The 57671-nt window shown below is 67.3% G+C and carries 46 protein-coding genes (2 of these 46 running past the window's edge); 21 read left to right on the top strand and 25 right to left on the bottom strand.

From position 1 onward, the window contains the following. Positions 1–1792, bottom strand: the 5' portion of a protein-coding gene (locus PSQ39_RS16395) for a sensor domain-containing diguanylate cyclase (protein WP_273927909.1). It extends 506 nt beyond the left edge of the window; the window shows 1792 of its 2298 coding nt (coding positions 1–1792); the start codon lies at positions 1790–1792; the stop codon falls past the left edge of the window. A gap of 305 nt (positions 1793–2097) precedes the next feature. Between PSQ39_RS16395 and corA the strand changes: the two genes are divergently transcribed. Further along, positions 2098–3084, top strand: a complete 987-nt coding sequence (gene corA, locus PSQ39_RS16390; protein ID WP_273927908.1) for a magnesium/cobalt transporter CorA — start codon at positions 2098–2100, stop codon at positions 3082–3084. A 33-nt stretch (positions 3085–3117) separates the two neighbouring features. On the opposite strand, the gene PSQ39_RS16385 is transcribed toward corA, so the two are convergent. The 6 genes from PSQ39_RS16385 to PSQ39_RS16360 form a co-directional block, all read right to left on the bottom strand. Continuing rightward, positions 3118–3879 carry a 5'-methylthioadenosine/adenosylhomocysteine nucleosidase gene (locus PSQ39_RS16385; RefSeq protein WP_273927907.1) on the bottom strand — a complete coding sequence of 254 codons (762 nt, stop codon included), beginning with the start codon at positions 3877–3879 and terminating at the stop codon, positions 3118–3120. Between the two features lie 82 nt (positions 3880–3961). After that, complete coding sequence (locus tag PSQ39_RS16380) at positions 3962–5638, bottom strand: long-chain-fatty-acid--CoA ligase (RefSeq protein ID WP_273927906.1); 1677 nt, start codon at positions 5636–5638, stop codon at positions 3962–3964. Positions 5639–5822: 184 nt separating this feature from the next. Further along, complete coding sequence (locus PSQ39_RS16375; protein ID WP_273927905.1) at positions 5823–7262, bottom strand: NAD(P)(+) transhydrogenase (Re/Si-specific) subunit beta; 1440 nt, start codon at positions 7260–7262, stop codon at positions 5823–5825. Then, positions 7259–7582, bottom strand: a complete 324-nt coding sequence (locus tag PSQ39_RS16370; RefSeq protein WP_273927904.1) for an NAD(P) transhydrogenase subunit alpha — start codon at positions 7580–7582, stop codon at positions 7259–7261. Before PSQ39_RS16370 ends, PSQ39_RS16375 begins: the two co-directional genes overlap by 4 nt. Before the next feature lie 11 nt (positions 7583–7593). Next, entirely contained in the window at positions 7594–8322 is a 729-nt protein-coding gene (locus PSQ39_RS16365) for a hypothetical protein (RefSeq protein WP_273927903.1), read from the bottom strand. Positions 8323–8336: 14 nt separating this feature from the next. Beyond that, positions 8337–9479 (bottom strand): Re/Si-specific NAD(P)(+) transhydrogenase subunit alpha, encoded by a 1143-nt coding sequence (locus PSQ39_RS16360; protein WP_273927902.1) that lies wholly within the window; start codon positions 9477–9479, stop codon positions 8337–8339. A 170-nt stretch (positions 9480–9649) separates the two neighbouring features. Here PSQ39_RS16360 and PSQ39_RS16355 point away from each other — a divergent pair, with 170 nt between their 5' ends. From PSQ39_RS16355 to PSQ39_RS16330, 6 genes are all read left to right on the top strand, one after another. After that, positions 9650–10135, top strand: coding sequence for an NUDIX hydrolase (locus PSQ39_RS16355; protein WP_273927901.1), 486 nt, complete (start codon positions 9650–9652; stop codon positions 10133–10135). Between the two features lie 89 nt (positions 10136–10224). Beyond that, positions 10225–11340: a tRNA 2-thiouridine(34) synthase MnmA gene (mnmA, locus tag PSQ39_RS16350; protein ID WP_273927900.1), complete on the top strand. Its 1116-nt coding sequence runs from the start codon at positions 10225–10227 to the stop codon at positions 11338–11340. A gap of 219 nt (positions 11341–11559) precedes the next feature. Further along, entirely contained in the window at positions 11560–12918 is a 1359-nt protein-coding gene (locus PSQ39_RS16345; RefSeq protein WP_273927899.1) for an NAD(P)-dependent oxidoreductase, read from the top strand. An 18-nt stretch (positions 12919–12936) separates the two neighbouring features. Then, positions 12937–14241 carry an NAD-dependent dihydropyrimidine dehydrogenase subunit PreA gene (preA, locus tag PSQ39_RS16340; protein ID WP_273927898.1) on the top strand — a complete coding sequence of 435 codons (1305 nt, stop codon included), beginning with the start codon at positions 12937–12939 and terminating at the stop codon, positions 14239–14241. A 97-nt stretch (positions 14242–14338) separates the two neighbouring features. Beyond that, the gene (gene hydA, locus PSQ39_RS16335; protein WP_273927897.1) at positions 14339–15787 is read left to right on the top strand and encodes a dihydropyrimidinase; all 1449 of its coding nucleotides are present in this window, start codon (positions 14339–14341) and stop codon (positions 15785–15787) included. Positions 15788–15809: 22 nt separating this feature from the next. Next, positions 15810–17066: a Zn-dependent hydrolase gene (locus PSQ39_RS16330; protein WP_273927896.1), complete on the top strand. Its 1257-nt coding sequence runs from the start codon at positions 15810–15812 to the stop codon at positions 17064–17066. Between the two features lie 58 nt (positions 17067–17124). Here PSQ39_RS16330 and PSQ39_RS16325 read toward each other — a convergent pair whose 3' ends face one another. The 5 genes from PSQ39_RS16325 to PSQ39_RS16305 form a co-directional block, all read right to left on the bottom strand. Further along, positions 17125–17802 carry a TetR/AcrR family transcriptional regulator gene (locus tag PSQ39_RS16325; RefSeq protein WP_273927895.1) on the bottom strand — a complete coding sequence of 226 codons (678 nt, stop codon included), beginning with the start codon at positions 17800–17802 and terminating at the stop codon, positions 17125–17127. 148 nt (positions 17803–17950) lie between these two features. Then, positions 17951–18955: an ABC transporter substrate-binding protein gene (locus tag PSQ39_RS16320; protein WP_273927894.1), complete on the bottom strand. Its 1005-nt coding sequence runs from the start codon at positions 18953–18955 to the stop codon at positions 17951–17953. A gap of 65 nt (positions 18956–19020) precedes the next feature. Then, the gene (locus PSQ39_RS16315) at positions 19021–20169 is read right to left on the bottom strand and encodes an ABC transporter permease (protein WP_273927893.1); all 1149 of its coding nucleotides are present in this window, start codon (positions 20167–20169) and stop codon (positions 19021–19023) included. Then, positions 20166–21053, bottom strand: coding sequence for an ABC transporter permease (locus PSQ39_RS16310; protein ID WP_273927892.1), 888 nt, complete (start codon positions 21051–21053; stop codon positions 20166–20168). Before PSQ39_RS16310 ends, PSQ39_RS16315 begins: the two co-directional genes overlap by 4 nt. Then, positions 21040–21870 (bottom strand): ABC transporter ATP-binding protein, encoded by an 831-nt coding sequence (locus PSQ39_RS16305; RefSeq protein ID WP_273927891.1) that lies wholly within the window; start codon positions 21868–21870, stop codon positions 21040–21042. Before PSQ39_RS16305 ends, PSQ39_RS16310 begins: the two co-directional genes overlap by 14 nt. 324 nt (positions 21871–22194) lie before the next feature. Here PSQ39_RS16305 and bcsD point away from each other — a divergent pair, with 324 nt between their 5' ends. The 7 genes from bcsD to PSQ39_RS16270 are packed head-to-tail and all read left to right on the top strand — an operon-like array spanning position 22195 to position 34718. Beyond that, the gene (gene bcsD, locus PSQ39_RS16300; protein WP_273927890.1) at positions 22195–22668 is read left to right on the top strand and encodes a cellulose biosynthesis protein BcsD; all 474 of its coding nucleotides are present in this window, start codon (positions 22195–22197) and stop codon (positions 22666–22668) included. A 33-nt stretch (positions 22669–22701) separates the two neighbouring features. Then, a complete protein-coding gene (gene bcsP, locus PSQ39_RS16295; protein ID WP_273927889.1) occupies positions 22702–23550 on the top strand; it encodes a cellulose biosynthesis protein BcsP in 849 nt (282 codons plus the stop codon). Continuing rightward, on the top strand, positions 23547–24317 hold the full coding sequence (bcsQ, locus tag PSQ39_RS16290; protein WP_273927888.1) for a cellulose biosynthesis protein BcsQ: 771 nt from the start codon (positions 23547–23549) through the stop codon (positions 24315–24317). The genes bcsP and bcsQ overlap by 4 nt, the downstream gene beginning before the upstream one ends. Further along, positions 24314–26527 (top strand): UDP-forming cellulose synthase catalytic subunit, encoded by a 2214-nt coding sequence (gene bcsA, locus PSQ39_RS16285; protein WP_273927887.1) that lies wholly within the window; start codon positions 24314–24316, stop codon positions 26525–26527. The genes bcsQ and bcsA overlap by 4 nt, the downstream gene beginning before the upstream one ends. A 16-nt stretch (positions 26528–26543) precedes the next feature. Further along, the gene (bcsB, locus tag PSQ39_RS16280) at positions 26544–28895 is read left to right on the top strand and encodes a cellulose biosynthesis cyclic di-GMP-binding regulatory protein BcsB (RefSeq protein ID WP_273927886.1); all 2352 of its coding nucleotides are present in this window, start codon (positions 26544–26546) and stop codon (positions 28893–28895) included. A 13-nt stretch (positions 28896–28908) separates the two neighbouring features. Further along, positions 28909–30177 carry a cellulose synthase complex periplasmic endoglucanase BcsZ gene (bcsZ, locus tag PSQ39_RS16275; protein ID WP_273927885.1) on the top strand — a complete coding sequence of 423 codons (1269 nt, stop codon included), beginning with the start codon at positions 28909–28911 and terminating at the stop codon, positions 30175–30177. After that, positions 30153–34718, top strand: coding sequence for a cellulose synthase subunit BcsC-related outer membrane protein (locus tag PSQ39_RS16270; protein ID WP_273927884.1), 4566 nt, complete (start codon positions 30153–30155; stop codon positions 34716–34718). The genes bcsZ and PSQ39_RS16270 overlap by 25 nt, the downstream gene beginning before the upstream one ends. A 292-nt stretch (positions 34719–35010) precedes the next feature. On the opposite strand, the gene PSQ39_RS16265 is transcribed toward PSQ39_RS16270, so the two are convergent. After that, on the bottom strand, positions 35011–36630 hold the full coding sequence (locus PSQ39_RS16265; protein WP_273927883.1) for a hypothetical protein: 1620 nt from the start codon (positions 36628–36630) through the stop codon (positions 35011–35013). A gap of 215 nt (positions 36631–36845) precedes the next feature. After that, entirely contained in the window at positions 36846–37262 is a 417-nt protein-coding gene (locus tag PSQ39_RS16260) for a hypothetical protein (protein ID WP_273927882.1), read from the bottom strand. Positions 37263–37412: 150 nt separating this feature from the next. On the opposite strand from PSQ39_RS16260, the gene PSQ39_RS16255 reads away from it, so the two are divergent. Then, the gene (locus tag PSQ39_RS16255) at positions 37413–38093 is read left to right on the top strand and encodes an SDR family oxidoreductase (protein WP_273927881.1); all 681 of its coding nucleotides are present in this window, start codon (positions 37413–37415) and stop codon (positions 38091–38093) included. A gap of 613 nt (positions 38094–38706) precedes the next feature. Here PSQ39_RS16255 and ssb read toward each other — a convergent pair. Beyond that, positions 38707–39237, bottom strand: a complete 531-nt coding sequence (ssb, locus tag PSQ39_RS16250) for a single-stranded DNA-binding protein (RefSeq protein ID WP_273927880.1) — start codon at positions 39235–39237, stop codon at positions 38707–38709. Between the two features lie 27 nt (positions 39238–39264). Continuing rightward, positions 39265–40461 carry an MFS transporter gene (locus tag PSQ39_RS16245; RefSeq protein WP_273927935.1) on the bottom strand — a complete coding sequence of 399 codons (1197 nt, stop codon included), beginning with the start codon at positions 40459–40461 and terminating at the stop codon, positions 39265–39267. A gap of 155 nt (positions 40462–40616) precedes the next feature. Here PSQ39_RS16245 and uvrA point away from each other — a divergent pair, with 155 nt between their 5' ends. Then, positions 40617–43556 carry an excinuclease ABC subunit UvrA gene (gene uvrA, locus PSQ39_RS16240; protein ID WP_273927879.1) on the top strand — a complete coding sequence of 980 codons (2940 nt, stop codon included), beginning with the start codon at positions 40617–40619 and terminating at the stop codon, positions 43554–43556. Positions 43557–43579: 23 nt separating this feature from the next. Here the strand turns inward: uvrA and PSQ39_RS16235 are convergent, their stop codons facing one another. Then, positions 43580–45559, bottom strand: coding sequence for an EAL domain-containing protein (locus PSQ39_RS16235; protein WP_273927878.1), 1980 nt, complete (start codon positions 45557–45559; stop codon positions 43580–43582). Between the two features lie 238 nt (positions 45560–45797). Here PSQ39_RS16235 and PSQ39_RS16230 point away from each other — a divergent pair, with 238 nt between their 5' ends. Next, positions 45798–46250 (top strand): acyl-CoA thioesterase, encoded by a 453-nt coding sequence (locus PSQ39_RS16230; RefSeq protein ID WP_273927877.1) that lies wholly within the window; start codon positions 45798–45800, stop codon positions 46248–46250. Beyond that, on the top strand, positions 46247–47182 hold the full coding sequence (locus PSQ39_RS16225) for an EamA family transporter (RefSeq protein ID WP_273927876.1): 936 nt from the start codon (positions 46247–46249) through the stop codon (positions 47180–47182). Before PSQ39_RS16230 ends, PSQ39_RS16225 begins: the two co-directional genes overlap by 4 nt. Before the next feature lie 7 nt (positions 47183–47189). Here the strand turns inward: PSQ39_RS16225 and PSQ39_RS16220 are convergent, their stop codons facing one another. The 8 genes from PSQ39_RS16220 to PSQ39_RS16185 all read right to left on the bottom strand — a co-directional run bounded on the left by PSQ39_RS16220 (position 47190) and on the right by PSQ39_RS16185 (position 54192). Beyond that, positions 47190–48185 (bottom strand): M14 family metallopeptidase, encoded by a 996-nt coding sequence (locus tag PSQ39_RS16220; protein ID WP_273927875.1) that lies wholly within the window; start codon positions 48183–48185, stop codon positions 47190–47192. 8 nt (positions 48186–48193) lie between these two features. After that, positions 48194–49183 carry a tripartite tricarboxylate transporter substrate-binding protein gene (locus PSQ39_RS16215; RefSeq protein ID WP_273927874.1) on the bottom strand — a complete coding sequence of 330 codons (990 nt, stop codon included), beginning with the start codon at positions 49181–49183 and terminating at the stop codon, positions 48194–48196. A gap of 159 nt (positions 49184–49342) precedes the next feature. Beyond that, positions 49343–50239: a LysR substrate-binding domain-containing protein gene (locus PSQ39_RS16210; protein WP_273927934.1), complete on the bottom strand. Its 897-nt coding sequence runs from the start codon at positions 50237–50239 to the stop codon at positions 49343–49345. Between the two features lie 37 nt (positions 50240–50276). Continuing rightward, positions 50277–51101 (bottom strand): orotidine-5'-phosphate decarboxylase, encoded by an 825-nt coding sequence (gene pyrF, locus PSQ39_RS16205; protein WP_273927873.1) that lies wholly within the window; start codon positions 51099–51101, stop codon positions 50277–50279. Positions 51102–51255: 154 nt separating this feature from the next. Beyond that, positions 51256–52044: a uracil-DNA glycosylase family protein gene (locus PSQ39_RS16200; protein WP_273927872.1), complete on the bottom strand. Its 789-nt coding sequence runs from the start codon at positions 52042–52044 to the stop codon at positions 51256–51258. Further along, entirely contained in the window at positions 52041–52505 is a 465-nt protein-coding gene (rimI, locus tag PSQ39_RS16195; protein WP_273927871.1) for a ribosomal protein S18-alanine N-acetyltransferase, read from the bottom strand. The genes PSQ39_RS16200 and rimI overlap by 4 nt, the downstream gene beginning before the upstream one ends. Next, on the bottom strand, positions 52502–53203 hold the full coding sequence (gene tsaB / locus PSQ39_RS16190) for a tRNA (adenosine(37)-N6)-threonylcarbamoyltransferase complex dimerization subunit type 1 TsaB (RefSeq protein ID WP_273927870.1): 702 nt from the start codon (positions 53201–53203) through the stop codon (positions 52502–52504). The genes rimI and tsaB overlap by 4 nt, the downstream gene beginning before the upstream one ends. Positions 53204–53208: 5 nt before the next feature. Next, positions 53209–54192 (bottom strand): DMT family transporter, encoded by a 984-nt coding sequence (locus PSQ39_RS16185; RefSeq protein ID WP_273927869.1) that lies wholly within the window; start codon positions 54190–54192, stop codon positions 53209–53211. Between the two features lie 107 nt (positions 54193–54299). Here PSQ39_RS16185 and dacB point away from each other — a divergent pair, with 107 nt between their 5' ends. The 3 genes from dacB to PSQ39_RS16170 form a co-directional block, all read left to right on the top strand. After that, positions 54300–55775 carry a D-alanyl-D-alanine carboxypeptidase/D-alanyl-D-alanine endopeptidase gene (dacB, locus tag PSQ39_RS16180; protein ID WP_273927868.1) on the top strand — a complete coding sequence of 492 codons (1476 nt, stop codon included), beginning with the start codon at positions 54300–54302 and terminating at the stop codon, positions 55773–55775. 43 nt (positions 55776–55818) lie between these two features. Further along, on the top strand, positions 55819–56082 hold the full coding sequence (locus PSQ39_RS16175) for a SemiSWEET transporter (protein WP_273927867.1): 264 nt from the start codon (positions 55819–55821) through the stop codon (positions 56080–56082). Between the two features lie 142 nt (positions 56083–56224). Beyond that, positions 56225–57671, top strand: partial view of an alpha/beta hydrolase family protein gene (locus PSQ39_RS16170; protein WP_273927866.1) — the 5' portion only. 167 nt of this gene lie beyond the right edge of the window; the window shows 1447 of its 1614 coding nt (coding positions 1–1447); it begins with the start codon at positions 56225–56227; the stop codon falls past the right edge of the window.

Raw genomic sequence — 57671 nt, 5'->3', positions numbered from 1 at the left:
CATGACTGGCCTCGTGGGCCAGGCGCTGTTGCAATTGATACTGCTCGGTGACGTCGTGGGCCAGGATATAAAAGCCAAAAGGCGGGCCCTCCATGGCGGTGTCCGGCACGAAGGCGGTATGAACACGGATTTCCCCTCGGGCCGTGCTGATTCGGCTGTCAAAGGTCACCGACTCACCCGCCTGGGCCCGCCGCAGGTAGTCGCGGTCGGGCTTGAAGAAGGCGCTGTGCAGCACCCGCTCCACCGACTGGCCCACGATCTGATCCACCGGCAGACCAAACCAATGCTCATAGGCCAGGTTGTTGAACTGGTAGACCAGATGCTCATCCACGTACGCAATCAGCGCGGGCAGGTTGTCGGCCAGCAAGCGCAGCCGCGCCCGGCTGGTCAACAGCTCACGCTCCACCGCCTTGCGGGCAGAGATGTCATGCAAGAAAGCATTCACCCGCACGCGAGCGCCCAACTGGTTTTCGCTCAGTGACAGCTCCACCGGAAACAGGCGCCCATCCCGGTGCTGGGCCAACACCTCAAAGCGGTGCTTGCCCGGGGGGCGGAGTGCCGAACTGCGGAACTGCGCAAAGCCCAGCCGGTGCCCCTGGCGGTGGCCAGCTGGCACCACCAGGTCTTGCAGAGCGCGCCCCACCGCTTCAGTGGCCGTCCAGCCAAAGGTCTGCGTGGCGGCCTGGTTCCAATCGGTGACCCAACCCTGCTCATCGACCTCGATGAAGGCGTCGGAAGCATTGGCCAGGGTCGCGCGGAAATGCTCCTTCTCCTGCAGCAAGGCCTGCTGGGCCGCTTCGCGCTGAGCGACCTCCAAACTCAGCCGGGCATTGGTCTGACTCAGCTCCTGGGTGCGTTCATGGACCCGGTGTTCGAGCTCCTGCTGCAACACAGCCAAGGCTTGCTCGGATACCTTGCGGGCCGTGATGTCGGTCGCCACCAGAATGTGCAAGCCTGGGTCACTCGCCTCTTCCCAGGACGGCGGCAGGCAGGAAACACCCACCAGGAACCACACCAAGGAGCCATCGGGGCGACGGCAGAGCAACTCCCGGGTCTGGGTAGGCTGCGCACTTTGCAGGAGCCCCTGCAGATCCCCCAGCACCTGACTGGGGTTCGTCTCGTAAAGGACCTGGCTCAGGGAGGCGCCCAACAAGTCAGCGGCAGGGCGGGCCAGCAGGCGTTCCATCTGGGGGTTGACCCGGGACCAACGCCAATCCGGCGTGACCAAGGCCATGCCGACAGCCGCCTGGTTGAAGATGAGCTCAAACTGCGCCTGCGAGCGCTGAGCGCGCAAGGAGGCCTCCACGCCCCAGAAATACTGCTCCACCAGGTCTGCAAACTCGCGCAGGTCTTCCAGGTCCTGGGGCGTGAGTTGCCGGGGCTGTCGATCGATCAGGCACAAGGCCCCCAGGGCATAGCCTTGGCTGCTGCGCACCGGGCAGCCCGCGTAGAACACGATGCCATCGGGCGCGGTCACCAGGGGGTTGCCGGCAAAGCGGGGGTCGAGCCGGGCATCCGGCACGACCAGGGTCTGGGCGCCCAAGATGGCATGGCCGCAAAACGAGACTTCCCGGGGCACCTCCAGGACGGCGACACCCGCACCATGCAAGGCGCAGACCCGCTGCACCTCCTTGCCAATCAAGGTCACACCCGCCAGAGGCACCTTGAAATGACGGGCCGCCAAGCGGCTCAGGCGGTCCAGCTCCGGCGGCACCTGCGACAAGAGCGGGGCCATGACCTCCACGGCCTGCAAACGCAAAACCTCGTTGGCGGGCAGGCCAGGAAACTGCATGAAAACTCCGCTTGTCTAGGGCATTGAGAACAATGTAACAAAGCCTTGGCGGGCTGCGCCGGGTGGGCTTTGTGATTTTCAGCCCTCAGCGCCAACGCCATCTCACAGCCGGCTTATGGTGCCTGCAATTTACGCCAAGTGCCAGTAACCCAACATGTTGCAGTGCCATAATTCCTCCTTTGAATTTTTGGAGCAATCGCCTTGGAAACCTACCCCAGTTGGTAGCTTTCAACTCCCATGGCCGCATCGGGGTTGAAAGCCACCCCGCCCCCGCCCGAATGCAACCATGACCCACGGAGCGCGCGATGCTCAACATCTTTACGCTGGCCAATGGCCGCCTGTTCCAGGAAGAAATCGAGTCCCTGGAAGAGCTTTCTAAGTTCCAGCCCATCTGGGTCGACCTGGAGTCCCCCTCCGTCGAAGAGAAGCGCTGGATCAAGCAGTACTACGGCCTGTCCATCCCGGAAGACGCGATGGACGAGGACATCGAAGAGTCCGCCCGCTTCTATGAAGAAGACAACGGCGAGCTGCACATCCGCAGTGACTTCTTGATCGCCGACGACGATGCCCCGCGCACCGTGCGCGTGGCCTTCATCCTGAACCAGCACAACACCGACCTCAAAAGCCGGGGCGTTCTGTTCTCCATCCACGACGAGGACGTGCCGGTGTTCCGCCTGCTGCGCATGCGCGCGCGCCGGGCGCCGGGCCTGATCGAAGACGCCAAGGAAGTGCTGCTCAAGCTCTTTGACGCCGATGCCGAGTACTCGGCCGACACCCTGGAAGGCATTTACGACGAGCTCGAGAAAGCCGGCAAGCAGGTGCTGTCGGGCGATGTGACCGATTCGCTGGCCGGCGAGGTGCTGGGCGCCATCGCCCGCCATGAAGACTTGAACGGCCGCATCCGGCGCAATGTGATGGACACCCGCCGCGCGGTGAGCTTCATGATGCGCAGCCGCATGCTGAACGCCGAGCAATTTGAAGAAGCACGCCAAATCCTGCGCGACATCGAGTCGCTGGACAACCACACGGCGTTTCTGTTCGACAAGATCAACTTCTTGATGGACGCCACGGTCGGTTTCATCAACATCAACCAGAACAAGATCATCAAAATCTTCTCGGTGGCCAGCGTGGCCCTGCTGCCCCCGACACTGATCGCGAGCATCTATGGCATGAACTTCAAGTTCATGCCTGAGCTGGACTGGGCGATGGGCTACCCCTATGCGCTGGGCCTGATGGCCTTGTCGGCAGTGGTGCCGATGCTGTACTTCCGCAAGCGCGGCTGGCTCAAGTAAATCCAGCCTGGGCTGGCGGGTGCAGGCCAGGCCTCAGGCCGGCGCCTGCGCGTCCAGCCAGCGCTGCACGATGAGGGTGGTACAGCGCCCGGCCACCGCCTCCAAGAACGCCGGAAAGTCCACATGCGCCTGGTCGTCTGCACGGTCTGAGATGGTGCGCAGGGCCGCAAACGGCACCCCGTAGTCATGGCAAACCTGGGCCACGGCGGCCGCCTCCATCTCCACGGCCAGTGCCTGGGGCAGGCGCTGGACCAAGGCCTGCGCCTCGTCCGCGGCCGAGACAAAGCGGTCACCACTGATCAACAAGCCGCTGTGCACCTGCATCGCGTCCAGGCCGTACTGTTGGCGTACCGGGGCTTCGAAATGCTGGGCCACGCCCTCGCGCAAGCCCTGAGCCGCAGCCAACAATCCCGCGGCCATGTCGGCGTCGCAGGCAAAGCGGTCGCGCGCATACAAAGGCACCTCGTGGCGGGGGAACAGGGGCGAGGCGTCCATGTCGTGCTGCAGGCAGTCCCGGGCCACCACCACATCACCCACCGTCACCCCGGGCCCCAAACCGCCAGCCACCCCGCTGAACACCATGCGCGTCACGCCAAAATGCTCGATCAGGGTGGTCGCCGTCGTGGCCGCCGCGACCTTGCCGATGCGCGACAGCGCCAACACCAGGTCTTGCTGATCGCGCCAGCGCCCCACACAAAACTCGCGCCCCGCACGGGACACCACGCTGACATCGGTCAGCAGGGCGCGCAAGCCGGCCTGCTCTTGAGGCAAGGCACTGAGGATGGCCAAGGACATGGGCAATTGACTCCACTGCCAAGCCATGTCAAAGACAGGCTGCAGAACAAAGCGCCACAAGGCGCCAGAGGTGAGGAAATACTTACTTCTTATCGCGCAGTTCGCGCCGCAGGATTTTGCCCACCGGGGTCTTGGGCAGGTCGGTGCGGAACTCGATCAAGCGCGGCTGCTTGTAGCCGGTCAGGTTGGCGCGGCAGAAATCACGCACCTGGGCTTCCGTCAGATCGGGGCTTTTCTTCACGATGACCAGCTTCACCGCCTCGCCGGTCTTATCGTCGGGCACGCCCACCGCCGCGCACTCGAGCACGCCCTCCAGGTCGGCCACCACCTCTTCGACCTCGTTGGGGTAGACATTGAAACCACTGACCAGGATCATGTCCTTCTTGCGGTCCACGATCTTGAAGAAGCCTTTCTCATCGACCACACCGACGTCACCCGTCTTAAAGAAACCGTCCGGGGTCATGACCTTGGCGGTTTCATCAGGGCGTTGCCAGTATCCGGCCATCACCTGCGGGCCCTTGATGGCGATCTCGCCGGGCTGGCCCAGGGGCACTTCAAAACCGTCGTCGTCGAGCAGCTTCAAGAAGGTGTTGGGCAAGGGCACGCCGATGGTGCCGGTGTAGGCCTTGGAAGTGACCGGGTTGCAGGCCACGGTCGGCGAGGTTTCGGACAGGCCATAGCCCTCGCAAATGGGGCAGCCGGTTTTCTCCAGCCAGAGCTTGGCCACGGCGCCTTGCACGGCCATGCCGCCGCCCACGGACACCTTGAGGTTGGACCAGTCCACGGTGTTGAAGTCGGGGTGGTTGGCCAGGCCGTTGAACAAGGTGTTGACCGCCGGGAAGCTGTGGAACACATGGCGGCTCAGCTCTTTGAGCACCGCCGGCAGGTCGCGCGGATTGGGGATCAGGATCAGCTTGCCGCCCACGCGCAGGGTCAGCATCATGCTCACCGTGAAGGCGAAGATGTGGTACAGCGGCAGCGCACAAACCGCCGTGACCTGCTGGTGTGCAGGCACCTGGTTCATCACCGGGGAATTCCAGGCCTCGGACTGCAGCACGTTGGCAATCACATTGCGGTGCAGCAGCACCGCCCCCTTGGAAATGCCCGTGGTGCCACCGGTGTACTGCAGCAAGGCCACATCGTCGGCGCGGATCTCCGGGCGCTTGAAGCTCAGGCGGGCGCCCTGGCTGATGGCCTCGCGAAAGCGCACCGCACCGGGCAACTGGTAATCAGGCACCATCTTCTTGACATGGCGCACCACGTAATTGACCAGCGCTCCTTTGAGCAGACCCAACTCGTCACCCATGGCACACAGCACCACATGCTTGACCGGCGTGTGCGCCAGGCATTGCTGCAAGGTGGTGGCAAAGTTCTCGATCAGGACGATCGCCTTGGCGCCCGAATCCTTGAGCTGGTGCTCCAGCTCACGCGGGGTGTAGAGCGGGTTGACATTGACCACCACCAAACCGGCGCGCAACACGGCAGCCACGCACACCGGGTACTGGTGGATGTTGGGCATCATCAGCGCGACGCGGTCACCCTTGACCAGGCCCAGGCCTTGAAAGTAGGCGGCCAGCGCCTGGCTTTGCCGGTTGACCTGGGCGTAGCTCACATCCTTGCCCATGAAGCTGTAGGCCACACGGCTGGCGTTTTTCTCGAAGCCCTCCTCCAGCAGCGCCACGAGGGAGGCGTAGTGAGCAGGGTCGATGTCGGCAGGCACCCCTTCGGGGTAGCTGTCGAGCCAGGGGCGGTCGGTCATTTTTGTCTCTCCAGACTCATTTTTAGGAAGGAGTGCGCGGGCCCTGAGTCCTGTCAGGCACGCGTCAGCACAACTCCCTATTTTCGCCGGAATTTGACTCAAATAAACGCTGTTGCCGGTGACTGCCCGGCAAAGCCCTCTCCAGCCCTGGACGCCGCACGGGCGCCAGGGCCGCGACAGGGCGTCACTCGACGGCTTTGACCATGTCCTCGACCACCTTCTTGGCGTCGCCAAACACCATCATGGTCTTGTCCAGGTAGAACAGCTCGTTGTCCAGCCCGGCGTAACCCGCGGCCATGGAGCGCTTGTTCACAATCACCGTCTTGGCCTTGTAGGCCTCCAGGATGGGCATGCCGTAGATCGGACTGCCCTTCACATGGGCGGCGGGGTTCACCACATCATTGGCGCCCAGGATGATGGCCACATCGGCCTGGCCGAACTCGCCGTTGATGTCTTCCATCTCGAACACCTGGTCGTAGGGCACTTCAGCCTCGGCCAGCAGCACGTTCATGTGGCCCGGCATGCGGCCCGCCACCGGGTGGATGGCGTACTTGACCGTGATGCCCTTCTCGGTGAGCTTGGCGGCCAGCTCCTTGACCGCGTGCTGGGCCCGCGCCACCGCCAGGCCATAACCCGGCACGATGACCACGGTCTCGGCGTTGGACAGCACAAAGGCCGCGTCGTCGGCGCTGCCGCTCTTCACGTTGCGCTGAGCCTGCCCCCCGGCCACGGCCGTGGCCGCTTCGCCGCCAAAACCACCCAGGATCACATTGAAGAAGGAGCGGTTCATGGCCTTGCACATGATGTAGCTCAGGATGGCCCCCGAGCTGCCCACCAGCGAGCCGGCAATGATCAGCATCGCGTTGTTCAAGCTGAAACCAATGCCCGCGGCCGCCCAGCCCGAGTAGCTGTTGAGCATGGACACCACCACCGGCATGTCGGCGCCGCCGATCGGGATGATGATCAGCACGCCCATCACAAAGGCCAGCGCCAGCATGGCGAAAAAGGCAGTCCAGTTCTCGGTGGCCATGAAGGTCAGGCCCAAGCCAATGGTGGCCAGACCCAGCACCAGGTTGAGCATGTGCTGGCCGGCAAACTGCACCGGCGCGCCCTGGAACAGGCGGAACTTGTACTTGCCCGACAGCTTGCCAAACGCGATCACCGAGCCGCTGAAGGTGATGGCCCCAATGGCCGCGCCCAAGAACAGCTCCAGGCGGTTGCCCGCAGGGATCAGCTCGCCCTTGCTGTGCACGATCTGGAAGGCATAGGGCTCGGCCACGGCCGCCACCGCAATGAACACCGCCGCCAAGCCGATCATGCTGTGCATGAAGGCCACCAGTTCAGGCATCTTGGTCATCTCGACGCGCTGCGCCATGAAGGCGCCTGCGCCGCCGCCCACCACCAGCGCGGCCAGCACATAGCCCAGGCCGCCCACGCTGGACAAGCCGGCCGTGTCGGACAGCTTGACGATCAGCGCGGCCGTGGTCAGCACGGCAATCGTCATGCCGATCATGCCGAACAGATTGCCCCGGATCGAGGTCGTGGGGTGGGACAAGCCCTTGAGCGCCTGGATGAAACAGACGCTGGCCACCAGGTACAACAGCGTGACAAGGTTCATGCTCATGCTGCGTCTCCCTGCTTGGCCGGGGCCTTCTTTTCCTTCTTGCGGAACATCTCCAGCATGCGCCGGGTGACCAGAAAACCACCAAACACGTTGACTGCCGCCAGCGCGACCGCCAGCACCCCCATGGTTTTGCCCAGCGGGGTCTCCGTGAGCGCCGCGGCCAACATGGCCCCCACGATCACGATGGCCGACACCGCGTTGGTCACCGCCATCAGCGGCGTGTGCAAGGCGGGAGTGACCGTCCAGACCACGTGGTAGCCCACGTAGATGGCCAACACAAAAATGATCAGGTTGATCAAGGTAGGGGATACGACGTCCACGACTGTTCTCCTCAGTTGGGCAAAGGCATCGGGAAAGCAGGAAGCAACATGGCACCGTCCAGCGACGCTGCGCTGACCCGGGCCGCCTGGGCCATTTGCTGGGCCCAGATCAGGGCCGGTTGGCCGGACACCAGAAAGTCATCGTTGTTGCGTGTGGCCGGCTGCACCAGTTGGCGGTTCACCAGCACCTGCACCGAGACATAGGCCCCTGCTTCCGTGTTGTAGCGGAAGTTCAGGTAGCCATAGGGCTTGAGCGCAGCCACTTGCAGCCGCGTCAAGTAGGCGGACACCACCGGGTAGCTCTTGGCCAACCAGTCGTGCCCATCGGCCCAGCGCTTGAAGCGCAGGCAATCGATTCGTGTCGGGCTTTTGGCAGCCCGGTCATCCACGTACACACCCCGCTCTTCAGCGCAGGCGTTGAGTCCAAAGTGACGGTCTTTCACGTCGCCGCTGCGGTTGGCCTGCACCACAAAGACAGCCAGCAAAGGCTTGTCCTTGCCGGGCCCGCGCAGACCAAACACCCGCGTCGGCAAGGTGGGGGCTACCACGCTCTGACCGGCCGGGTCCAGGGCTTCATCACCGCCACCCAAGTCCACCCACTCCTGCTCGGCCGGCAGGCTGACCTGGACCCGGCCCGCGGTCGGGCTGTTGGACGGCACCACAGAACAGCCCCCCAGCGCCACCAGGCCCAACGCGACCAGACCACCACGCCATCCCGTCCAAGCACTTGCTCGATTCATCAAACCCATCACCTTCATTTGCGTCTCACCGTACCTTCATGGCTCATCAAGCAGGCGGCCACGATGTCGTCGTTCAAGTCGACATGCAGCGCGCCCTCTTTGTTGAGCACCAACTTCAAGAAATCCAGCACATTGCGCGCGTAGAGCGACGACGCATCGGCGGCCACGCGGGCCGGCAGATTGGTCTCGCCCACCAGGGTCACACCGTGGCGCACCACCACACGGTCGGCCTCGGTCAGCGGGCAGTTGCCGCCGGGCGCTCCGTGCGGGCCCAGCGGCCCCTTGCCGGCGGCCAGGTCGACCACCACCGAACCCGGCTTCATGGACTTGACCATGTCTTCGGTGACCAGCACTGGGGCAGCACGCCCCGGGATCAGCGCGGTGGAAATCACCACATCGGCCTGGGCCACCCGCTTGGCCACCTCGACCTGCTGCCGCGCCAGCCAGCTCGGGGGCATGGGCCGCGCATAGCCGCCCACCCCTTGGGCAGCTTCTTTTTCTTCGTCTGTTTCGTAGGGCACTTCGATGAACTTGGCGCCCAGGGACTCGACCTGCTCCTTCACCGAAGGCCGCACATCCGACGCTTCGATCACCGCCCCCAGGCGCTTGGCGGTGGCAATCGCCTGCAGGCCAGCCACGCCCACGCCCAGCACCACCACGCGAGCGGCTTTGACCGTGCCGGCCGCCGTCATCAACATGGGGAAAAAGCGCTGGTATTGGTCGGCAGCGATCATCACCGCCTTGTAGCCTGCGATGTTGGCCTGCGAGGACAACACGTCCATGCTTTGCGCCCGCGTGGTGCGCGGCGCGGCTTCGAGCGCGTAGCTGGTCAGGCCCGCACTGGCCAAGCGCTGCAAGCCCTCCGCATCGAAAGGATTGAGCATGCCCACCAAGGTCGCCCCGGGTTTGACCAGGGCCAGTTCCGCCTCGGACGGCGCGCGCACCTTGAGCACCAGGCCGGCGCCGAACGCCCCAGCGGCGTCGGTGATCGACGCTCCGGCGGCCACATAGGCCTCATCGGTCACGCTGGCGGCCACCCCGGCACCCGACTGCACACCGACCTCATGCCCCAGGGCCTTGAGTTTCTTGACCGTCTCGGGGGTGACGGCCACTCTGGTCTCCCCCGCCGTGCTTTCAGCGGGAACGCCGATGAACATGGGACTCTCCTCGTGGATGGTTGCAAGGTTTTTTGAAACTGCCACGGAGCTTACATGATGCGCTTGGCACATCCGTGTCCAGACCGCGACGCGCCCCGACCGAGCCCACCGGGCGGTTCGACCCGGCTGGCGTCAAGGGGCCGTCACGTCAAACAGGAATAATGCGCGCCATGACTATTCGTTGGAAACCCAGTGTCACCGTCGCCGCCATCATGGAGCGCGACGGCAAGTTCCTGCTGGTGGAAGAGCACACCGACACCGGCCTGAAGCTCAACAACCCCGCCGGCCACCTGGACCCAGGCGAGGCCCCGCAAGACGGCTGCGCGCGCGAGGCGCTTGAAGAAACCGCCCACCACTTCACACCCACCGCCCTGGTCGGTGTGTACCTGTCGCGTTTTCGCAAGTCGTCCACCGGCGAAGACATCACCTACCTGCGCTTTGCCTTTTGCGGCACGGTCGGGCGCGAGGTGCCGGGCATGGCGCTCGACGATGGCATCGTGCGCGCCCTGTGGATGACGCCCGAAGAAATCCGTGCCAACGCCCACCGCCACCGCAGCCCCCTGCTGCTGCGCTGCCTGGACGACTACCTGGCCGGCAAGCGCTACCCGCTGGACAGCATCTACACCGACGACTCGGTGCTCAACCCACCGGATTGAGCCCGGCGGCGCGCCCCGACGGTGCCGCAGCGACCCCATTGGCCCCACGCCCGCGCCCGTTCTGCCCTGGCTGGGATAATCGGGGCGCTATGAACAAACAACGCATCGTGGTGGGCCTGAGCGGCGGGGTGGACTCCGCCGTGACCGCGCACCTGCTCAAACAACAGGGCCATGAGGTCATCGGCATCTTCATGAAGAACTGGGAAGATGACGACGACAGCGAGTTCTGCTCCAGCCGGCAGGACTTTCTGGACGCCGCCAGCGTGGCCGACGTGCTGGGCATCGAGATCGAGCACGTCAACTTCGCCGCCGAGTACAAAGACCGGGTCTTCGCCGAGTTCCTGACCGAGTACCAAGCCGGCCGCACGCCCAACCCCGACGTGCTGTGCAACGCCGAGATCAAGTTCAAGGCCTTCCTCGACCACGCCATGCGCCTGGGCGCCGACCGCATCGCCACCGGGCACTACGCCCGAGCGCGCTTCAACCCCGCCACGCAGAAGCACGAGCTGCTCAAGGGCCTGGACCCAGCCAAGGACCAGAGCTACTTTTTGCACCGCCTCAACCAGGCGCAGATCAGCAAGACCCTGTTTCCGGTGGGCGAGCTGAAAAAGACCGAGGTGCGCCGCATCGCCGAAGAGATTGGCCTGCCCAACGCCAAGAAGAAGGACTCGACTGGCATCTGCTTCATTGGCGAGCGGCCCTTCCGCGAGTTCCTCAACCGCTACATCTCGCGCGAGCCCGGCCCCATCAAGGACGAGCGCGGGCGCAAGCTCGGCACCCATGTGGGCCTGTCTTTCTACACCCTGGGCCAGCGCCAGGGTCTGGGCATTGGCGGCGTCAAGGACAAGGGCGCTCAGCGCGGCGGCGGCGAGCACGCGCCCTGGTTCGTGGCGCGCAAGGACATCCCCAACAACACCTTGTGGGTGGTGCAAGGCCATGACCACCCCTGGCTGCAGTACCGCCGCCTGAGCGCCGACAGCGCCAGCTGGGTCAGCGGCGAGGCCCCTCGCCAAGCCACGCTGGCCGCCAAAACGCGTTACCGCCAGGCCGACGCGGGCTGCAACTACCAAGACGGCACCAACGCCGACACCTTTGGCCTGGACTTTGCCGACCTGCAATGGGCGGTCACCCCCGGCCAGAGCGCCGTGCTGTACGACGGTGAGGTCTGCCTGGGCGGCGGCCTGATCGCCAGCGCCGAGCACTGACACGCTCACGCTGGCGGCCCCACCGGCGCACTGCGCCGGTGCGCCGGCGCCAGCCCCGCTCCCACGCCCCTGAACCGCGCCCCAAGCCGGCGCTGGCCGGCCTGCGCGCCCGCGCCAGGCTGGTGCAAACCCGCAGCCCAAAGCTGGCACGCCTGTTGCATCATGAAAAAAGCTGACCATTTGATCAGCTTTCAAACATGATCGACAGGAGTTGCCCCCGTGACCCAGACACCGACCACCGGCCCCGACATCCAAGCCGGGCGGCTTGCCCCGGCCGAGTACGCCCAGCGTTTTGCCGACGCGGGGGCCCCCTTCACTGCGCAGCAAGCGGTGCTGGAAGCCGAGCGTTGCCTCTACTGCTTTGACGCTCCCTGCGCCACGGCCTGCCCCACGGGCATCGACGTGCCCAGCTTCATCCACCGCATCAGCCAAGGCAATGTGCGTGGCGCGGCCCAGGCCATCCTGGACGCCAACCCGCTGGGTGGCCTGTGCGCCCGCGTCTGCCCCACCGAAGAGCTGTGCGAAGCGGTCTGCGTGCGCAACACCCAGCAAGGCATCCCGGTGGCCATTGGCAAGCTGCAGCGCCACGCTGTGGACGCCGCCATGACCCAACCCATCACGGCGCTGTTCCAGCGCGCGCCCCGCACCGGGCGCCGGGTGGCTGTGGTGGGCGCGGGCCCGGCCGGCCTGGCCTGTGCCCACGGCCTGGCCCTGAAGGGCCACGACGTGACCCTGTTCGACGCCCACGCCAAGCTGGGGGGCCTCAACGAATACGGCCTGGCCACCTACAAGACGGCCAACAACTTCGCCCAGCGCGAGATCGAGTGGCTGTTCGGCATCGGCGGCCTGAGCGTGCAAAGCAACTGGAAGCTCGACCGTGCCGAGCAACTGGCCACCCTGCAACAGGACTTTGACGCCGTGTTCCTGGGCCTGGGCCTGGGCGCGGTCAACGCCGCCGGCGTGCCCGGCAGTGAGCTGCCCGGCGTGCGTGACGCGGTGGACTTCATCGCCGAACTGCGCCAAAGCCCTGACCTGGCCACCTTGCCCGTGGGCCGCCGCGTGGTGGTGATTGGCGGCGGCATGACCGCGGTGGACGCGGCCGTGCAGGCCAAGCTGCTGGGCGCCGAAGAAGTGCGCATGGTCTACCGGCGCGGCCTGGACGCCATGGGCGCCTCGGTCGACGAACAAACCTGGGCCAAGACCAACGGCGTGCTGATCGAAACCCTGCTGGCCCCCGTGGCCTTTGACGGCAGCACCGAAGGCGTGCACACCGTGCGCCTGGAGCGCCAGCAAGTGGTCGACGGGCAGTTGCGCGGCACGGGGGATTTCACCGAACGTCGCGCCGACATGGTGCTGCTGGCCGTGGGTCAACGCCTGGCACGCGCCCCCTGGCTGGACGGCCTGCAACTGAGCGGCGGGCGCATCGCCGTGGACGCCCAAGGGCGCACCAGCCTGGCAGGTGTGTGGGCCGGTGGCGACTGCGTCGGCGGTGGGCGTGACCTCACCGTCGAAGCGGTGGAGGACGGCAAACAAGCCGCCCTTGCCATCCATGCCGCCCTTTCTTCTTCCAACCCCTGAGCCCCCGAGGACCCCAACATGGCTGACCTGAGCATCGACTTCGTGGGCATCAAAAGCCCCAATCCCTTTTGGCTGGCCTCGGCGCCGCCCACCGACAAAGCCGTCAACGTGCTGCGCGCCTTCGAGGCCGGCTGGGGCGGTGTGGTCTGGAAGACCCTGGGCGAAGACCCACCGGTGGTCAACGTGCACGGCCCGCGTTATAGCGCCCTGCTCTCGCCTGACCGCCAGGTGATGGGCTTCAACAACATCGAGCTGATCTCCGACCGCCCGCTGGCCACCAACCTGAGAGAAATCCGCGAGGTCAAGCGCGCCTTCCCCGACCGCGCCATGGTGGTCTCGCTGATGGTGCCCTGCGAGGAAGCGTCCTGGAAGGCCATCCTGCCCCAGGTGGAGGACACCGGTGCCGACGGCATCGAGCTCAACTTCGGCTGCCCGCACGGCATGAGCGAGCGCGGCATGGGCGCCGCCGTGGGCCAGGTGCCCGAGTACATCCAGATGGTGACCGAGTGGTGCAAGCACTACTCCAAGCTGCCGGTGATCGTGAAGCTCACGCCCAACATCACCGACGTGCGCTACCCGGCACGCGCGGCCAAGAAGGGCGGCGCTGACGCGGTCTCGCTGATCAACACCATCAACTCCATCATGGGCGTGGACCCGCGCACCCTGACCATGGTGCCCAGCACCGGCGGCAAAGGCTCGCACGGCGGTTACTGCGGCCCGGCCGTGCGCCCGATCGCGCTCAACATGGTGGCTGAAATCGCGCGTGACCCTGAGACTGCGGGCATCCCCATCTCGGGCATTGGCGGCATTGGCACCTGGCGCGACGCGCTGGACTTCCTGGCCCTGGGCGCGGGCAGCGTACAGGTCTGCACCGCCGCCATGGTGTACGGCTTCAAGATCGTGCAGGACATGAGCAGCGGCCTGTCCAACTACATGGACGACATGGGCATCGCCTCGGTGGCCGAGCTGACCGGCCGCGCCGTGCCCACGGTCAGCGACTGGCGCTTCCTCAACCTCAACCACATCAGCAAGGCCGTCATCGACACCGACAAATGCATCGAATGCGGGCGCTGCCATGTGGTGTGCGAAGACACCTCGCACCAGGCCATCACCGCCACCAAGGACGGCCAGCGCCACTTCGAGGTCAAGGAAGAAGACTGCGTCGGCTGCAACCTGTGCGTCTCGGTCTGCCCGGTGGACGACTGCATCACCTTGCGCGACCTGGCGCCCGGCGAAATCGACCTGCGCACCGGTCAACCCGTCAGTGCCCAGCCGCTGAACTGGACCGCCCACCCCAACAACCCGATGCGGGTGGGTGCCTGACGCGCGAACTGCCCCAACCAGGCCTGGGAATTGCATCAGCCCTCCGTGCCCCGGCACCCAGACCCTGGGGCACGGCGTTTCAAGAAAGAGGTCTTTCATGAGTTCCACCCCCTTGCTGATCCGCGGCGGCACCGTGGTCAATGCCGACCGCGCCTTCCGTGCCGACGTGCTGTGCCAGGACGGTCTGATCGTGGCCGTGGGCGAATCGCTGGAGGCGCCCCCGGGCGCCACCGTGGTCGACGCGGGCGGCCAATACGTCATGCCCGGTGGCATCGACCCGCACACCCACATGCAACTGCCCTTCATGGGCACCGTCACCCGCGACGACTTTTTCAGTGGCACCGCCGCCGCCCTGGCGGGCGGCACCACCAGCATCATCGACTTCGTCATCCCCGACCCGCAGCAGCCGCTGATGGACGCCTACAAGACCTGGCGCGGCTGGGCCGAAAAATCCTGCGCCGACTACGGCTTCCATGTCGCCATCACCTGGTGGGGCGACAGCGTGCACGCCGACATGGGCACCCTGGTGCGCGAAGAAGGCATCAACAGCTTCAAGCACTTCATGGCCTACAAGAACGCCATCATGTGCGACGACGAGACCCTGGTGAACAGCTTCCGCCGCGCGCTCGAACTCGGCGCCATGCCCACCGTGCACGCCGAAAACGGCGAGCTGGTGTTCCTGCTGCAGCAAGAGATCAAGAAGCAAGGCATCACCGGCCCCGAGGGCCACCCGCTGTCGCGCCCACCGGCGGTCGAAGCCGAGGCGGCCCAGCGCGCCATCGCGATTGCCGACGTGCTCAAAGTGCCGATCTACGTGGTCCATGTGTCCTGCGCCGAAGCGGCCGAAGCCATTGCCCGCGCCCGCGCCCAGGGCCAGCGCGTCTACGGCGAGGTGCTGGCCGGCCACCTGGTGGTGGACGACAGCGTCTACCGCGACCCGCGCTACGACTTCGCCGCCGCCCATGTGATGAGCCCGCCCTTCCGCGAAAAACGCCACCAGCGCGCCCTGTGGCAAGGCTTGCAAGCCGGCCACCTGCACACCACGGCGACGGACCACTGCACCTTCTGCGCTGAACAAAAAGCAGCGGGCCTGGGCGACTTCAGCAAGATCCCGAACGGCGCGGGCGGCGTGGAAGAGCGCCTGGCCGTGATCTGGGACGAGGGCGTCAACACCGGCCGCCTGACCCCCAGTGAATTCGTCGCCATCACCTCGGCCAACGCGGCCAAGCTGTTCAACCTCTACCCGCGCAAAGGCTGTGTGGCGGTGGGCGCCGACGCCGACCTGGTGGTCTGGGACCCCAGCGCCACCAAGACCCTGTCGGTCAAGACCCAGCACTCGCTGGGCGACTTCAATGTGTTTGAAGGCCGCACCGTCACCGGCGTGCCCAGCCACACCCTCAGCCAAGGCCGCCTGGTCTACGCGCAGGGCGATCTGCGCGTGGAGCGCGGCAGTGGCCGCTACCTCAAACGCCCGGCCTTTGGCCCCACTTTCGACGCGCTGGGACGCCAGGCCGCCTTGGCCCAGCCCCGCGCCGTCACCCGCTGACCCTGCCCTGGAGAACACCCCCATGAACCCGAAAGACCTGCCCCCTCAGACCGAAGCCTTGCGCATCAACGGCGAGCGCCTGTGGGACTCGCTGATGACCCTGGCCCAGATCGGCGGCACCGACAAAGGCGGCGTCTGCCGCCTGGCCCTGACCGAACTGGACCGCCAAGGCCGTGACCTGGTGGTCGGCTGGGCGCGCGAGGCCGGCATGGCCATCACCGTCGACCAGATCGGCAACGTCTTCATGCGCCGCCCAGGCAAGAACAACGCCCTGCCCCCCGTCATGACCGGCAGCCACATCGACACCCAGCCCACGGGCGGCAAGTTCGATGGCAACTACGGCGTGCTGGCCGGCCTGGAAGTGGTGCGCACCCTGAACGACCACGGCATCGAAACCGAAGCCCCGATCGAGGTCGCCTTCTGGACCAACGAAGAAGGCTCGCGCTTTGTGCCGGTGATGATGGGCTCGGGCGTGTTCGCCGGCGCCTTCACGCTCGAACACGCCTATGCCGCCACCGACAGCGAGGGCAAGAGCGTCCTGGACGAGCTGACCCGCATCGGCTACGTGGGCAGCGAAGTGCCGGGCCAGCACCCGATCGGCGCCTATTTCGAAACCCACATCGAGCAAGGCCCGGTGCTCGAAGACAACGAAAAAACCATTGGCGTGGTCAACGCCGTGCTGGGCATCCGCTGGTACGACTGCACCGTCACCGGCATGGAAGCCCACGCCGGCCCCACGCCCATGGGCTTGCGCAAGGACGCGCTGCAAGTGGCCACCCGTGTGATGCAGGAGGTGGTGGCCATTGGCAACCAGTACGCACCGCACGGCCGGGGCACGGTGGGCATGGTCAACGTGCACCCGAACAGCCGCAACGTGATCCCGGGCCGGGTCAAGTTCTCCATGGACCTGCGCAACAGCACCGACGCCCTGGTCGATCAGATGGATGCCGACATCCGAGCCTTCATCGAGCAGGTGGCCGATGAAACCGGCTTGAAGATCGAGGTGGCGCTGGTGTCGCACTACCCGGCCCAGCCCTTCCACGCCGACTGCGTGGCCGCCGTGCAGCGTGCCGCCGAGCGCCTGGGCTACAGCCACATGCCCGCGGTGTCGGGCGCGGGCCACGACGCGGTCTACATGGCCAAGTTGGCGCCCACCGGCATGATCTTCATCCCCTGCAAGGACGGCATCAGCCACAACGAGATCGAGGACGCCCAGCCCGAGCACATCACCGCCGGCTGCAACGTGCTGCTGCAGGCCATGCTGGAGCGCGCGGGCTGAAGCCCAGCGGATTCAAGCTCAGCCGCCTGGCCGCTCCACGGGGCGAGGCGGCTCCATCTCAATCAGGCGCCGTCAAGCCGCAGCCGCGCAGGATCAGCGCGGTGACGTGGCGGGTGGCGCGCTCGTAATCAGCCGCGCCCAAGGCCTCCTGGCCCAGCACGGCGGCGATCTGCACGTCGAAGTCGGCATAAGTCTGGGTGGCCGACCAGATGGTGAAGAACAAATGCGTGGTGTCCACCGGCGCCATGCGGCCCTGGGCCACCCAGCCGTCGAGCACGGCGGACTTGTCCCGCACCAGGGCGCGCAGGTCCGACACCAGCAAGGACTTGAGCACGGGCGCGCCATGCAGCAGCTCGTTGGCAAACACCTTGGATGCGTGCGGGCGCAGCGCCGACTGACGCATCTTGTCGCGGATGTAGTCGCCCAAGGCGGTGGCCGGGTCGGCCTCGGGCGTGATGCCGTGGGTGGGCGCCAGCCAGTCGGTCAGGGTGCGCGCCAGCACCGCGCGGTACAGGTCCTGCTTGTTGCCAAAGTAATAGTGCAGATTGGCCTTGGGCAGGCCCGCCGCCTCGGCGATGGCGGCCATGGTGGCGCCACTGAAACCAGCGCCGGCAAAGACCTTTTCGGCGGCTTCGAGGATCAGGCTTTCATTGGCCTGGCGGATCTGGCCCTTGGTGGCTTCGGCAGACACCTGGGCCGCCAGGGGCTGGGAGGAGGAGGAAGCGTCAGCGGGCATGAGGGGCATCCAAAAATCAAGAGCGCGCAGCCAGCCGCGTGCCGGTCTGCTTGGGCGCCAAGGATACGCGCAGTGGCGACCGGCCCTGCGCGCCTGGCGGCCAGGGCGGCGCCAGCCCAGCGCCTGGCCCCTGGCCTGTGCGTCGACCTCAGCGGGCGGCGGCTTCCCAGACGGCGTGGCTGTAGCCGGCCTTGCCCGGGTCCTTCTTGATCACCGGCGAGCTGCCACCGGCCATCAGCACCTTGACCGTGCGCTCGTAGGCAGCCGGGTCCAGGTAGCCGATCTTGTCGGTGCCCGCCTTGGTGATCAGCTTGGCCACGTTCTCCATCTGGCGCTTTTGCACCGCCACCGTGGCGCTGCCCGAGCTGTCTTGCGCGACCACGATCTTGGCCGCTTCTTCGGGGTTTTTCACGGCCTCGTTCCAGCCCTTGAAGGTGGCCTTGAGGAACTTGGCCATCTTGGCCACAAAGGCCTTGTCCTTGAGGCTGGACTCCAGCACGTACAGGCCGTCTTCGAGCGAGGCCACGCCTTGGTCTTCATAGAAGAAGGTCACCAGGTCGCTCTCCTTGACGCCCGCGTCGATCACCTGCCAGTACTCGTTGTAAATCATGGTCGAGATGCAGGCGGCCTGGTTTTGCAGCAGCGGGTCCACGTTGAAGCCCTGCTTGAGCACCTTGATGTCGCTGTCGGTCTTGTAGCCCAGCTTGGCCATCCAGTTGAGGAAGGGGTACTCGTTGCCGCCGTACCAGACGCCCAGGGTCTTGCCCTTGAGGTCTTTGGGGCTGCTCACGCCGCTGGCTTTTTTGCAGGTCAGCATCAGGCCCGAGCGGTCAAACACCTGGGCGATGTTGACCAAGGGCACGCCGGCCTCGCGCGCGGCCAGCGCGTCGGGCATCCAGTTGACGATGGCGTCGGCCGACTTGCCTGCAATCACCTGCACCGGCGAGATGTCGGGGCCACCGGGCTTGATGGTCACATCCAGGCCGGCGTCTTTGTAAAAACCCTTGGCCTGGGCCACGTAGTAGCCCGCGAACTGGGCTTGAGGCACCCACTTCAGTTGCACCGTGACCTTGTCAGCCGCGTGGGCTGCCACCGCACCAAAAGCCAGCAGGACGGCGGCGACGCAGCCGGACAAGCGAAAAGCACTCTTCATGGGACGCTCCTTGTGATGAAAGAAAGACAAAGCAGGACAAAAATCAGGCGCCAAACCCCCAGGGCTCAGGCGGACCGCACCGAGGGGTGCCAAAAGGCCACGCGCCGCTCCAGGCGCACGAGCAAGGCGTAGGCCAGGGAGCCCGTCAAGGCCGCCACAGTGATGGCAGCCCAGACCAGGGCCATGTTCATGCGCGACGACTCGGTGGAGATGCGAAAGCCCAGGCCCAACGTGGGCGAGCCAAAGAACTCGGCCACGATGGCGCCAATCAGGGCCAGCGTGGCGTTGACCTTGAGCGCGCCCAGCACAAAGGGCGAAGCCGCCGGCAGGCGCAGGCTCCACAAGGTGCGGCCGTAGCTGGCCGCATAGCTGTGCATCAACTCGCGCTCCAGGCGACCGGCCGACTGCAAGCCCGCCAGGGTGGACACCAGCATGGGGAAGAAGGTCATCAGCACCACCACCGCCACCTTGGAGGGCCAGTCAAAGCCGAACCACATCACCGCGATCGGCGCCACCCCCACCAAGGGCACGGTGCTGCTCAAAGAAGCCAGCGGCAGCAAGCCGCGTTGCAAGAAGGGTTGGCGGTCGATGGCCACGGCCACGGCAAAGCCCAGGCCCGAGCCCAAGGCCCAACCCAGCAACACCGCCTTGAGCACGGTCTGCACAAAATCGCCGCCCAAGGTGGCGGCGTGCAGCCACAAAGCCTCCAACACCAAGGCCGGGGCTGGCAGCAGCACACGCGGCACGTCCAGCGCCACGGTCAGCAATTGCCAGGCGTACAACACCCAGGCGCCAAACAGCAGCGGCGCCCAGACCCCATCGCTGGGCCGGCCTTGCAGGGCGGCGCAGCGCTGAATGCCCAGCCAGGCCAGGCCTGCCAGGCCGAGCACACCCAACCAAAAACCGGCCGCTGCCGACGCCGCGCCCTGAGCGGGCGGCAGTTGCAGCCAGGCCAGGGCCGCCAGCGCGGTGACCCCTGTCAGACCCAGCGAGCCCGCCCGCCCGGTGGCGCGCAGGCCCCAGACTGCAGCCAACACGCCGAGGGCGGCGCCCAAGACAGCCCAGGGCTGGCTGAGCAGCCACTGGGCGGGGGCTGCAGCGCCCTCTGCGGCCTCGCCCCAGGACAAGGGCTGGCTCAGGCTCAGCAGCCAGCAGGCCAAGGCCCAGACCGCGGTCATGGCCCCTTCGGGCCGGGGGAAGGCGGCGCGGCTCATGAGCGACTCCTGGTGCGCAAGACCCATTTCTCCAGGCCCGCCATGGACGCCGACAGGGCCAGGCCCAGCAGGGACGCCATCAACAAAGCCGACCAAATTTGCACGGTGTTGCCGTAATAAGAGCCCGTCAGCAGGCGCGCGCCCAGGCCGGCTTGCGCGCCGGTGGGCAACTCGGCCACCATGGCGCCCACCAGGCCAGCGGCAATCGCCACCCGCAAGGCCGGGAAGACAAAAGGCAAAGCGGCGGGCAGGCGCAGCAGCCACAAGGCCTGCCAGCGGCTGGCCGCGTAGGTGTGCATCAACTCGGTCTCGATGCGCTGCGGCGATCGCAGGCCCTGCACCGCCGCCACCGTGACCGGGAAGAAGCACAAATACATGGCAATCACCGCCTTGGGCAGCACGCCGCTGAAGCCCAGGCTGCCCAGAATCACCAGCACGATGGGCGCAATCGCCAGCACCGGGATGGTTTGCGAGGCCACCACCCAGGGCAGCAAGGCGCGGTCCAGGGTGCGCGAATGCACGATCAGCACCGCCAACACGGCCCCCAGCAGCGTGCCCAGTACAAAGCCCAGCAAGGTGGACTGGCCGGTGACGGCCACATGGAACAGCAGGTTGCGGGGCGAGTCGATGGGCCAATCGACCAGGCTGGACACAAAATCCAGCGCGATCTGATGCGGCGCTGGCAACACCGGGCGCTGCAGGCTCCAGCAGGCCTGCACCAGGTCTTGCCAAGTCCAGTCGCCACGCGAGGCCAGGACCCGCTCAATGGCGCCAGGGGCATTCAAAAAGACGGCCAGCGCGTACCAGAGCAGCAACGCCAGGCCGATCATCAGCGCCACCGGGCTCCAGGCGTCCCAGCGCGCACGCCACTCAATGGTGCCCATCGGCCAGTGCCTCCCGCACCTGGTGCGCCAGTTGCATGAATTCGGGCGTGTCGCGCAGGCCCAGGTGGCGCTCATCGGGCAAGGTGGAGCGAATCACCTTCACGATGCGGCCCGGGCGCGGCGACATGACCACGATGCGCGAGGACAGGTACACGGCCTCCGAAATGGAGTGGGTGACAAACACCACCGTGCGGCGCTCGCGGCACCACAGCTGCTGCAGCTGCTCGTTGAGGCCGTCCCGGGTGATCTCGTCGAGCGCGCCAAAGGGCTCGTCCATCATCAGAATGCGCGGCTCGAAAGCCATGGCCCGGGCAATCGACACCCGCTGCTGCATGCCGCCCGAGAGCTGCCAGGGGTATTTGTTCTCGAACTGGGCCAGGCCCACGCGCTGGAGCTGCTCGCGCGCCACCTGCTGCGCCTGCGCCTTGGGCTGGCCCTGGATCTGCAGCGGCAGCATCACATTGGCCAACACAGTGCGCCAGGGAAACAAGGCCGGCGCCTGGAACACATAGCCATAGGCGCGCGCCTCACGGGCCTCGCGCGGGCTGACCCCATTGACCAGCACCTCGCCGCCGGAGATGGGCTCCAGGTCGGCGATGACGCGCAGCAACGTGGTCTTGCCGCAGCCCGAAGGCCCGATCAGCGAAATGAACTCCCCCTGCTCGATTTGCAGGTCCACCTCCTGCAAGGCGCGCACCGGCGCATCCGCGGCGGGGTAGATGACGCTGGCCGCGCGCACCTCCACGGCGCGGCGCGAGGGGGCCACGGGGGCCTCTGGCAAGTCAACTGGCAACTCGGCGTTCGACACAATCTGCATGGCGATTCCAAAACCTAACCAAACGGTCAATTTCCAGAACCAAAGCCAGATTCATGCCAGGTAAAAAACCCGTGGACGCACCAAGGCAGGGCCTCCGGGAAGTCGCCCCCTTCAGCGCGTTGCGGGCTCTGGGGGCCACCAAGGACGCCGACAGGGCCTGCGCCGCCGGTCAGGATGCGGACGAAATCACACTTCCGTCCCTGATTTCATACAGTTACCGTTAGATGTTTTGTTAACATTTGGCAACTATTTAGCCGCCCAGGCATGGACAAATCCTGTGCACAGAGCTACATCTCATTACATCCGAAACCAGGGAGTTCCACCATGAGCGAGGCCGCGACCAGCCGACCGACCGAGGTATCCGAGTACCTCTCGCGCCAGCAGTGCTCGCGCCAGTGGCGGCATTTTCTGCACGCCATGGCGGACGAGTTTGCCAGCGCCCTGCCGGCCGATCAACTGCGCACCCTGGCCCAACGCATTGGGGTTCGCTTCGCCAACGCCTTGCCGCTGACCGTGCAACCCACGCTGGACGGCGTGCAAACCGAGATGTCGCGTGTGTGGCTGGACCTGGATTGGGGTTGGGTGTCGCTGCAACAGCACGACGACCACGTGGACATTCACCACCAGGGCTCGCCCCTGGTGTCGGCCTTTGGCAGCGCGGGGGGCGATTGGGCCCTTGGCTTCCTGGAAGGCGTTTACCAGCAATGGTTTGAACAACAAGGCGCGCCCGGCTTGCGCGTGACCCAAAGCCAGGCTGCCGATGGCTGGGGCAGTGTGTGCTTCCGGCTGAGCCGCTGACCTGTGTCAGCCCCCGAAACAGCGAGTGCATTCATGGCCCAATCTGAAGATATCGTCAAACTGTTCGAGCAGTTTGGTGGACAAGTTGACGAATACCAGGAGTTGAACCGCCTGAATTCAGCGCGGCAAGCGCGCGACCGCTGGCCCTTGTTGGCGGCCCTGGATGTGGGCAAGGTGCGCAGTGCCGATGCGCCCTCCGTCGCGGCCATGGAAGCGCCGATGACCGATGGCCCGCTGCACTTTCGCCCAGCCCCGGTGCAAGCCCCGCCGCCCGTGCCGCGTGCCACGGTCGCCATCGAACCCGTGCTGACGCCGAGCCCGGTCCCGGCCGCCCCCACGCCGCGCCCCGAAGTGGCCGTCAGCGCACCAGCCGTGCCGGTGGCCGCTGCCATCGCAGCACCTGTAGCGGCACCTGTCGCAGCGCCGGCCGAGCCGGTTGCCAACTGGGCCGCGAGCACGCCCACACCTGCAGCCCCGGCCGCCCTGACACCGACCCCGGTCCCGGCCCCCACGCCGGCCCCTGTGGCGGTCGCGGCGGTGGCCCCGCTGGCCACGCTGCCCGTGGCCGCGCCTCAGCCGGCCGCTGTCCTCGCGCCCCGGCCGGCGGCCCCTGCGCCCCTGCCAGCCCCCGTTTGGACAGCCCCCAAGGCCGCCGCAGTGGCGGCCCCGGCCCCAATCGTGGCCCCAGCACCGCTGGCCGCGCCCGTGCTGGATGCGCGCTCGCCGCTGGCCCACTGGGGCCTGCCGGCCCCAGCACCGGCCGCGGCCCGCCCCAGCACCGAACTGCAGCACCTGTTCAACCGCCTGGCGGGCCAAGCGGCCAGCGCCCCGGCGGCGTCGCCGCTGAGCTCGCTGCTGAACCAATTGCGGAGTGGCGCATGAAGATCATTGCCGTCGTGTCTTCCAAGGGCGGGGTGGGCAAAACCACCGTCACAGCCAACCTGGCCAACGCCCTGGCGCGCCAAGGCCGAACCGTGGTGGTGATGGACCTGGACCCGCAAAACGCCCTGGGCTTGCACTTTGGCATCGCGCCCACGGAATACCGGGGCGTGTCGCGCGCCTCGCTGTCCGGCCAAAGCTGGCGCAGCGTGGTGTTTGAAAGCCGCTCCGGGGTGTATGTGCTGCCCTATGGCGTGGTCAACGAAGACGACCGCGACCGCTTTGAGCAGTCGTTTGAAGGCACGCCCGACTGGCTGACCCACCAACTGAGCAGCCTGAACCTGCCACCGGACGCCCTGGTGCTGCTGGACACCCCTCCGGGTCCCTCGGCCTACATGAAGCAAGCCCTGCACGCCGCCCACCTGGCCGTGCTGGTGGTGCTGGCCGACGCCGCGTCCTACGCGGCGCTGCCCATGATGCAGCGCCTGGTGCAGACCTATTGCGTGGGCCAGCCGCATTTCATTGACTCGCTGTACGTGGTCAACCAGACCGACAGCAGCCGCCAGCTGTCCAAGGACGTGACCAACATCGTGCGCAGCAGCTTTGGCGAGCGCGTGGTCGGCGTGATCCACCAGGACCAGTCCGTCGGTGAGGCCCTGGCCCACGACCAGAGCGTGCTGGACTACGAAGCCAACAGCCAGGCCGCACAAGATTTCCGGGCCTGCGCGCAAAAGATCGCCCTGCGCCTGCCAACCAAGGCTTTCGCATGAGCAGTTCCCCCTCCAAGCCCGACAAGGCCCATTACGACAACAGCGACAGCCGCGCCGGCGAGGATGGCACGCGCTGGGGTCGGGTGCTGAACCAGATCGCCGAAGCCCCGTTCTGGAACAGCCGCTGGGCCCAGTACGGCACGGCCTTGCTGGCCTTTTTGCTGTTTGCACTGGTCATCAGCGTGCCGCTGGACCTGATGGAGCAGGCCATTTTTGCCGCCTGCACCTTTGGCATGGCCTTGCTGCTGCGCCGCACCAAGGGCCGGGTCACGACGCTGGCGATGATGACGCTGTCGATCTCGGCCTCCACCCGCTACATCTGGTGGCGCCTGACCGACACCGTGGGTTTCGAGAACTGGCTGGACGGCTTCTTCGGCTTTGGCCTGGTGATGGCCGAGCTGTATGCCTTTGCCGTGCTGCTGATCGGCTACTTCCAGACCGCCTGGCCGCTGGGCCGCAAGCCGGTGCCCCTGCCCGCTGACAGCAGCCGCTGGCCCAGCGTGGACGTGTTCATCCCGACCTACAACGAGCCGCTGGACGTGGTGAAGCAGACCGTGTTCTCGGCCATGAGCATCGACTGGCCAGCCGACCGCCTGAAGGTGTTTGTGCTGGACGACGGGCGCCGCTCGGAATTCCGCAAGTTCTGCGAAGAAATCGGTGTGGGCTACAAGGTGCGGGGCAACAACCGCTCCGCCAAGGCCGGCAACATCAACGAGGCCCTGAAAACCACCGACGGCGAGTACGTGGCCATCTTCGATTGCGACCACATCCCGACGCGCTCCTTCTTGCAGGTCTGCATGGGTTGGTTCTTCAAGGACCCCAAGCTGGCCATGCTGCAAACGCCGCATGTGTTCTTCTCGCCCGACCCCTTCGAGAAAAACCTGAACACCTTCCACAGCACACCCAATGAGGGTGAGCTGTTTTACGGCATCGTGCAAGACGGCAACGACCTGTGGAATGCCTCCTTCTTCTGCGGCTCCTGCGCCATCATCAAACGTGAGCCGCTGATGGAAATCGGCGGCATCGCCATCGAAACGGTGACCGAGGACGCGCACACCGCGCTCAAACTCAACCGCAAGGGCTACAACACCGCCTACTTGGAAATCCCTCAGGCGGCCGGCCTGGCCACCGAAAGCCTGTCCGGCCACGTCGGGCAGCGCATTCGCTGGGCCCGGGGCATGGCGCAGATCGCCCGGATCGACAACCCCTTGCTGGGCCCCGGTTTGAAGTTTGGGCAGCGCCTGTGCTACCTGAACGCGATGCTGCACTTCTTCTACGGCCTGCCGCGCCTGATCTTCCTGACCGCACCGTTGGCCTACCTGTTTTTTGGTGCCCACGTGTTCCAGGCCACCGCGCTGATGATCTCGGCCTACGCCCTGCCCCACTTGGCCCACGCCAGCATCACCAACTCGCGCATCCAGGGCCGCTACCGCTACTCGTTCTGGAACGAGGTCTATGAGTCGGTGCTGGCCTGGTACATCATGCGACCGGTGTTGATGGCCTTCATCAACCCCAAGCTCGGCAAGTTCAACGTGACCGCCAAGGGCGGGGTGATCGAAGAGGCTTACTTCGACTGGGGCATTGCACGCCCCTACCTGATCCTGTTGCTGGCCAACCTGGTGGGCTTCGCGATCGGGGTCTGGCAGCTCACCTTCCAGCCCGATGCCGAGGTCACGACCCTGGTCATCAACATGATCTGGACGAGCTACAACATCATCCTGTCGAGCGCCAGTCTGGCCGTGGCCAGCGAAAGCCGCCAGGTGCGCGTGACGCCCCGCGTGGCCGCCGCGCTGCCGGCCGCCATCCGGCTGGAGAACGGCAAGGTGCTGACCTGCCAGACGGACGACTTCTCGCAACACGGCCTGGGCCTGACCGTGCCCGAAGGGGTGCAGATCCCGACCGGCACGCGGCTGCAGGTGTCGCTGTTCCGCTCCGACGACGAAGGCATCTTCCCCGCGGTGGTCACCTTTGGTGGCAAAGGCCGGCTGGGGGTGCGCTTCGACAACCTGAGCCTGGCCCAACAGGCCGAGCTGGCCTCGCTGACCTTCTCCCGAGCGGATGCCTGGGTCGGCACCTGGGGCCAGCGCCAGCAAGACAAACCTTTGAGTTCCCTGGGCGGCGTGATGGCCATCGGGGTGCGCGGCATCAGGCAGCTGATGACCAATATCGTCAAGTCCGCGCGTCCGCGCACGACCTCCAACGCCAAGTGATTCACCGCCTCTGACCATGACCCAACACCACACCGCCCTCTCCCAGCGCCCCGCCCACCGCGTGCCGCTGCAGCCGGTCATTCTGGCCATTGCCTTGATGCTGGCCGCTCCGGGTCTGCAAACCGCGCAGGCCGCCACCAAGGCCAAGGCCAGTTCCAGCCGGATCATCACCGAGACCGCGGCCGAAGCCGCCGGCGAGACCCCGAGCCAGCGCAACAACAGCGCGCGCACCGTGTCCTTCTCGCTCAAGCAACTGGGCGCCCTGTTCCCACTGCAGCTGCGCGGCATCCGCGGCAACAGCGGCGTGACCTTCAGCATCCGCGCCGACCAGGTGGTGACGGGCGCCAAGCTGAAGATCAACTACGCCTATTCGCCGGCCCTGATCCCGCAGCTCTCGCACATCAACGTGATGGTCAACGAGCAGGTGGCGGCCACCATTCCCGTGCCCACCGAGCAGGCCGGCCAGAACCTGCAGCGCGAGATCCTGATCCCGCCGCGCCTGATCACCGAGTTCAACCGACTCAACCTCGAGTTGATCGGCCACTACACGCGTGACTGCGAAGACCCCGCGCACTCCAGCCTGTGGGCCAATGTGGGCAACGACAGCACGCTGGAGCTGACCCTGACCCCGGTGGCCCAGGCCAACGACCTGGCCCTGCTGCCGCAACCCTTCTTCGACCGCCGCGATGCCCTGCCGCTGAACCTGCCCATGGTGTTTGCCGGCGCGCCCAACAGCGCCTCGCTGGAAGCCGCTGGCGCCCTGTCCTCGTGGTTTGGGGCCCTGGCCGGCTACCGCGGCGCGCGCTTCCCGGCCCTGGTGGACCAGATCCCGGCGCAAGGCAATGCCATCGTGCTGGCCCTGGGCAACCAAGTGCCCGGTGGCCTGAACGTGGCCGCCCTGCAAGGCCCCACCGTGGCCATGGTGCCCAACCCGAACGACCCCAATGCCAAGCTGCTGCTGGTCATGGGCCGCGACGCCAAAGAGCTGAAGATCGCAGCCAACGCCGTGGCCGTGGGCTCGCCCGCCCTGTCCGGCCCGGTGGCCACCATCACCAACCTGAGCGAGATCAAGCCACGCAAGCCATATGACGCACCCAACTGGCTGGCCAGCGACCGCCCAGTGAAGTTCGGCGAACTGGCCCTGGAAGACAACCTCAACGTGGCCGGCTATTCGCCCGACCTGATCCGCGTGAACTTCCACCTGCCGCCCGACCTGTTTGGCTGGCGCAGCAAGGGCATTCCGGTCGACCTGAAGTACCGCTACACACCGCGCCCGAACACCGACAAGTCCACGCTGAACATCAATGCCAACCAGCAGTTCCTGCGTTCGCTGCCGCTGCTGGCCATCAACCACGAAGCGCCCAGCGCCGTGGACCGCCTGGTCAATGCGGTGGTGCCCGCTGGCGAGCTGATCCCGGCGCGCGAGCAGTTCCACATTCCGCTGTTCAAGCTGCCGGCGCAAACCCAGCTGCAGTTCCACTACTTCCACGACATGATCAAGCAAGGCGCTTGTAAAGACGTGGTGTTGGACAACGTGCGCGGCACCGTGGAGCCGGACTCCACCGTGGACATTTCGGGCTTTTCGCACTTCCTGGCCATGCCCGACCTGGCCGCCTTCAGCAACACCGGCTTCCCCTTCACCCGCATGGCGGACCTGTCCGAAACCGCGGTCGTGCTGCCCGAGAAGCCGAGCCTGAACGACTACAGCAGCTACCTCAGCCTGCTGGGCGTGTTTGGCCGCTCCACCGGCTACCCCGCCACCGCCGTCAGCGTCATCGGCCCCAAGCAGGTCGAAGCCCTGGCAGGCAAGGATGTGGTGCTGATTGGTTCGGGCAACAACCAGCCCCTGCTGACCCAATGGGCGGACGCCAGCCCGGTGGGCATCCAGGCCGGCTCGCGCCGCTTCAAGCTGTCCGACTTCGCCTACCGCGTGTTCAGCTGGTGGGACCCAAGCCAGCGCGACGGCGCCAAGCCCGGTCGCAACCAAGTGGCCTTCACGGCCGACAGCACCGACGGCGTGATCGCCGGCTTCGAGTCCCCGGTCACCCCGGGCCGCAGCGTGGTGCAGCTGTCCAGCAACAACCCCGAAGGCATGACCCAGATCATCGAAGCCTTGCTCGACCCGGATCTGGTGAAGGAAGTCCAGGGCAGCACCTCGGTGGTGCGCGGCAAGCAGGTGGACAGCCTGGTGGCCGAACAGACCTACTGGGTCGGCCGCCTCGACCCGCTGACCTGGGTGCAGTGGTACCTGTCGCGCAGCCCGCTGCTCCTGCTGGCACTGGGCATCGTCGCCGCCTTGCTGATCGGTGTGCTGCTGTACCTGTCGCTGCGAGCCCGTGCCAAGGCCCGCCTGAAGAACAAGGACTGATCTTCTTTTGTTCATGCAGCAACCGGCCACCGCACCCCGATGGAGCCTTCCCCGTGGCCGCCCCGCGCCCACGGGGCGGGGCGGACGTCGCTCCTTCCTCTCCCGCCTGCTGGCGCCAGTGACCCTGGCGCCTTTGGTTTTGGCGCTGGGCAACGCCGTGGCGGCGCCCAGCAGCGCGGCCTGCCAGAGCAGCGCCGAATGGCCTTTGTGGGAGTCCTTCACCGAACGCTTTGCGCAAGAAGACGGCCGCGTCGTGGACTTCAGCGTGGCCCAGATGCATTCCACCTCGGAAGGCCAGTCCTACGCCATGTTCTTCGCGCTGGTGGCCAACCAGCCCGAGCGCTTTGAACGCCTGTGGCGCTGGACCGTGGCCAACCTGGCGGGCGGCAACATCGCTGCGCGCCTGCCCGCCTGGCAATGGGGCCAGCGCAAAGACGGCAGCTGGGGCGTGCTGGACAACAACCCGGCCTCGGACGCCGACCTGTGGCTGGCCTACGCCCTGCTGGAGGCCGCCCGGGTCTGGAAAAAACCCGCCTACGAAACCGAGGCCCGCACCCTGCTGGCCCGCGTGGTGCAGGACGAAATCACCGACCTGCCCGGCCTGGGCAAGATGCTGCTGCCCGGCCCAGTGGGCTTTGTCTTCCCCGACCAAAAGCTGTGGCGCCTGAACCCCAGCTACCTGCCGCTGCCGCTGCTGCGCCGCTTTGCCCAGCTCGACCCCAAAGGCCCCTGGCAGGCCCTGGCGCAAAACACCGTGCGCCTGCTGGGCGACACCGCCCCGCGCGGCTACGCCCCCGACTGGACGGCCTGGCGCGTGGCCGAGAACGGCAAAGGCAGCTTTGTGGCCGACCCGCAGCTGGGTGATGTCGGCAGCTACGACGCCATCCGCACCTACCTGTGGGCCGGCATGACGCCGACCACCGACCCCGCTGCCGCCACCGTGCGACGCCAGCTGGGCGGCATGGCCCAGGCGGTGGAGATGGCCGAGTTCGCGCCCGAGAAGGTCCAAACCACCACCGGTTCCGTGCAGGGCGTGGGGCCGATTGGCTTTTCTGCCGCGATGCTGCCCTACCTGCTGACCGACGGTCGGAGCGCTGCTTTGCAGCTCCAACAAAAGCGAGTGCAAGCCCGCTTACTCGACCCGGCAGCCCGTCTGCCCTATTACGATCACGTGCTCGGCCTGTTCGGTACCGGATGGATTGAGAAACGCTACCAATTCCTGCCCACAGGCAGACTGCAATTACGCTGGGAGAAGGCATGTACCACCGCCACCAAACGCTAGCCATGAGCCTGCTGGCCGCACTGAGTGTGCCGGCCGTTTATGCCCAAGAACCCGCCCAGAAAGCCCTGCTGGAACAAGGCAAGTACTGGCAGTCGCGCGGCAACAGCGAACGCGCCGCCGAAGCCTGGCAAAAACTGCTCAAGCTCGACCCCAACCAGCCCGATGCCCTGGGGGGCATGGCCGTGGCCGAGGCCGACAACAAGAATTTCGAGACCGCTGCCAAGTACCTGGCCCAGCTCAAGCGCAACCACCCGAGCCACGCCTCGGTGGCCCGCATCGAGCAAGCCATCAACGTGCAGCGCAATGCGCCCCAACTGCAGACCGCGCGTGACCTGGCCAAGGCCGGCAAGCCCGCCGAAGCCATCAACACCTACCAGAACGCGCTGGGCAACCAGCCCCCGCGCGGCCCGCTGGCCCTGGAGTACTACCAAACCCTGGGCGGCACCGCCCAAGGCTGGGACTCGGCGCGCAAAGGCCTGGAGCAATTGGTGCAAGACCAGCCCGACGACGCCCGCGTCGCCCTGGCCTTGGCCCAGCACCTGACCTACCGCGACGCCACCCGCCGCGAGGGCATTGCCCAGCTGTCGCGCCTGGCCAGCCACGCCGACGTGGGCAGCGCCGCCATCGAAAGCTGGCGCAAGGCCCTGGCCTGGACCGGCAGCCGCAGCGCCGACATCCCGCTGTACCAGCAATTCCTGCGCGCCTTCCCCGGCGACGCCAGCGTGCAATCGCGCCTGGCCGACATCGAACGCCAGCAAAAGCAGTCGCGTGGCGATGGTCCCGGCCCGGGCGCCGTGAGCGACCCGCTGCGCAAGCGCACCCAGGAGGCCTTCCGGGCCCTGGACGACGGCGACCTGGAAGCCGCCGAAGCGGGCTTTCGCAGCGTGCTCGAAGCCCGTCCCACCGACGGCGACGCGCTGGGCGGTTTTGGCGTGCTGCGCCTGCGCCAGGAAAACTTCGGCCAGGCCCGCGACTACCTGGAGCGCGCCTCGCGCCAAGGCCAGGCCGGCCGCTGGAAGAGCGCCCTGGACAGCGCCACCTACTGGACCCTGGTGGCCCAGTCCACCACCGCGCGCGAAAACAACAACCTCGACGCCGCCCGCCAGTACCTGCAGCAAGCCGTGCGCCTGGACCCGCGTGAAACCACGGCCGAAAACGACCTGGCCGACGTGCTGGTCGAAATGGGCCAGTACGACGCCGCCGAAGCCACCTACCGCCGCGTGCTGGCACGCCAGTCCGACAACCCGGACGCCGTGCGCGGCCTGGTCGGCGTGCTGGCCCAGAACAACAAGGCCGACGAGGCCTTGCGCATCGTCGAGCGCATGAGCCCGACGCAGCAAGAAAAAGTCGGTGCCCTGGGCCGCCTGCGCGCCACCCAAGCCCTGGGCCAGGCCAAAGCCGCCGCCGCCCGGGGGGACGACACCGGCGCCCGCGTGGCGCTGGAAAACGCCTTGCTCAACGACCCGGCCAATGCCTGGGTGCGCCTGGACCTGGCGCGCCTGTACATCAAGCTCGGCGCCAAAGCCGAAGCGCGCGGCATCATGGACGGTCTGCTGATCTCCAACCCCAACATGCCCGAGGCGCTGTACGCCCACGCCCTGCTGTCGGCCGAGACGCAGGACTGGGCCGGCGCCATGGCCACCCTGGACCGGGTGCCCGAAGCCAACCGCACGCGCGACATCGCTGCGCTGTACAAGCGCGTCTGGGTGCATGTGCAAGCCGACGGGGCCTCGGCCCTGGCCGCCCAAGGCCGCCAGTCCGAAGCCCTGGCCAAGCTGGCCCAGACCGAGCAGTTCACGGGCCAAGACCCCGAATTGCTGGGCGCCGTCGCCCTGGCCTACACCGACGCGGGTGACAGCAACCGCGCCATGGCCACCATCCGCCAACTGCTGGCCCGCTCGGCGCGCCCCGAGCCCGGCCTGCGCCTGCAGTACGCGGCCATCCTGCTCAAGACCAAGCAAGACGTGGAGCTGGCCGGCATCCTGCGCCAGCTGCAGGGCATGCCCATGACCCTGGCCCAGCGACAGTCGTTTGAAGACCTGCGCGTGGGCTATGTGCTGCGCCAGGCCGACGCCCTGCGCGAAGCCGGCGACCTGGCCGGCGCCTACGACACCCTGGCGCCCGTGCTGGCTGACCGCCCCAACGACCCGCTGGTCATGGGCTCGCTGGCCCGCATGTACGCGGCCAACAACGACTACGCACAGGCCATCACCCTGTACAACCGCCTGCTGGAAAAAGACCCGAACAACCTGCAGCTGCTGCTGCCGGCGGCCTCGCTGGCGATCTCTGCCCGCGAGTACCCGTACGCCGAGTCGGCCATCCAGATCGCGCTGGTGCGTGCGCCCAACAACCCCGAGGTGCTGACCGCCGCGGCGCGCCTGTACCGGGCCCAGGGCAAGACCAGCAAGGCCACCGAGTACTTCACCGCCGCCGTCGCGGCAGAGAACCAGCAACGCAACGCCCAGCTGGCCGCCAGCGGCGCGCTGACCCAGGTGCGCGCCACCAACCCCTTCGCCAACCGCAACAACCAGCCCCAGCGCCAGCCCTTCGCTCCGCTGGTGCCGGGGGCCATGCCCACGGCGGTGCCGGTCGGCACCTCGTACGGCAACAGCTCGATGGCCCCGGTGGCCGAGCCGCTGCGCTTTGCACCCGTCGCCTCGCTGGGCGGCACCCCTGCTGCCCCGGCCCTGCCGCAGCCGCTGATCCCGGTGCCTGCCGGCGCGGCGCGCGCCTCCGCCGCCCTGACCCTGCCAGCCTACCCGCCCACAGGCGCCGGCCCGGTCGAGCCGCCCGTGAGCAGCCCCACGCCCTCCAGCTACCTGACCCAGACCTACCAGCCTGCCCCGATCAATGCGGTGGTGCCCGGCAGCAGCCAGAACGCCTCGACCCGCGCCGTGCCCACCCGCAGCAGCGTCGCGTCCAGTGCGCCCGTGGCGGAACGCGCGGTGGCCCCGGTGGCGGAACGCAGCAGCCCGGCCAGCCCCCGTGCCAGCACGGCCAACAGCCGCAGCAGCGCGGCTTCGGCCACGGCCGCCACACGCAATGTGGAGCCGGTCAACGTCGAGACCCTGAGCCCAGCCCAAGCCGCCTCGGCCGCCTACGCGCGCAGCCAAGCGGTGCAACCCGTGGCCAGCAACGCGGGCTATGCCGCGGCGTCCATTCCGGCGCCGGCAGCGGTCTACGGCAGCAGCACCCCGCCCGCGCCAAGCAACAACCTGGCCTGGGCCCCGGTGCCCCTGCCTGCGGCCGCGCCCCCGGTGCAGGTGGCCCAAGCCAACCCGCTGCCCGGCGTGACGAACAGCCTGAGCAGCAACAGCAACCGCCCGCGCACGGCGGCCGACGAACTCAACGACATCCGCCAAGACCGCATCCCCGTGGTCTCGCTGGGCATGGTGGCGCGGGTGCGCCAAGGTGAAGCCGGCATGAGCCAGCTGACCGATGTTGAAGCGCCGCTGCAGCTCAAGTTTGATGCGGGCGACGGCAAGATGAGCGTGAACATCACGCCGGTGTCGCTGAACTCGGGCACGCCCGACCTCAGCTACGGCACGCTGAGCCGCTTCGGGGGTGGCCCGGTCACCGCCCTGGCCCTGCCCGACCGCTCGGCCGGCGGGCAAAGCGCCTCGGGCGTGGGCTTCAGCGTGGGCTACGAGACCGACCGCCTGAAGATGGACGTGGGCACGACGCCGCTGGGCTTCAACCACTCCGACGTGACCGGTGGCGTGAAGTACCGCATCCCGCTGGGTGACGAACTGTCGTTGACCCTGGACGGCTCGCGCCGCCCAGTGACCGACAGCCTGCTGTCCTTTGCCGGCACCAAAGACCCCCGCACAGGCGACACCTGGGGTGGCGTGTCCTCGACCGGCGGGCGCATCGACCTGAACTGGGAGACCGGCGACTTCGGCATCTACACCTACGGCTCGCTGTATGGCCTGACCGGCACCAACGTGGCCAGCAACTCGCGCGTGGAAGGCGGCGGCGGCATTTACTGGCGCCTGGACCGCGGCCCACACTCGGCCCTGACCACCGGGCTGAACTTCACCGCCCTGAGCTACGACAAGAACCTGCGTTACTTCACGGCCGGCCACGGCGGCTACTTCAGCCCGCAGCGCTTCCTGGCGCTGAACGTGCCGGTGGAATGGGCGCAACGCAGCAACCGCTTCTCCTACCAGCTCAAGGGCTCCATGGGCGTGCAGTCCTTCCGCGAGGACGCGGTGGCCTACTTCCCCAACAACAGCAGCCGCCAGGCCGCTGCCGTGCTGGCCGCCAACGATGCCTTCGCGTTTGGCACCGCCGGCGCCACCGCCACGGGCGCGGTCTACCCTGGCCAAACCAAGACCGGCCTGGGCTACAACCTGGGTGCGGCCATGGAATACCAGGTGCACCCGCAGGTGTTCTTCGGCGGCCAGTTGGCGCTGGACAATGCGCGCGACTACCGCCAGTTCATCGGCGGCATCTACCTGCGCTACGCGCTGCAACCGTATTCAGGTCTGCAAGCGCTGCCGGTGAACACGGTTCGTTCGCCGTACGGCAACAACAACTGAGCGCCTGGGGCGGACTGACCTTCAGGCCGCCAGCCCCCCGCTGCGCCACGAGCCGCTCCCCCCAAGCCCCTGCCGCCTTGCGCTGCAGGGGCTTTTTTCTGGGCGCGTAGCCCTCGCCACAAGGCCAGCGGGCACGGTTGGCCACGCCAGCCCGCCTGTCCAGCCGCCACGGTCATGGCAGCCTCAGCCGGCCCAGGCCCACCCAAACGCCCATGAAAAATGGACCCCGCAGGGTCCATTCAAAGGGTGGGGCCAAGCCTGATTCAACAGGCCTGGCCGAGTCGGCAGGCGCTCACTTGCTGCCCAGGAACACCAGGTTGGAGCGGATGCCGGCGGCGCTGTAGCCCGCCACGCCGATGCGCAGGCCGGTCACGTTGTTGGCGCCGTCAAACACCGCCGAGGCCGCACCCGACTGCACCGGCAGGCCCGCCAGGGCGCAGGTGCCCGCGAAGGCGAGGGTGTCAACGCGGTACAGGTTCAGCGTGGTGTTGCTGCTGGTGTAAGGCGAGATGTTGCCTGTCAGGGTACAGCCCGTGGTGGTGGTGCCGGTGAGCACGCTCTTGGTGCCGTCCACCGTGCTGGCCGCGACCTTGATGGTCAGGCCCACACCGCCAAAGCCGATCGTCGAGCTGGCGTACGTGCCGTACAGGGCCGACACCGTTGGCAGGATGGGCGACACGTACAGGTTGCTGGTGTCGGGCACCAGGCTGAACGGGGTCTGCGCATTGGCGGCCGTCGGATCGGTGTAGGTGCCCTTGAAGCTGGTCTGGGTGCGCACATCCGCGCTGATGGCCACCGTGTCGGTGTACTGGGTCGCGGCCAGGTTCTGGTTGGCGAAGTACACCCCGTTGGTGGAGCTGACGATGCTGGTGCCCGTGGCCACCAACAGGTTGCCGTACAAGGCGTCGTACCCACCGCCCACACGCTTGTAGAAGAAGTACGAGTTGTCCGGCAAGACCATGGCGTAGAGGTCGGTCAGACCGTCGCTGGTCGCGCTCTTCCAGAAGCCTGCAGCCACTTGTTGGGTGGTCGCTGGGGTGGACGAGCTGCCCGCCACCAACACGCCGTCGAGCACAAAGGTGTTCAGCGTGGTGCCGGTGTTCTTGGTCAGCATCCAGATGCCGGTCTTGTTGTTCAGGGTGTCGAACTTCAAGAAGGCCACGCCCGACTGGCTGGTGCCTGTGGCCGCGCAGGTGGTGGTGCCGCCCGACAGGTTGAGCACCACCGAGTAGGCGGCCGAGGTCGAACCGCTGTTGGCCGCCGGGGTCTGCGGCACGGCCGTGCCGGTGACCGTGCAACCCGACACCGTGCCGCTGATGGCGCCCACCGCGTCAATGGTCAGCACCCAGCTGCCGCCAAACAGGCTGCCGCCGGTGTAGCTGCCCTGGAGCAGCGAGTACTTGGCCGGGAAATTGTTGAGCTTGCTGTAGGCCAGCTTGATGGAGGTCACCGCGCCAGTGGCTGCCGCCGTGTTGGCTGGGTTGCTGTAGTTGCCACTGAGGGTGTCGGTGCGCGTGCCACCCGTGCTGGTCGAGGCCGTGCCCGAGAAGGTCAGGCCGGTGGCGAACTTGCCATCCTGCACCGAGAAGTAAGTGACATTGGTGGCCAGGGCGGTGCCGATGTTCACCCGCATCAGGCCATACAGACCGTCGTAACCCGAGGTGCCCGAGGCGCCCTTGGCGAGGTAGAAATCCCCGCCCTTGCCGTCCGTGCCGCCGCTGATGAAGCCCACCACCGTGCGCTGCGCAGCGCCCGTGCCCGTGGTGCCTTCCCAGATGCCGTCCGGGTACTGTTGCGTGCCCGTCACGGCACCCACGCTGGACGAGTCACCCCCGCCGCCGCCGCCGCCGCAGCCCGCCAGGGCGAGCAGACTCAGGGCAGACGCCCAATGTTTCAGTGTGAGTGCCTTCAATTGCGTGATCCTTGTGACAGCTACGAGCCTTGCCGCCATGACGCAGTCGGACCTGGCGAGCCAAATTTAACGAGATGTTACAGGCTTTGATCCACCCCGCCTGCACTGTTCATCGCGTCGATACAACATTGTCACGAAAGGGCGACCGAACACGGTGACGGGCGCTGTGGAGGGGCCTCTTGGCACCAGAACGCCAGCCTTTCAACGCCCCCTGTTCAGAGCGCGGCCTTGACCAGGACTTGCAGATGCGCATCGGTGATGACCGGGCTCTTGAGCAAGAAGTCTGGCGTCACGCAAGCGGCCACCGCCGCGGACTTGGCGCAAACCGCTTTAAACGACTTGTACTGGAACGCCTCGGCGCCCGGCACGCTGAAGGGCTGCGCGTCATCGCCCACGGCTTGCTTCCACATCGTGTACTGATCGGGCGTGCCCAAGCGCAGGGTGAACAGGGTCTGGCCCTTGCCGTCTTGGTAGTCGACATCGGTGAAGCGGATGCCGTACTTGTTTTGCGTCTTGCTGCTGTGCTTGACGCCACTGACGCCCAAGGTCTTCTCCACCAAGCTGTCAGGCAGCTCGGCGGCCTGCGCTACACCGGACAGCAGCAAGGAAATGAGGGGCAGAAGGAGCTTCATGGCAAAAAATATGCGTCATTGAAACGCAAGAGTTTATCTTTTCCCATCCCACCAGCGGGTACTCGGGCCGACCCTGATCCCAAGCCTGTGGGGCTCGGCTAATCTGGTGCCCCCTGCGCCACGCAGCCAGCCCCTCCCCCAGAACCCACCATGCAAAACGCCCTCACCGGAAAGCGCGTCCTCATCACCCAGGCCAACGAGTTCATGGGCCCCATGCTGTGCGAGGTGTTCGCCGAACAAGGTGCCCAGGTGCTGCGCAGCGAGCTCATGCTCAGCGACCCCGCCGCGGCCCAGGCCGTCGTGGCGCAGGCCGGGGACATCGATGTGCTGGTCGCCAACCTGGCCATCGTCGCCCCCAGCACCCCGGCGCTGGACGTGGATGAGCTGGAATGGCGCGAGGTGTTTGCCGCACTGGTCGACCCGCTGCCCCGCTTGGTGCAGGCCGCTGTCCCGGGCATGCTGTCGCGCGGACGCGGCAAGGTTCTGGTCATGGGCAGCGCCTCGGCCCTGCGCGGCATGAAACGGGCGTCCACCTACAGCGCCGCGCGCGGGGCCCAGCTGGCGTATGTGCAGGCCTTGGGGGTGGAACTGGCCCCCAGCCACATCCAGGTCAATGCCATCGCGCAGAACTTTGTCGACAACCCCACCTACTTCCCGCCCTCGGTGCAGGCCAACCCGCGCTTTCAAGAGCGCCTGGCGCGCGAGGTGCCACTGGGCCGCCTGGTCGGCGCGCGCGAAGACGCTCTGTTCGCCGCCTACCTGTGCAGCGACGCGGCCGACTGCTTTGTGGGCCAGGTGTTTCCGGTGTGCGGAGGCTGGGTGGCGCGCTGAGGGCCATGGGACGGCACGCCCCAGCGGCTCGCCCGCCGTGGCGACAGTGCCGTGCGCGAATCCGGGCTGGGGCTGGCCGAACTGAGCCCAAGCACAACGGCCTGCCTGGCTTGCTATGAGGCGGACCACAGCCTGCGCCACCGCAGCTGCGTGGCGCATGCAGCAGCGCGGCATGGCGCGCCCTCCCCCCGCCACCTGGCACCTGATGTCGCCGCCCAAAACAGCGGCGCCTGTTGGGCGTGTGCCAAGGTCGTCGTGTCAATGTACACACGGTGACTCTCCGGTTGGGGGTCGTCGCGGGCCTTCTCAACCCGGGCTTGAATCCACTGCCACGTCCGAAACTGTTGCTCATCGGAGATCAGTCGAAAAGGCACCGGGTACAAACGCATCAACGGCCCCTGCTCGGTGAGGCCTGCCACGCACGATGTTTCGGCGTACTGGACGCGGGGCGAAGGGTAGGTCTTGCAAAGGATGAGGATTTGGGCGATCGATGTGCTGCACCAGGGGTGGCTTCAAGCGCTGGGCTGAACACGCACCTCATCACGTCGCCCATAAAAAAGCCCCGGGTGCCAGGCACCCGGGGCTCTCAAACTTCAGCGTTCAGGGCAGGGCCTCAGAAAGGAATGTCGTCATCCATGTCGTCAAAGCCCGAAGACGGGCGGCTGGCCATGGGCGCGGGGGCCGGGGCAGGACGGGGAGCCGGCGCGCGCGGGGCCGCAGCGGCCGGGGCGCGGCGCGGGGCGGCTTCATAGCCACCGCCTTGACCACCGCCGTAGCCGCCGTCGTCACCCGAGGGACCGCCCATGCCTTGGCGGCCACCCAGCATTTGCATCTGGTCGGCGCGGATCTCGGTGCTGTATTTTTCAACGCCAGACTGGTCGGTCCACTTGCGGGTGCGCAGCGAACCTTCCACATACACCTGCGAGCCTTTGCGCAGGTACTGGCCGACGATTTCAGCCAAGCGACCGTTGAACACCACGCGGTGCCATTCGGTGGCTTCTTTCATTTCGCCGGTCTGCTTGTCCTTCCACTTGTCCGTGGTGGCGATGGTGACGTTGGCCACTTGGTCGCCGCTGGGGAAGGTGCGGATCTCGGGGTCGCGCCCCAGGTTGCCGACGATGATGACTTTATTGATGGATGCCATGACTCAATTCTCCGATTCAGGGCGAGATTATGAAGCGTGTGGCTCAGAAGCCAAGCCGGAGCGCCCCGGCGCACTCATGGGCCAGGCCACCAGCAACCAAGCCAGCATGGCCAAAGCACAGACGCCGAACAAGCCCGCTGGCCCCACCGAGCGCACCAGCCACCCCCCAGCCGCGCCGCCGACAAACAGGCCCAGCGACTGCAAGGTGTTGTACACGCCCAGCGCCGTGCCCCGCAGGTGCGCTGGCGCGATGCGCGAGGCGAGGCTGGGCTGGCTAGCCTCCAGCACATTGAAGCCACAGAAAAACGCGAACAACAGGCCCCCAAGCACCCACAGGCTGGGCTGCGCCCCCGCGACCAGGCCAAACCCCAGTTGCACCAGCGCGATCAGGGCGATGGCGCCCAGGAACACGGGCTTCAGGTGGCCACGCCGCTCCAGCGGAAACAACACGCCGCCCATGACCACAAACGACGCCAGCACCGCCGGCAGGTAGACCTGCCAATGCTGCGCCTTGTCCAGACCAGCGCCCACCAGCAGCGCCGGCACGGCCACCCACATGGACAGCTGCACCGCGTGCAGCATGAAAACGCCAAAATCCAAGCGCAGCAGGGGTTTGAAGCGCAGCACCTCCCCCAGACTGGCACGCCGGGCGTCGGCCGGCAGGGGCGGCGCAGCGGGCACACGCCACAGCACCACGGCCACGCCGACCAAGGCCAGGCTGCCGATCAGCACAAACAGGCCGGACAGCCCCAGCCAGGCGGTGAGCAGGGGGGCCAGCACCAAAGACAAGGCAAACACCAGGCCAATGCTGGCCCCGATCACGGCCATGGCCTTGGTCCGCACCGCGTCGCGGGTCTGGTCGGCCAGCAAGGCCGTGACGGCAGCGGAAATGGCGCCCGCGCCCTGGACGGCCCGCGCCAGCACCAGGCCCGTGAGGCTGTCCGCCCCGGCGGCCAGCGCGCTGCCCAGGGCAAACAGCAACAGGCCCGCCACGATGACAGGCTTGCGGCCCAGGCGGTCTGAGGCCATGCCAAACGGGATCTGCAGGACACCCTGGGTCAGGCCGTAAATGCCCATGGCCAGGCCGACCAGGGCCGGATCGTCGCCACCCGGGTATTTGCGCGCTTCCAGGGCAAACACCGGCAGCACCAGGAACAGGCCCAGCATGCGCAGGGCAAAGATGAAGGCCAGCGACACGGTGGAGCGTCGCTCCAGCGCGGTCATGGCGGTAGAGGCGGTCATGAATGGGAAGAATCGATCTGGCGCCGAGGGCGCCACAAGGCACAAAAACCGTATTGTCGGTGAAGCCCGCCAGGTCACGCTGTACCAAACCGTGCCAGCATCTCTATCATGGAGGGTTTTCCTCAGTTCGGAACCTTGTGAACCCCACCGCCCCCGACAGCGCTTCTTCCAACGGTCGCTACCTGGCCAGCCTGGTGCAGCAGCAGCGCATCAGCGTTCGCGGGGCGCGCACGCACAACCTGAAGAACATCGACCTCGACATCCCGCGCAACCAGCTGGTGGTCATCACCGGCCTGTCTGGTTCGGGCAAGTCCAGCCTGGCTTTTGACACCTTGTACGCCGAGGGCCAGCGCCGCTATGTAGAGAGTCTGTCGGCCTATGCGCGCCAGTTCCTGCAGCTGATGGACAAGCCCGATGTGGATGTGATCGAGGGCCTGTCGCCCGCCATCAGCATCGAGCAGAAGGCCACCAGCCACAACCCGCGCTCCACCGTGGGGACGGTGACCGAAATCCACGACTACCTGCGCCTGCTGTTCGCCCGCGCCGGCACGCCGCACTGCCCCACGCATGGCCTGCCACTGCAAGCCCAGACGGTGAGCCAGATGGTGGACGCGGTGCTGGCCTTGCCGGCCGAAACCAAGGTCATGGTGCTGGCCCCAGTGGCCCGCGAGCGCAAGGGCGAATACCTGGAGCTGTTCGCCGACATGCAGGCCCAGGGCTATGTGCGCTTCCGGGTCGACGGCGAGTCCTACGAATTTGACCAGCTGCCGGCGCTCAAGAAGAACGAGAAGCACGACATCGATGTGGTGATCGACCGCCTCAAGGTGCGTCCCGACATGCAGCAACGCCTGGCCGAGAGCTTTGAGGCCGCGCTGCGCCTGGCCGAAGGCCGCGCCATCGCGCTCGAGATGGAGCCGGACCCGGCCAGCCAAGGTCCGGCCGAGCACCTGTTCAACGCCCGCTTTGCCTGCCCGGTGTGCAGCTACTCGCTCAGCGAGCTGGAGCCGCGCCTGTTCTCCTTCAACTCGCCGGTGGGCGCCTGCCCGTCTTGCGACGGCCTGGGCGTGACCGAGGTGTTTGATCCGCTGCGCGTGGCGAGCTTCCCCTCGCTGAGCCTGGCCAGCGGCGCCATCAAGGGCTGGGACCGGCGCAACGCCCATTACTTTTCCATGCTGGAGAGCCTGGCCAAGCACTACAGCTTCGACATCGAGAGCCCTTTCGAGTCCCTGCCCGAGGCCACTCGCCAGGCCATCCTGTACGGCTCGGGCACGGAAGAGATCCGCTTCCAGTACAGCCTGGACGGCGCCGACGGCCGCAAAGTGGCCAAGAAGCACCCCTTCGAGGGCATCATCCCCAACATGCAGCGGCGCTACCGCGAAACCGACTCGCCCATCGTGCGCGAAGAGCTCGCGCGCTACCGCAGCACCCAGGCCTGCCCCGACTGCGGCGGCGCGCGCCTTCGCACCGAAGCGCGCCATGTGCGCCTGGGCGAAGGGCCCGAGGCCCGCGCCATCTTCCAGATCAGCCACCTGACGCTGCGCGAGTCCTACGACTACTTTTTGCAGCTGCGCCTGCCGGGCGCCAAGGGCGAGATCGCCGACAAGGTGGTGCGCGAAATCGCCTCGCGGCTGAAGTTCCTCAACGACGTGGGCCTGAGCTACCTGAGCCTGGACCGCAGCGCCGAGACTCTGTCCGGCGGCGAATCGCAACGCATCCGGCTGGCCAGCCAGATCGGCTCGGGCCTGACCGGCGTGATGTACGTGCTCGACGAGCCCAGCATCGGCCTGCACCAGCGCGACAACGACCGCCTGATCGGCACGCTGGAGCACCTGCGCGACATCGGCAACAGCGTGCTGGTGGTCGAGCACGACGAAGACATGATGCGCGCGGCCAACCACGTCATCGACATGGGCCCGGGCGCCGGCATCCACGGGGGCCGGGTCATGGCCCAGGGCAGTTTTGAAGACATCCGCGACAACCCGAACTCGCTGACGGGCCAGTACTTGAGCGGCGCCAAAAAGATCGAAGTGCCCGCCCAGCGCCACACCCTCAAGGACCCGAAGCAGGTGATCCGCATCGAAGGCGCGCGGGGCAACAACCTGAAGAACGTGACGGTGGACTTCCCGGTCGGGCTGATGACCTGTGTGACCGGGGTCTCGGGCTCGGGCAAGTCGACCCTGGTCAACGAAACCCTCTACACCGCCGCGGCGCAGCAGATCCACCGCGCCCACGCCGAACCGGCCGAGCACGACGCGATCGAAGGGCTGGACCAGTTCGACAAGGTCATCAACGTGGACCAGTCGCCGATCGGCCGCACGCCGCGCAGCAACCCGGCCACCTACACCGGCCTGTTCACCCCTATCCGTGAGCTGATGGCCGAGGTGCCCACCGCGCGCGAACGCGGCTACGGCCCGGGCCGCTTCAGCTTCAACGTGGCGGGCGGGCGCTGCGAGGCCTGCCAGGGCGATGGCGTGGTCAAGGTCGAGATGCACTTCTTGCCCGACGTCTACGTGCCCTGCGACGTCTGCATGGGCCAGCGCTACAACCGCGAAACCCTGGAGGTGCAGTACAAGGGCCGCAACATCGCCCAGGTGCTGGACATGACGGTGGAAGCCGCCGCAGAGTTCTTCAAGGCCGTGCCCACCTTGTCGCGCAAGCTGCAAACCCTGCTGGAGGTGGGCCTGTCCTACATCAAGCTGGGCCAATCGGCCACCACCTTGTCGGGCGGTGAGGCGCAGCGCATCAAGCTGGCGCTGGAGCTGTCCAAGCGCGACACCGGTCGCACGCTCTACATCCTGGACGAGCCCACCACCGGCCTGCACTTTGCCGACATCGCCCTGCTGCTGAAGGTGATTCACCAACTGCGCGACGCGGGCAACACCATCGTGGTGATCGAGCACAACCTGGACGTCATCAAGACCGCCGACTGGCTGATCGACATGGGCCCCGAAGGCGGCGCGGGTGGCGGCACCGTGGTGGGCTGCGGCACGCCCGAAGCCCTGGCCGCGCTGCCGGCCAGTCACACCGGGCACTACCTAGCACGCCTGCTGCCTGCGGCACAAACGGCGCGGGCCTAGGGGGGTTCGAGGTCTGAGCCGGCTCAGGCCGGCAGCACCTCGGGCGGGCGCTGGCAGTAGGCTAAAAATTCGTCGGGCGGCAAGGCCTGCGAGAACAAATAGCCCTGGCCCATGTCCGCCCCCAGCGATCGCACCTGGGCCGCCAGGCTGGGGGTCTCCACCCCTTCGGCCACCACCGAGGCCTGGCAGCGGTGGGCCAGCTCGACGATGTGCTCCACCACCGCCAGCGACTTGAGGTCGTCCAGGGAATTGACCAGGGTCTGGTCAATCTTCACCTCCGAAAACGGAAAGCGCGTGAGCAGCAACAGGTTGGAGTAACCGGTGCCAAAGTCGTCGATCGACAGGGGTACGCCGCGCGCGCTCAGGTCTTGCAGGTTGTCACGCACCTGGGGGTCGTTGACCAGCTCACTCCACTCGACGATCTCCAGCCGCAACTGATCCGGGGGCACCTGGCACTGCGCCAGCAAGCGCCACACCGCCTCGGAAAACCCCTGCCGACGCAGCGACTCGGCCGACACATTGACCGCCATCGACACCCCAGGCAAGCCCCGACCGAAGCGCCGCAGCAGATGGACCACCGCCGTCACCGAAGCCCACTCGAACTCAAACAAGCGACCACAGCGGCGCAGCGCGGAGATCACGCGCATGGGTGCGATGGGGCGCTCCTGCGGGTCGTTCAGGCGCAGCAGCGCCTCGGCCCCCATCACCTGGCCGCTGACCAGGTTGAGCTTGGGCTGCAGCCAGATCGGCATGCGCGCGGGGTCGCTCCAAAAACCCAGTTGGGACTCGATGAAGGCGTCCAGCGCGGTGTCGCGCTGCATCAGCCCGTTGAAGTAGGCCACGCCTGCAAACAAGGAGTTGAGGGCCATGGTGATTTCGCGGTAAGGCACGGTGAGGCCCTCGGTCTGAGACGGGCTGGCCAGCTCCACCACGGCACAGCGCAGCACCGGCCGAAAGCCTGGCCAGGCCTCGGCCAGGCCCTGCTCGCAACGCAGCAACACGGGCTCGAGTTCGCGGCTGGCTTCCAGGTGGGGCAGGCTGACGCCATCCAGGAACAGGCCCAGGGAAAAATCGCTGTACTGGAAGGCCCAGGGCCGGTACACCCGCAAGCGCCACAGCACCTCCTGCAACAAAGCCCCCCCCTGCTCCAGCCCACTGGCGCGCCACTGCTGGCAGGCCTGTTCATGGCCGTAGCGCGACAGAAAATCGCGCACATTGCCCAGCTCCAGCACCGCCAAACAGGCCGGGCGCTCGGCTGTTCCTTGCCAAGACTGGACCATGAACTCGTTGAGGGCGCGCCGGTTGGCCAGTCCGCTGACCGGGTCCAGGCGCAGGGCCTCCTGCTCGCGGGCGTGTTGCGCGTCGATTTGCGCGTCATTGCTGAGCAACTGCAGCAGGCTGTAGATGATGATGAAGGAGATGGGCAGCACGGTGGACCGCCCCTGCCAGACGCTGATCAAGACCTCGTCCGGCGAATCGCTGATCAACGAACCGACCATGGCGCCCACCACGGTGGAGGCCAAACGCATGACCCAAACCAAACAGACGGTTCGCAGGCGCAGTGGCAACAAGGCCTGCGGGTCCAGCACATGGCGCATGAGCCAACCCGCCATCACATGGACCGAACCATCGGCCAGCGCGGCCAAGGGGTGCAAGATGCCTGCGAATTGCCAGCGGGCCAGCTCCACCAAGGCAAAACAGGCCAGCCCCCCGACGCGCCCGCCCAGAAACGCTCCCAGAAACAAAAAATCGATCACCAGGGTGGGGCGGACCACCCCTTCGCCATAGGTTGAGGCCAAGGCCCCCACCACGTAGCCGGTCAAGCCCACCGCCACCCCCATGGCCAGGCTGCGCTCGGGCAGCCTCAGATTAAGACGCCGGGACACCAGCAGCACAGCGGCCAGCAGCCCAACCAGGGCCCCGCCTTGCAAACACAGCAAGGGCGCGTCTGGGGCGAGCCGCTTGAGCGATTCAAACATCAGGTCAACCAGGCCGAGGGCCATGCCGAGCTCCTTTGGGCATTGGATCAGTGAGCGTGCTGCCGTCCCCGTGGGGCCCATCCCCCCACCCTCCCGGGACCGAGAAACATCGATTGGGAAAAATGATTCTTGCGGTGGGCGAGGATTTCACCCAGTTCGATCCGACCGACGGCCCCACCCTGCGCCGCTCAGTTCCGCCGAGCCGCTGTTGAAATGCCATTGGTCGGGAATAATGCGGGCTTTAAGCCTCAGTCCACGACCCATGCACTCCATCGTTCTTCGCTTCCTCGCCGAGCCCAGCACCGTCAACTTCGGGGGCAAAGTCCATGGCGGCACCGTCATGAAATGGATCGACGAAGCCGGCTACGCCTGCGCCACCAGCTGGTCCAAACGCTACTGCGTGACGGTTTTCGTGGGCGGCATCCGCTTTCACCGCCCGATCATGATTGGCGACCTGGTCGAGGTCGAAGCCCGCCTGGCCTACACCGGTAAGACCAGCATGAACATCTCGGTCGAGGTGCGCAGCGGCGACATGAAGAGCGGCCAGATGGCCAAGACCACCGAATGCCTGATCGTGTTCGTGTCGGTGGACTCGCACGGCCAGCCCATCCCGGTGGACGGTTTCACGCCCGAAACACCCGGTGACATCGCCCTGGCGCAGCGCGCCCAAGCCCACATCGAAGCCGCCAAGGCCAACCCCCAGGCGCCGCATTGAGCGCCGACGCCGCCCCACTGCGCTTCAGCCACCGAGAGTTGCTGTCGGCCCTGTGCGTGGTGGTGATCTGGGGGCTGAACTTCGTGGCCATGAAGATCGGGCTGCGCGACTTCACCCCCTTCCAGCTGGGGGCCGCGCGCTACCTGGTGGCGGCCTTTCCTTTGGTGCTGCTGGTGCGTCGCCCCCAGGTGGCATGGAAGTGGCTCCTGCTCTATGGCCTGACGCAGGGCGTGGGCCAATTCGGCTTTCTGTTTTTCGCCTTGCAGGTGGGCATGACCGCCGGCCTGGCCTCGGTGCTGCTGCAGACCCAGGTCTTCATCACCGCCGTGCTGGGCTTTTGGCTGCTGCGTGAGCAAGCAGGCCGCGCACTGCAGATAGGCCTGCTGCTGGCCTGCCTGGGCCTGATGTGCTTTGGGCTCAACTACCTGGGGCCGGAGGGCGACGCGGGCCACACCACCTTCTGGGGCTTTGTGCTCAACCTGTGCGCTGCGGCGCTGTGGGCCAGCTCCAACATCGTGATCCGCAAGGCGCGCGAAGACAGCCCCCACCTCGACCCCTTGGGCTTTGTGGTCTGGAGCTGCCTGGTGCCCATCCTGCCCTTTGTGGCGCTGTCCCTGGCGGTGGACCCGCCCGCGCTGCGCTGGCACTGGCTGCAAGCGCCTTGGGAAGCCTGGCTGTCGCTGGCCTACCTGGCCTGGATGGCCAGCGTGCTGGGCTACATGCTGTGGACGCGGCTGATGCAGCGCCATGCGGCCAACCGGGTGGCCCCTTTCAGCCTGGGCGTGCCCGTGGTGGGCCTGAGCGCCGGCTATGTGCTGCTGGGCGAGGTCATCACCGCCTGGCAGTGGGCGGGCATTGCGCTGGTGGTGGCCGCCCTGGCTTGCGTGCTGGGCGGCGAACGCTGGCTGCTCTGGCTGCGTCGCCCCCGCTGAGACCCGCTTACAAGAGGCGGCGGCGCGCAAAGCGCACCACGGTCACACCCGCGCGCGCCTGACGCACCGAAGGCATGACCAGCACGCAGTCGTCATAGGGCGTGGTCACGGGCTGGCCGTCGTTGTCGCCAATGACCGTGCCGGCCTGAGCGATGCACTCCAGGCCGACAAAGGCTTCGGTGAAGGCGAATTGCTCGCTGCGCGCCACCACCGGGCCGGTCACCTCCAGCGCCCATTGGCGCGGGGCGGGCGGCTGACGCCAGCCGGGCAAGGCCGCGTCCAGCTGAGCGCCGTCCAGCGCCTCCGAGACCTGCAAAAAGCGCACGCAAGCGTCCTGCGCCACGCGGCGGCTGGCCGGGTCGCCATGAAAGCCACATTCAATCAACAGCGAGCGGGTGCCGTTGTCGCTCAGCTCGCCGAAGCGGCCAAAGTCGCGCATGCGCACGCCGTCTTGATGCCCCGCGTCGACCACGATGTGCTCGGGCGCGGCCAGGGCACGTGCCAGCGCCAGGTTGCGCGGCTGCACGCCGGTCAGCAGCAGGGGCTGGCCGGGCTCGTGCATGGAGTGCAGGTCCAGCAGCCAGTCGGCCTGCTCGACAAAGGGGCGCAGTTCGGCCGCGCGCCGGCGCTCCTGGCTGCCACCGGCGACCATGCGCTCGACCCGCCATTGGCGGTTCAGGTCCTCCTCGACAAAGCGCGCGGCATCGGGCTGAGCCGGGTCAAAGCGGTCGAAGGCAGCCAGGTTACAGAACGCCAAAGTCAGGCGACCGCGCTGCGGGCGCAGGCCGGCCTGCAACAGGCCCAACAAGGCCCAGGCGCCACACAGCTCGTTGCCATGCACCAGGGCGCTGATCATGACGTGGCGGCCCGGCTCGGCACCGTCAAACTGCCAGACGCCCTCGACCCCGGTGTTGCCAGCACGCCAGGCGCCCAGCTCGGGGCATGGCAGGTCAAAGGACAGGGGCGCCACCTGGGCGCGCGTGAAACGGGACGTGGGACTCATGGACGGACTCATTCTTCGATGCGGGCAAATTCGACGATGCGCTTGTACTTGGCGGTTTCTTCGGCCATGAACTTGCCCAGGTCGAGCTGAGGCGCGGCGATCGCCGAGCCGGTTTCTTCGAGCTTTTTGCGCAAGTCCGGGGCTTGCAGCGATTCGGCCAGCGCCTTCTTGAGCTTGACCAGCACCGGCTCGGGCAGGCGGGCCGGGCCCAGCAAGGCAAACCAGGAGCTGATGTCGATGCCCTTGAGCGCCGGGGTCTCGGCAATGGCGGGCACCTCGGGCGTGGCCTGGGCGCGGCGGCGCTCGGTGGTGCCCAGCGCGATCAGCTTGCCGCTTTGGATCAGGGGCAGGCCGCTGGACAACACAAACACGCCGAAGTCCACATTGCTGCCCAGCAAGTCGGTGGTCAGCGGCGCCACGCCGCGGTAGGGGATGTGGGTCATGAACAGGCCGCCCTGGTCCTTCATCATCTCGCCAGCCAGGTGCAGGGCCGTGCCCACGCCCGACGTGCCATAAGTGAACTTGCCCGGGTTGGCCTTGACCAGTTTGAGGAATTCCGCCGTGGTCTTGACGCCAGTTTTGGGCGAGGCCACCAGCACCATGGGCTGGGAAGCGATCAAGCCCAGGGGCGTGAAGTCGCGCTGCTCGTACTTGACGCTGGCGGGCGCCACCAGGCGCTTGATGGCGATCTCATTGTTGGCCGCGACCAGCAAGGTGTAGCCATCGGCCAATGCGCTGGCCACTTTTTGGGCGCCGATGGCACCGCCCGCACCGCCCAAGTTCTCGATCACCACGGGCGTGCCCAGGCGCTTGGACAGCTCGGGCGCCAGCGTGCGCGCCATCAGGTCGGTGCTGCCCCCAGGCGGGTAACCCACCACCAGGGTGATGGGCTTGTCGGGGTAGCTGTCGGCCTGGGCCCCACTGGCCGCCAAGGCCAGGGCACCCAGCACGGGCCAGAGGGCGCGGCGGCGCCAAGAAGGGGTTTGCACAGAGGTCATGAACGGCTCCGGTCGGTCAAAGGTCAGGGGCGGGGGCCGCGCCGCCAGGGCGTCAGCGCATCGATTGTCCCGCAGACCTGGGGGCTCCCAGGTGCTGAATAGGCCCCAAGCGGTGCCGATCTGGCACGCCTCACCAACACCCGCCAGGCGCGGGCAGGTTCAGTGCTGCGCCTCGGTGAGCTGCCAGACACGCTCGGCCAGCGGCGAGAGGCGGCGCTTGGGGCGGTACAGCCGCACCTCAAATCGCACGGCCAGCCGCGCCGAGCCCACACGGCACAAGGTGCCGCTGTGGCAGGCCGCCATCACCAGCGAGGCCGGCAACCAGGCCACGCCCAGGCCCTGCAAGGCGTACTCCAGCAGCGCGTCGGCGGAGTCGCACTCGATCACGCGGCGCAACGCGGGCGCCTGCGGATGGTTGGCCAAGTGGTCCTGCACCAGGCGCCCCAAGGCCAGGCTGTCGGCATAGGCCAGGTAGGGCCAGGGCTGCTCGGCCAGATGCGGGATGTGGGGCACGCCCTGGGCGTCAGCGCGGCACACCGGGATCAGCTCGTCGTGGGCCAGGGTCAGGTGGCTGTACTGGCGCGCCTGAATCGGCCAGGCCAGCAAGGGGTGGTGGTAGGTCAGCATGAAGTCGACCTCGCCGCGCTCCAACATGCGCACCGTGTCGGCCAGGGAGCGGGTACGGATCAACACCTGGGCCTGAGCCAGGCAGGGCTGCAGCTGACGCAGCCAGTCGGCCACCAGGGTGCGCGCCAAGGTGCGCCCGGTGGCCAGGGTCAGGGTGTGCTGGGTGCGGCCGGCGGCCCCCAGGAGGGACTCATGCGCCTGGCTCAGCCCTTGCAGCAGGCCACGCGCGTCTTGCAGCAGGCTCTCGCCCGCAGCGGTCAGCGCCACCGGACCGGCCCCGCGTGTGACCAGGGGGGTACCCGCCCAGTCCTCCAGCGCCCGAATGCGGCGCCCGAACGCCGGGTGGGTGACGTGGCGCAGCGCGGCCGCGCGCGTGAAGCTGTGGGTTTGCGCCAGCGCCACCAGGTCTTCCAGCCACTGAAGCTGCAGCGGGGGGCGGGTGGACGCCGGCGCGCTCATGGCGGCCTCAGCCGCGGGCGGCTTGCAGCAGGTCGCGCGTGCGCAGGGCTTCGCGGCGAGCGGCTTCCTGGAAGTCATCGCCCGAGGAGGCGTACAGGATGGCGCGGGAGGAGTTGACGACGATGGGCGCGCCCGGCTTCCAGCCTGCACGCACCGTGGCCACGGCGTCGCCGCCCTGGGCCCCCACGCCTGGGATCAACAAGGGCAGCGTGGGCGCCAGGGCGCGCACGCGTTCGATCTCGGCGGGGTAGGTGGCGCCCACCACCAGGCCCAATTGGCCATTCAGGTTCCAGGAACCTTGGGCCAGGCGCGCCACGTGTTCGTACAGCAGGGGCTGGCCATCGACCGAGGCCAGGCGCTGGTTTTGCAGGTCGTCACCGCCGGGGTTGGAGGTGCGGCACAGCAAGAAGGCGCCTTTGCCTTCGTACTTGAGGTAGGGCATGACCGAGTCAAAACCCATGAAGGGCGACAGGGTCACGGCGTCGGCGCCGTAGCGGTCAAACGCCTCTTTGGCGTACTGCTCGGCGGTGGAGCCGATGTCGCCGCGCTTGGCGTCCAGGATGATGGGCACGTGCGGGGCGACCCGGCGCATGTGCTCCATCAGGCGCTCCAGCTGGCCTTCGGCGCGGTGGGCCGCGAAGTAGGCGATCTGTGGCTTGAAGGCGATGGCGAGATCGGCCGTGGCATCCACGATGCGGGCGCAGAAGTCGTAGATCTTGTTGGCGTCGCCCTTGAGCTGGGCCGGGAAGCGGGTGGGTTCGGGGTCCAGGCCCACACAGAGCATGGAGCCGTTTTGTTGCTCGGCGGCGCGGAGCATGTCGAGGAAGGTCATGGCCGCCATTTTAAGAGCCCGCGTTGCACACGGGCTGCGCGGCTCGGATCCGAGGGCTTGGCAGGCGTCCCTGGACGCGGGTCGCGCCCGGGGTGCAGGAGGGCTGCTTCGCCCTTTTGAACACCCTTTTGAGCGCCCTGCTGCAGGGCGCCCCTCAAGCAAGGGCCACGCCGGGCTGGCTCAGCGCCAGGCACAGATCGGCCCAGGCCCGGGCCTTGTCGGCCTGGGTGCGCAGCAGGTAGGACGCGTCGTAGGTGACGATGGCTGGCACGCCATGCAGGTCGTGCACCTGGCCCCGCAGGCGGCCCAGCGGTTCGTCGCGGCCCAGGGCCTCGCGGGCCGCGGTGCGCCCCATCAGCAGCACCAGACCCGGTTGCTGGGCTTGCAGCAACTCGCGCCACGGCAGGGGCTCGGCGGCCTCACCGGCCGGACGCCGGCTCAGGCCCGCCAGCCAGGCGCGCGGGGGCTGGTGCAGGCGCATGGCGCGCAGCATGTTGGCCAGCAACTGGCCGGCCGCGCCGGCGCTGTCGGCCAGCGGGTCCTCGCCGGGCCAGACGGCCTCGGTGACCAGCAGGAAACCACCGGGCACGGGCGGGGTGCCGAACAAGGCCTGGGCCGGGTGCAATTGCCAAAGGCTGGGCGCCTGGGCCGAGGAAGCAGGCCCGGGGCGCATCGCCGGGGGTGGCGCGGGCACGGCGCGCGCCACCGGAGCGGGCACCGGTGCAGGGGCTGGCGTGGGCGGGGCGGGCGCCCGGACCGCTGCGGGGGCATCGTGGGCCGCTGGCCAATCGGCCTGGGGGGCCCTCGGCGCCGAGGCGGAAGTGGCCACCTCTGGGCCTGGGGGCGCCAGCAACTCGCCCGCCAGGGGCGGCTCGGGCCACCAGAACGGGACGTGCATTTCTTCCAGCATGGCGCGCTGGCGCGCATCAAGGTTCAGGGTCATAGTTTGAAGCTCATCACCAAGGCGTCCTCGCGCCCATCGAGCGCCGGGTAATAGGCCTTGCGCACACCCATGCGCTGGTAGCCATGTTGTTCGTACACCGTGCGGGCGCGCGGGTTGGACACGCGCACCTCCAGCCACACCCACTGCGCGCCCTGGCCGCGCGACCAGGTGTCCAGGGCGTCCAGCATCACGCGCGACCAGCCCTGGCGCTGGAAAGTCGGCGCCACGGTGATGTTGAGCAGGTGCACCTCGTCCACGCCCTTCATGGCCACAAAGTAGCCAATCACAGTGTCTTCGCCCACCAGCACCTGGGCCTGGTAACCGGCCTTGACCGAGTCCAGAAAGTTGCCCCGCGTCCAGGGGTGGGTGTAGGCCACTTGCTCCACCGCCATGACCTGGTCCAGCCAGGCCTCGGTCAAGGTCTCAAAACGGGCTTCGCGCACGGGCATGACGGCACTCATGGGTGGGGGACTTGGGCAGCTTTTTCAGCTTCGCGTTCAAGCGTGGTTTTGGCGACTTTATCGCGGATGTACAAGGGCAAAGCCTCATCCGCCGGCACGGCCTGGCCGGCGCGCCACAGCGCCGGCGCCAGGCGCAGCAGGGCGCTGGCCGTGGGCAACAGGGCCAGGCTGTCGGCGCCACCGGCCATGCGGCCAGGGTAGGCCTGGGCCGCGCTGCCCGCCAGCACCCAGCCCTCGGGCAGGGGCACCGACTCGGGCGCGCCCAGGTTGAAGTCGGCCGGCGCCAGCCAGCCAGGCTCGGCGCCGTCACGCCATTCAAAAGCCGCGTGGTAGACCTCGTCCATGCGCGCGTCCAGCGCGGCCACCACGCGGGTGGCGCCTTGCTGGTGACGCGCCTCTTCGGCCACCGCCAGCAAGGTGCTGATGGGCAGCACCGGCAGGTTGGCCCCAAAGGCCAGGCCCTGGGCCACCGAACAGGCGGTGCGCAGACCGGTGAAGGAACCCGGGCCACTGCCAAACACGATCGCGTCAAGCTGGTCCAGCCGCAGCCCGGCCTGCTGCAGCAAGGCCAACAAAGCAGGGATCAGGGTCGCCGAAGACTGGGCGCCGCCGGGGGCCGACTCGGCCCAGACCGCGTCGCCGTGGCCCACGGCCAGGGACAGGCGCTCGGTGCTGGTGTCAAAGGCCAGGAATTTCATGGGGTTCATTTCACAGTCAAAGGAGAGGTGGGCGCCAAAGGCTGGGGTCGGGCCCGCACGCCACAGGCAATGCCCAGGGTGACCAGGGCCAGGCCGGCGAGCAGGTTCCAAACCAGGGGCTCGCCCAACAAGGCGACCGCGCCCAAGGCGGACAGGCCAGGCACCAGGGCGGTGATCATGGTCGAGCGCACCGGGCCAAAGTGCTGAATCATGCGCGTGAAAGTGATGCCTGAAATCACCACCGAGCCCACGCCCTGGAACAGCAACTGGAACACCACCTCACCCACCGGGGCCTTCAACAAGTGACTGGGCAGCGCCCCCAGGCTGGTGAGCAGCGCATAGACCGGCACATAGGACACCAAGGCGAAGGCGGTGACGGCCATGGTGGCGCGCACGGCGTCCACGCCCTCGCGGCGCACCAGCACGCTGTAAGTGGCCCAGCAGCTGCTGGCGGCCATGAAGAGCAGGTCACCCTTCCAGACATCGCCCGCGCCCTGGCCGCTCAGGGCGGCCCACAGGCTGGCGCCGCCCACCATCAGGTCGCCCAGCACGATCAGGCCCAAGCCCAGCAAACGGGCACCGGCGAAGCGCTCGCCCAGCAAAGCCACGCTGAGCAGGGAAGCCCACAAAGGCAGGCTGCCGGGCATCAGCACCGAGCCGTGCGCGGCCGGGGCAAAAAAGAAACCGCCATAGGCCAGCACCGCATAGGCCAGGCCACCAAACACGCCCAGCAGGGCGGTCTGTCCCAGCCCCAAGGGTGACAAGCCGCCCAGGCTGCCGCCAAAGCGCCCCTCGGCACGCGCCTGGCGCGCCCGCCACAGCGCCCAGGGCATGAGCACAGCCGAGGCCCCGACAATGCGCAGGAAGGCGATGTCAAAAGGGGTGAGGCTGCGTTGCGCCGAGGCTCGGGCGATGACGATGAAGGCGGTCCAGATCAGGACCGTGACGACGGCGGCGGCCAAGCCCACCGTGCGGGAAGAAAAACGCATGGGGGGATTATCCTGAAATGGGCCGACTGCGTTTCAAGCCGGGCGCAGCAGGCCGGGATCAACCGGCTTCATGCGACACTGCGACGCGCCTTCAACCTGCTGTTTCCATGTCTTCATTCCCTGTTTTTTCTGGCTTTGTGCGCCCGCTGCGACGCGCCCTCTGGTGGGGCCTGTGCGCCGCCTGTTGGGGCGGCGCCGGGCTGGCCGCCGCCCAGGCCCCACTGCCGACTGAGATCGAGGCCGCGCTGACCCGCTCCCGCCTGCCGCGCGAATCGGTCAGCCTGCTGGTCACCGAACTGGGCAACAAGCGCGCGCCCCGGCTGGCGCTGCGCCCCAACGCGCCCATGAACCCGGCCTCCGTGATGAAGCTGCTGACCACCCAGGCCGCGCTGGACTTGCTGGGCCCGGCCTACAGCTGGAACACCCCGGTTTACCTGGACGGCCCAGTGCGGGACGGCACCCTGCAAGGCAACCTGGTCATCAAAGGGCAGGGCGATCCCAAGCTGGTGCTGGAGCGCCTGTGGCTGCTGCTGCGCCGCGTGCAAGGCCTGGGCATCCGCCAGATCAGCGGCGACATCGTGCTCGACCGCAGCGCCTTTGATTTGCCCGCCAGCAACCCGGCTGACTTTGATGGCGAGCCCCTCAAGCCCTACAACGCGGCCTCGGACGCGCTGCTCATCAACTACCGCTCCCTGGTGCTGACTTTCGTGCCTGACCCCGCCGCCGGCGTGGCCCATGTGCAACTGGACCCGCCCCTGGCCGGCGTTCAATGGACCGCCAGCGTGCCCCTGCTGGCCGGCGACTGCGGCGACTGGCGCACCGGGCTGAAAGCCCAGCTCAGCGACCCGGCACGCCTCAGCCTGGCGGGCGGCTACCCGGCCAGCTGCGGTGAAAAACTCTGGCCTCAGGCCTATGCCGACCCGGCCAGCTACAACGCGCGCGCCATCGCCGCCCTGTGGCAGGACCTGGGCGGGCGCCTGGGCGGCCAAGTGCGCGACGGGCGTGTGCCCGCCGGCCTGAAGCCGGTCTTCAGCCTGGCCTCGCCGCCGCTGGCCGAGGTGATCCGCGACATCAACAAGTTCAGCAACAACGTGATGGCGCAGCAGCTGTTCCTGACCTTGAGCCTGGCGCAAAAAGGGGTGGGCACCCCCGAAGGCTCGCGCGAGCTGATGGGCCAGTGGTGGCGCAGCCGCTTTGGCGAGGCCGACGCCCCCGTGATCGACAACGGCTCAGGCCTGAGCCGCGAGACCCGCATCAGCGCCCAGGCCCTGGCCCGGGTGCTGCAAGCCGCCTGGGCGGGCGGCACCATGCCGGAGCTGCTGTCCTCACTGCCCCTGAGCGGCGTGGACGGCACGATGCGGCGCTGGGGCCAAGGGCAAAACGGCGTGGTCGGTGCCGCCCACCTGAAAACCGGCAGCCTGCGCGACGTGACCGCCGTGGCGGGCGTGGTGCACGGCGCCAGCGGCCGGCGTTACGCCCTGGTGGCCCTGGCCAACCACCCCCAGGCCGGGGCGCTGCGCCCGGTCATCGAAGCCCTGATCGACTGGACCGCCCGCGACCAGAACCTGAGCGCCAGCCCCTGAGCCGCGCCGCCCCGCCCGCCCTCTCGCATTGAACGGACTCACCATGTCTTTGTCTGACCTGATTGGCTACCTGGCCGCCTGCCTGACCACCTGCAGCTTTGTGCCCCAGGCCTGGCTGACCTTCAAAACGCGCGATGTGCGCGGCATTTCGCTGGGCATGTACAGCGTGTTCACCACCGGGGTGGCGCTGTGGCTGGTCTATGGCCTGACCCTGGGCGCCTGGCCCATCGTGGCAGCCAACGCCGTCACCCTGGCGCTGGCGGCCAGCATCCTAGGGATGAAATTGCGCTACCGCGACCGGCACTGAAGCGCCCCCGCGACCGGGTCACCCGCTGCCAGCCGGGGCAACGCGCGCCACTGGTACTTTCCCGCTGCCCCTTCTGTCTGGGTGGGCCTACGATGGATCCTGCAAAAACGAACGATCGTTCTATTTTAACAGGAGACACCCCATGCGCCCTTACACCGGCCTCGCCCCGGTCATCGCCGCCCTCATGCTCGCAGCCTGCGGCGGCGGCTCTGACACCGGCGGCAGCACCAGCACCGACAACAGCGGAGCCCGCGGCTCGCTGCAATTCAACCCGCCGCTGCGCGTCACCGGACTGACTGCCGCCGTGCTGCAAAGCCAGCTCAGCGCCAGCAGCAGCGGCAAGTCCTTGCTGGCCGTGGCCGGCACGCCCAAGTGCGGTGTCGACTTCCGCTACCTGCAATACGGCACCGTTGGCGGCGCCGGCGAAGCCACCAATGCCACCGGCGCCTTGATGGTGCCCACCGGCACCGAAGCCGCCTGCAGCGGCCCGCGCCCCATCGTGCTGTACGCCCACGGCACCACCACCGACAAAGCCTACAACCTGGCCAACGTGCTGGATTCCGCAGGCTCGGCCTACACCGAAAGCCTGCTGGTGGCCGCCACCTTTGCGGCCCAAGGCTTCATCGTGGTGGCGCCCAACTACGCGGGCTACGACGCGTCCAAGCTCAGCTACCACCCCTACCTGAACGCCGACCAGCAGTCCAAGGACATGATCGACGCACTGGCGGCTGCCCGCACCGCCCTGCCCAACGTGGGCACCAGCGACTCCGGCAAGCTGTTCATCAGTGGCTACTCGCAAGGCGGCCATGTGGCCATGGCCACCCACAAGGCATTGCAGGCCGCCGGCCAGACCGTGACGGCCTCGGCACCGATGTCCGGCCCCTATGCGCTGGCGGCTTTGGTGGACTCGGTCTACTACGGCAACGTGAACCTGGGCTCGACCATCTTCACGCCGATGCTGACCACCAGCTTCCAAAAAGCCTACGGCAACCTGTACAGCGCCACCACCGACATTTACAGCACGGCCTACGCCACCGGCATCGAGTCCCTGCTGCCCAGCACCAGCTCGCTGACGACCCTGCTGCAGCAAGGCAAGCTGCCGCAGACCGCGCTGTTCAGCAGCACGCCGCCCACCGCGCCTGCGGGCTCGCCAGCGGCACTGCAGGCCACGCTCAACGCCATCACCCCGCCGACCACGCCCGCCGCCCAGGCGCCGCTGTTCGCCCTGGGCTTTGGCAGCAGCCCCCTGGTGACCAATGCCTCGCGCCTGAGCTACCTGATGGACGCCATGGCCAACCCCGATGGCGCCTTGCCAGCCAGCACCACCGGCCTGCCCGCCAGCGCGCCAGGCAACCCGCTGCGCCAAGCCTTCAAGCGCAATGACCTGCGCAACTGGACGCCCACCCGCCCGGTGCTGATGTGCGGCGGCAACAGCGACCCGACGGTGTACTTCAGCGTCAACACCCAGCTGATGCAAAAGCTGTGGACGGCACCTTCGGCCATGGCCGCCGGCACCGGTCTGCTGTCGGTGCTGGACGTGGACTCCGCCGCCACCAGCGCCAGCGATCCGTTTGCCGCCGCCAAGGTTG

This window comes from Curvibacter microcysteis (assembly GCF_028649455.1).
Classification (GTDB): domain Bacteria; phylum Pseudomonadota; class Gammaproteobacteria; order Burkholderiales; family Burkholderiaceae_C; genus Curvibacter; species Curvibacter microcysteis.
This window is presented reverse-complemented; position numbering and strand designations above follow the sequence as displayed.

Excerpts from the sequence above, each read along its gene's own strand:
- corA (WP_273927908.1), top strand. The coding sequence starts at position 2,098 with ATGCTCAACATCTTTACGCTGGCCAATGGCCGCCTGTTCCAGGAAGAA.
- PSQ39_RS16385 (WP_273927907.1), bottom strand. The coding sequence starts at position 3,879 with ATGTCCTTGGCCATCCTCAGTGCCTTGCCTCAAGAGCAGGCCGGCTTG.
- PSQ39_RS16380 (WP_273927906.1), bottom strand. The coding sequence starts at position 5,638 with ATGACCGACCGCCCCTGGCTCGACAGCTACCCCGAAGGGGTGCCTGCC.
- PSQ39_RS16375 (WP_273927905.1), bottom strand. The coding sequence starts at position 7,262 with ATGAGCATGAACCTTGTCACGCTGTTGTACCTGGTGGCCAGCGTCTGT.
- PSQ39_RS16365 (WP_273927903.1), bottom strand. The coding sequence starts at position 8,322 with ATGAATCGAGCAAGTGCTTGGACGGGATGGCGTGGTGGTCTGGTCGCG.
- PSQ39_RS16360 (WP_273927902.1), bottom strand. The coding sequence starts at position 9,479 with ATGTTCATCGGCGTTCCCGCTGAAAGCACGGCGGGGGAGACCAGAGTG.
- PSQ39_RS16355 (WP_273927901.1), top strand. The coding sequence starts at position 9,650 with ATGACTATTCGTTGGAAACCCAGTGTCACCGTCGCCGCCATCATGGAG.
- mnmA (WP_273927900.1), top strand. The coding sequence starts at position 10,225 with ATGAACAAACAACGCATCGTGGTGGGCCTGAGCGGCGGGGTGGACTCC.
- preA (WP_273927898.1), top strand. The coding sequence starts at position 12,937 with ATGGCTGACCTGAGCATCGACTTCGTGGGCATCAAAAGCCCCAATCCC.
- hydA (WP_273927897.1), top strand. The coding sequence starts at position 14,339 with ATGAGTTCCACCCCCTTGCTGATCCGCGGCGGCACCGTGGTCAATGCC.
- PSQ39_RS16330 (WP_273927896.1), top strand. The coding sequence starts at position 15,810 with ATGAACCCGAAAGACCTGCCCCCTCAGACCGAAGCCTTGCGCATCAAC.
- PSQ39_RS16325 (WP_273927895.1), bottom strand. The coding sequence starts at position 17,802 with ATGCCCGCTGACGCTTCCTCCTCCTCCCAGCCCCTGGCGGCCCAGGTG.
- PSQ39_RS16320 (WP_273927894.1), bottom strand. The coding sequence starts at position 18,955 with ATGAAGAGTGCTTTTCGCTTGTCCGGCTGCGTCGCCGCCGTCCTGCTG.
- PSQ39_RS16315 (WP_273927893.1), bottom strand. The coding sequence starts at position 20,169 with ATGAGCCGCGCCGCCTTCCCCCGGCCCGAAGGGGCCATGACCGCGGTC.
- PSQ39_RS16310 (WP_273927892.1), bottom strand. The coding sequence starts at position 21,053 with ATGGGCACCATTGAGTGGCGTGCGCGCTGGGACGCCTGGAGCCCGGTG.
- PSQ39_RS16305 (WP_273927891.1), bottom strand. The coding sequence starts at position 21,870 with ATGCAGATTGTGTCGAACGCCGAGTTGCCAGTTGACTTGCCAGAGGCC.
- bcsD (WP_273927890.1), top strand. The coding sequence starts at position 22,195 with ATGAGCGAGGCCGCGACCAGCCGACCGACCGAGGTATCCGAGTACCTC.
- bcsP (WP_273927889.1), top strand. The coding sequence starts at position 22,702 with ATGGCCCAATCTGAAGATATCGTCAAACTGTTCGAGCAGTTTGGTGGA.
- bcsQ (WP_273927888.1), top strand. The coding sequence starts at position 23,547 with ATGAAGATCATTGCCGTCGTGTCTTCCAAGGGCGGGGTGGGCAAAACC.
- bcsA (WP_273927887.1), top strand. The coding sequence starts at position 24,314 with ATGAGCAGTTCCCCCTCCAAGCCCGACAAGGCCCATTACGACAACAGC.
- bcsB (WP_273927886.1), top strand. The coding sequence starts at position 26,544 with ATGACCCAACACCACACCGCCCTCTCCCAGCGCCCCGCCCACCGCGTG.
- bcsZ (WP_273927885.1), top strand. The coding sequence starts at position 28,909 with ATGCAGCAACCGGCCACCGCACCCCGATGGAGCCTTCCCCGTGGCCGC.
- PSQ39_RS16270 (WP_273927884.1), top strand. The coding sequence starts at position 30,153 with ATGTACCACCGCCACCAAACGCTAGCCATGAGCCTGCTGGCCGCACTG.
- PSQ39_RS16260 (WP_273927882.1), bottom strand. The coding sequence starts at position 37,262 with ATGAAGCTCCTTCTGCCCCTCATTTCCTTGCTGCTGTCCGGTGTAGCG.
- PSQ39_RS16255 (WP_273927881.1), top strand. The coding sequence starts at position 37,413 with ATGCAAAACGCCCTCACCGGAAAGCGCGTCCTCATCACCCAGGCCAAC.
- ssb (WP_273927880.1), bottom strand. The coding sequence starts at position 39,237 with ATGGCATCCATCAATAAAGTCATCATCGTCGGCAACCTGGGGCGCGAC.
- PSQ39_RS16245 (WP_273927935.1), bottom strand. The coding sequence starts at position 40,461 with ATGACCGCGCTGGAGCGACGCTCCACCGTGTCGCTGGCCTTCATCTTT.
- PSQ39_RS16235 (WP_273927878.1), bottom strand. The coding sequence starts at position 45,559 with ATGGCCCTCGGCCTGGTTGACCTGATGTTTGAATCGCTCAAGCGGCTC.
- PSQ39_RS16230 (WP_273927877.1), top strand. The coding sequence starts at position 45,798 with ATGCACTCCATCGTTCTTCGCTTCCTCGCCGAGCCCAGCACCGTCAAC.
- PSQ39_RS16220 (WP_273927875.1), bottom strand. The coding sequence starts at position 48,185 with ATGAGTCCCACGTCCCGTTTCACGCGCGCCCAGGTGGCGCCCCTGTCC.
- PSQ39_RS16215 (WP_273927874.1), bottom strand. The coding sequence starts at position 49,183 with ATGACCTCTGTGCAAACCCCTTCTTGGCGCCGCCGCGCCCTCTGGCCC.
- pyrF (WP_273927873.1), bottom strand. The coding sequence starts at position 51,101 with ATGACCTTCCTCGACATGCTCCGCGCCGCCGAGCAACAAAACGGCTCC.
- PSQ39_RS16200 (WP_273927872.1), bottom strand. The coding sequence starts at position 52,044 with ATGACCCTGAACCTTGATGCGCGCCAGCGCGCCATGCTGGAAGAAATG.
- rimI (WP_273927871.1), bottom strand. The coding sequence starts at position 52,505 with ATGAGTGCCGTCATGCCCGTGCGCGAAGCCCGTTTTGAGACCTTGACC.
- tsaB (WP_273927870.1), bottom strand. The coding sequence starts at position 53,203 with ATGAAATTCCTGGCCTTTGACACCAGCACCGAGCGCCTGTCCCTGGCC.
- PSQ39_RS16185 (WP_273927869.1), bottom strand. The coding sequence starts at position 54,192 with ATGCGTTTTTCTTCCCGCACGGTGGGCTTGGCCGCCGCCGTCGTCACG.
- dacB (WP_273927868.1), top strand. The coding sequence starts at position 54,300 with ATGTCTTCATTCCCTGTTTTTTCTGGCTTTGTGCGCCCGCTGCGACGC.
- PSQ39_RS16175 (WP_273927867.1), top strand. The coding sequence starts at position 55,819 with ATGTCTTTGTCTGACCTGATTGGCTACCTGGCCGCCTGCCTGACCACC.